The 51,195-nt window shown below is 43.9% G+C and carries 47 protein-coding genes, 2 tRNA genes and 1 pseudogene; 28 read left to right on the forward strand and 22 right to left on the reverse strand.

Going from position 1 to position 51,195, the window contains the following annotated elements; translation table 11 throughout:
- Positions 1-189: 189 nt before the first annotated feature.
- From H6G48_RS14955 to H6G48_RS15005, 11 genes are all read right to left on the reverse strand, one after another.
- Positions 190-639 carry a hypothetical protein gene (locus H6G48_RS14955; RefSeq protein ID WP_190722348.1) on the reverse strand — a complete coding sequence of 150 codons (450 nt, stop codon included), beginning with the start codon at positions 637-639 and terminating at the stop codon, positions 190-192.
- Positions 639-1,643, reverse strand: coding sequence for an AAA family ATPase (locus H6G48_RS14960; RefSeq protein WP_110578958.1), 1,005 nt, complete (start codon positions 1,641-1,643; stop codon positions 639-641). The genes H6G48_RS14955 and H6G48_RS14960 overlap by 1 nt, the downstream gene beginning before the upstream one ends.
- A gap of 701 nt (positions 1,644-2,344) precedes the next feature.
- Positions 2,345-2,680, reverse strand: a complete 336-nt coding sequence (locus tag H6G48_RS14965) for a ribulose bisphosphate carboxylase small subunit (RefSeq protein ID WP_002741682.1) — start codon at positions 2,678-2,680, stop codon at positions 2,345-2,347.
- Between the two features lie 15 nt (positions 2,681-2,695).
- The gene (gene rcbX / locus H6G48_RS14970) at positions 2,696-3,094 is read right to left on the reverse strand and encodes a RuBisCO chaperone RbcX (protein ID WP_002732424.1); all 399 of its coding nucleotides are present in this window, start codon (positions 3,092-3,094) and stop codon (positions 2,696-2,698) included.
- A gap of 131 nt (positions 3,095-3,225) precedes the next feature.
- The gene (locus H6G48_RS14975; protein WP_002753365.1) at positions 3,226-4,641 is read right to left on the reverse strand and encodes a form I ribulose bisphosphate carboxylase large subunit; all 1,416 of its coding nucleotides are present in this window, start codon (positions 4,639-4,641) and stop codon (positions 3,226-3,228) included.
- Between the two features lie 550 nt (positions 4,642-5,191).
- Positions 5,192-5,854, reverse strand: coding sequence for a beta-carboxysome scaffolding protein CcmN (gene ccmN / locus H6G48_RS14980; protein WP_190722349.1), 663 nt, complete (start codon positions 5,852-5,854; stop codon positions 5,192-5,194).
- A gap of 131 nt (positions 5,855-5,985) precedes the next feature.
- Complete coding sequence (locus H6G48_RS14985; RefSeq protein WP_190722350.1) at positions 5,986-7,944, reverse strand: RuBisCO small subunit-like domain-containing protein; 1,959 nt, start codon at positions 7,942-7,944, stop codon at positions 5,986-5,988.
- 70 nt (positions 7,945-8,014) lie between these two features.
- The gene (ccmL, locus tag H6G48_RS14990) at positions 8,015-8,326 is read right to left on the reverse strand and encodes a beta-carboxysome shell vertex protein CcmL (protein WP_002759323.1); all 312 of its coding nucleotides are present in this window, start codon (positions 8,324-8,326) and stop codon (positions 8,015-8,017) included.
- Between the two features lie 32 nt (positions 8,327-8,358).
- Positions 8,359-8,700 (reverse strand): carbon dioxide-concentrating mechanism protein CcmK, encoded by a 342-nt coding sequence (locus tag H6G48_RS14995; protein ID WP_002733426.1) that lies wholly within the window; start codon positions 8,698-8,700, stop codon positions 8,359-8,361.
- A gap of 66 nt (positions 8,701-8,766) precedes the next feature.
- A complete protein-coding gene (locus tag H6G48_RS15000; RefSeq protein ID WP_002734613.1) occupies positions 8,767-9,078 on the reverse strand; it encodes a carbon dioxide-concentrating mechanism protein CcmK in 312 nt (103 codons plus the stop codon).
- A gap of 619 nt (positions 9,079-9,697) precedes the next feature.
- A complete protein-coding gene (locus tag H6G48_RS15005) occupies positions 9,698-9,982 on the reverse strand; it encodes a Nif11-like leader peptide family natural product precursor (protein ID WP_002759324.1) in 285 nt (94 codons plus the stop codon).
- 326 nt (positions 9,983-10,308) lie between these two features.
- Between H6G48_RS15005 and miaB the strand changes: the two genes are divergently transcribed.
- Both miaB and H6G48_RS15015 read left to right on the forward strand, forming a co-directional pair.
- Positions 10,309-11,649: a tRNA (N6-isopentenyl adenosine(37)-C2)-methylthiotransferase MiaB gene (gene miaB, locus H6G48_RS15010; RefSeq protein ID WP_190722351.1), complete on the forward strand. Its 1,341-nt coding sequence runs from the start codon at positions 10,309-10,311 to the stop codon at positions 11,647-11,649.
- A 64-nt stretch (positions 11,650-11,713) separates the two neighbouring features.
- A complete protein-coding gene (locus H6G48_RS15015; protein WP_002753359.1) occupies positions 11,714-12,100 on the forward strand; it encodes a C6orf136 family protein in 387 nt (128 codons plus the stop codon).
- Between the two features lie 9 nt (positions 12,101-12,109).
- Here the strand turns inward: H6G48_RS15015 and H6G48_RS15020 are convergent, their stop codons facing one another.
- Positions 12,110-13,522 carry a slr1306 family protein gene (locus H6G48_RS15020; RefSeq protein ID WP_190722352.1) on the reverse strand — a complete coding sequence of 471 codons (1,413 nt, stop codon included), beginning with the start codon at positions 13,520-13,522 and terminating at the stop codon, positions 12,110-12,112.
- Between the two features lie 176 nt (positions 13,523-13,698).
- On the opposite strand from H6G48_RS15020, the gene rpmG reads away from it, so the two are divergent.
- From rpmG to H6G48_RS15065, 9 genes are all read left to right on the forward strand, one after another.
- Entirely contained in the window at positions 13,699-13,893 is a 195-nt protein-coding gene (rpmG, locus tag H6G48_RS15025; protein WP_002734724.1) for a 50S ribosomal protein L33, read from the forward strand.
- A gap of 40 nt (positions 13,894-13,933) precedes the next feature.
- A complete protein-coding gene (rpsR, locus tag H6G48_RS15030; RefSeq protein WP_002732313.1) occupies positions 13,934-14,149 on the forward strand; it encodes a 30S ribosomal protein S18 in 216 nt (71 codons plus the stop codon).
- A gap of 389 nt (positions 14,150-14,538) precedes the next feature.
- Positions 14,539-16,767 (forward strand): sensor histidine kinase, encoded by a 2,229-nt coding sequence (locus tag H6G48_RS15035; protein WP_190722353.1) that lies wholly within the window; start codon positions 14,539-14,541, stop codon positions 16,765-16,767.
- Between the two features lie 77 nt (positions 16,768-16,844).
- A tRNA-Phe gene (locus tag H6G48_RS15040) sits at positions 16,845-16,917 on the forward strand.
- 221 nt (positions 16,918-17,138) lie between these two features.
- Positions 17,139-17,882, forward strand: coding sequence for a HEAT repeat domain-containing protein (locus H6G48_RS15045; protein ID WP_190722354.1), 744 nt, complete (start codon positions 17,139-17,141; stop codon positions 17,880-17,882).
- Positions 17,866-18,483, forward strand: a complete 618-nt coding sequence (locus H6G48_RS15050) for a flavin prenyltransferase UbiX (RefSeq protein ID WP_190722355.1) — start codon at positions 17,866-17,868, stop codon at positions 18,481-18,483. Before H6G48_RS15045 ends, H6G48_RS15050 begins: the two co-directional genes overlap by 17 nt.
- 176 nt (positions 18,484-18,659) lie before the next feature.
- Positions 18,660-19,274: a LapA family protein gene (locus H6G48_RS15055; protein ID WP_190722356.1), complete on the forward strand. Its 615-nt coding sequence runs from the start codon at positions 18,660-18,662 to the stop codon at positions 19,272-19,274.
- Between the two features lie 109 nt (positions 19,275-19,383).
- The gene (ilvN, locus tag H6G48_RS15060; RefSeq protein ID WP_002732118.1) at positions 19,384-19,908 is read left to right on the forward strand and encodes an acetolactate synthase small subunit; all 525 of its coding nucleotides are present in this window, start codon (positions 19,384-19,386) and stop codon (positions 19,906-19,908) included.
- A gap of 128 nt (positions 19,909-20,036) precedes the next feature.
- On the forward strand, positions 20,037-22,289 hold the full coding sequence (locus H6G48_RS15065; protein ID WP_190722357.1) for a PBP1A family penicillin-binding protein: 2,253 nt from the start codon (positions 20,037-20,039) through the stop codon (positions 22,287-22,289).
- Positions 22,290-22,575: 286 nt separating this feature from the next.
- Here the strand turns inward: H6G48_RS15065 and H6G48_RS26910 are convergent, their stop codons facing one another.
- From H6G48_RS26910 to H6G48_RS15080, 3 genes are all read right to left on the reverse strand, one after another.
- Positions 22,576-23,250, reverse strand: coding sequence for a calcium-binding protein (locus tag H6G48_RS26910; protein WP_277925618.1), 675 nt, complete (start codon positions 23,248-23,250; stop codon positions 22,576-22,578).
- A gap of 531 nt (positions 23,251-23,781) precedes the next feature.
- A complete protein-coding gene (gene pgsA, locus H6G48_RS15075) occupies positions 23,782-24,315 on the reverse strand; it encodes a CDP-diacylglycerol--glycerol-3-phosphate 3-phosphatidyltransferase (protein WP_190722359.1) in 534 nt (177 codons plus the stop codon).
- 144 nt (positions 24,316-24,459) lie between these two features.
- Complete coding sequence (locus H6G48_RS15080) at positions 24,460-25,554, reverse strand: fatty acid desaturase family protein (protein WP_190722360.1); 1,095 nt, start codon at positions 25,552-25,554, stop codon at positions 24,460-24,462.
- A 245-nt stretch (positions 25,555-25,799) separates the two neighbouring features.
- Between H6G48_RS15080 and H6G48_RS15085 the strand changes: the two genes are divergently transcribed.
- The 7 genes from H6G48_RS15085 to gyrB all read left to right on the forward strand — a co-directional run bounded on the left by H6G48_RS15085 (position 25,800) and on the right by gyrB (position 36,509).
- On the forward strand, positions 25,800-26,948 hold the full coding sequence (locus tag H6G48_RS15085) for a helix-turn-helix domain-containing protein (protein WP_190722361.1): 1,149 nt from the start codon (positions 25,800-25,802) through the stop codon (positions 26,946-26,948).
- Positions 26,949-26,964: 16 nt separating this feature from the next.
- Positions 26,965-28,329, forward strand: coding sequence for a DUF1822 family protein (locus H6G48_RS15090; RefSeq protein ID WP_190722362.1), 1,365 nt, complete (start codon positions 26,965-26,967; stop codon positions 28,327-28,329).
- Between the two features lie 32 nt (positions 28,330-28,361).
- Entirely contained in the window at positions 28,362-30,971 is a 2,610-nt protein-coding gene (locus tag H6G48_RS15095) for an ABC transporter substrate-binding protein (protein WP_190722363.1), read from the forward strand.
- Between the two features lie 107 nt (positions 30,972-31,078).
- Positions 31,079-31,798, forward strand: coding sequence for a PspA/IM30 family protein (locus H6G48_RS15100; protein ID WP_190722364.1), 720 nt, complete (start codon positions 31,079-31,081; stop codon positions 31,796-31,798).
- Between the two features lie 11 nt (positions 31,799-31,809).
- Positions 31,810-33,159: an ABC transporter substrate-binding protein gene (locus tag H6G48_RS15105; protein ID WP_190722365.1), complete on the forward strand. Its 1,350-nt coding sequence runs from the start codon at positions 31,810-31,812 to the stop codon at positions 33,157-33,159.
- A gap of 253 nt (positions 33,160-33,412) precedes the next feature.
- Positions 33,413-34,123 carry a response regulator transcription factor gene (locus tag H6G48_RS15110; RefSeq protein WP_190722366.1) on the forward strand — a complete coding sequence of 237 codons (711 nt, stop codon included), beginning with the start codon at positions 33,413-33,415 and terminating at the stop codon, positions 34,121-34,123.
- A 463-nt stretch (positions 34,124-34,586) separates the two neighbouring features.
- Complete coding sequence (gene gyrB, locus H6G48_RS15115) at positions 34,587-36,509, forward strand: DNA topoisomerase (ATP-hydrolyzing) subunit B (protein WP_002781027.1); 1,923 nt, start codon at positions 34,587-34,589, stop codon at positions 36,507-36,509.
- A 78-nt stretch (positions 36,510-36,587) separates the two neighbouring features.
- On the opposite strand, the gene H6G48_RS15120 is transcribed toward gyrB, so the two are convergent.
- Both H6G48_RS15120 and H6G48_RS15125 read right to left on the reverse strand, forming a co-directional pair.
- The gene (locus H6G48_RS15120) at positions 36,588-36,785 is read right to left on the reverse strand and encodes a hypothetical protein (RefSeq protein ID WP_041804248.1); all 198 of its coding nucleotides are present in this window, start codon (positions 36,783-36,785) and stop codon (positions 36,588-36,590) included.
- A 63-nt stretch (positions 36,786-36,848) separates the two neighbouring features.
- Positions 36,849-38,063, reverse strand: a complete 1,215-nt coding sequence (locus tag H6G48_RS15125; RefSeq protein ID WP_190722367.1) for an aminotransferase class V-fold PLP-dependent enzyme — start codon at positions 38,061-38,063, stop codon at positions 36,849-36,851.
- A gap of 279 nt (positions 38,064-38,342) precedes the next feature.
- On the opposite strand from H6G48_RS15125, the gene H6G48_RS15130 reads away from it, so the two are divergent.
- Positions 38,343-39,779: a TM0106 family RecB-like putative nuclease gene (locus H6G48_RS15130; RefSeq protein WP_190722368.1), complete on the forward strand. Its 1,437-nt coding sequence runs from the start codon at positions 38,343-38,345 to the stop codon at positions 39,777-39,779.
- Positions 39,780-40,274: 495 nt separating this feature from the next.
- Positions 40,275-40,517: a hypothetical protein gene (locus H6G48_RS27225; RefSeq protein ID WP_045357690.1), complete on the forward strand. Its 243-nt coding sequence runs from the start codon at positions 40,275-40,277 to the stop codon at positions 40,515-40,517.
- Positions 40,518-40,527: 10 nt separating this feature from the next.
- Here H6G48_RS27225 and H6G48_RS15135 read toward each other — a convergent pair whose 3' ends face one another.
- Positions 40,528-40,908 (reverse strand): hypothetical protein, encoded by a 381-nt coding sequence (locus tag H6G48_RS15135; RefSeq protein WP_147073966.1) that lies wholly within the window; start codon positions 40,906-40,908, stop codon positions 40,528-40,530.
- Positions 40,909-41,146: 238 nt separating this feature from the next.
- Here H6G48_RS15135 and mtnB point away from each other — a divergent pair, with 238 nt between their 5' ends.
- Positions 41,147-41,764 carry a methylthioribulose 1-phosphate dehydratase gene (gene mtnB / locus H6G48_RS15140; RefSeq protein ID WP_061431084.1) on the forward strand — a complete coding sequence of 206 codons (618 nt, stop codon included), beginning with the start codon at positions 41,147-41,149 and terminating at the stop codon, positions 41,762-41,764.
- Between the two features lie 48 nt (positions 41,765-41,812).
- On the opposite strand, the gene H6G48_RS15145 is transcribed toward mtnB, so the two are convergent.
- A tRNA-Cys gene (locus H6G48_RS15145) sits at positions 41,813-41,883 on the reverse strand.
- A gap of 134 nt (positions 41,884-42,017) precedes the next feature.
- On the opposite strand from H6G48_RS15145, the gene H6G48_RS15150 reads away from it, so the two are divergent.
- From H6G48_RS15150 to H6G48_RS15170, 5 genes and pseudogenes are all read left to right on the forward strand, one after another.
- On the forward strand, positions 42,018-42,353 hold the full coding sequence (locus H6G48_RS15150) for a hypothetical protein (protein WP_043999175.1): 336 nt from the start codon (positions 42,018-42,020) through the stop codon (positions 42,351-42,353).
- Positions 42,354-42,621: 268 nt separating this feature from the next.
- Positions 42,622-43,545: pseudogene (locus tag H6G48_RS15155) on the forward strand (restriction endonuclease).
- Positions 43,546-43,620: 75 nt separating this feature from the next.
- A complete protein-coding gene (locus H6G48_RS15160) occupies positions 43,621-44,202 on the forward strand; it encodes a phycobiliprotein lyase (protein WP_190722369.1) in 582 nt (193 codons plus the stop codon).
- Positions 44,192-44,452 carry a hypothetical protein gene (locus H6G48_RS15165; protein WP_190722374.1) on the forward strand — a complete coding sequence of 87 codons (261 nt, stop codon included), beginning with the start codon at positions 44,192-44,194 and terminating at the stop codon, positions 44,450-44,452. Before H6G48_RS15160 ends, H6G48_RS15165 begins: the two co-directional genes overlap by 11 nt.
- A gap of 116 nt (positions 44,453-44,568) precedes the next feature.
- On the forward strand, positions 44,569-45,321 hold the full coding sequence (locus H6G48_RS15170) for a phycobilisome rod-core linker polypeptide (RefSeq protein ID WP_002744197.1): 753 nt from the start codon (positions 44,569-44,571) through the stop codon (positions 45,319-45,321).
- A gap of 89 nt (positions 45,322-45,410) precedes the next feature.
- On the opposite strand, the gene mnmA is transcribed toward H6G48_RS15170, so the two are convergent.
- Positions 45,411-46,469: a tRNA 2-thiouridine(34) synthase MnmA gene (gene mnmA / locus H6G48_RS15175; protein ID WP_190722370.1), complete on the reverse strand. Its 1,059-nt coding sequence runs from the start codon at positions 46,467-46,469 to the stop codon at positions 45,411-45,413.
- 102 nt (positions 46,470-46,571) lie between these two features.
- Here mnmA and H6G48_RS15180 point away from each other — a divergent pair, with 102 nt between their 5' ends.
- The gene (locus H6G48_RS15180; RefSeq protein WP_190722371.1) at positions 46,572-47,216 is read left to right on the forward strand and encodes a hypothetical protein; all 645 of its coding nucleotides are present in this window, start codon (positions 46,572-46,574) and stop codon (positions 47,214-47,216) included.
- A 1,281-nt stretch (positions 47,217-48,497) separates the two neighbouring features.
- Here H6G48_RS15180 and H6G48_RS26395 read toward each other — a convergent pair.
- On the reverse strand, positions 48,498-48,722 hold the full coding sequence (locus H6G48_RS26395) for a hypothetical protein (protein WP_242034658.1): 225 nt from the start codon (positions 48,720-48,722) through the stop codon (positions 48,498-48,500).
- Between H6G48_RS26395 and H6G48_RS15185 the strand changes: the two genes are divergently transcribed.
- Complete coding sequence (locus H6G48_RS15185) at positions 48,684-49,496, forward strand: alpha/beta hydrolase (protein ID WP_242034657.1); 813 nt, start codon at positions 48,684-48,686, stop codon at positions 49,494-49,496. The genes H6G48_RS26395 and H6G48_RS15185 overlap by 39 nt on opposite strands.
- 393 nt (positions 49,497-49,889) lie before the next feature.
- Here the strand turns inward: H6G48_RS15185 and H6G48_RS15190 are convergent, their stop codons facing one another.
- Entirely contained in the window at positions 49,890-50,867 is a 978-nt protein-coding gene (locus H6G48_RS15190) for an alpha/beta fold hydrolase (RefSeq protein WP_190722373.1), read from the reverse strand.
- Positions 50,868-51,195: the final 328 nt, after the last annotated feature.

Below are 51,195 nucleotides of genomic sequence, written 5' to 3' on the forward strand. Positions count from 1 at the left end.
CATTTTCAGGCGTGCGCTTAAGTCTCTCATGCTGACGATACTTTTATCCAGTGCAAAACCTATCCAACAGGACACAAAAGTAAATGTACTTAATGCGGGATAGTCATTTTTGGGGAGTGGCTTGAGAAGCTCTTTCATTAGTTTTGGGAAAATTGTTAGCATGGCTTATTCACATTTATTGGTGTATATTTACTTTGTTTTCTTATCTATAATATCAAATTTTGTACGACTTTTTTCCCCGTTCAACACTTCTGAGGCAAAATCTTTATTAGGGGGTTGCCCTCTTTTTAAGTCTCCTTCCCCAAATTCCTCAATTTTTTCTTCAAGTTTATCTAATTTTTCAGTTCGAGGAACAGCAAGAGTAAAATGTTGCGTAGATTCAGCAATTGGTTTTAAACCTGTACCACTTAAATTAATTTTTTGTTCATGTTCCAGTTTAATTAATACGGACTTTCTTTCCTCTTCAGACATTTCTTGTAGTTGACGAGAGATCCTTCTAACTTGCTGTCTTAAATTATCAGCTTTCTCTTTTCGCTGTTGGATTTTCTCTGGTGAAAGTGGCAGCAAACGAGGTCGTTCCTTACCACGTTTAGCCGTTTGAGGTTGAGTGAGAGATAAGAGGGGAAAATCTGGGTTCATTACACAATTATCCTAGTTTTTGTTCTTGCTTCAGATGAGGCTTTTTTAAAAGCTTTAAGTTGCTCGGAAATATCTTGACTTTGAAGTTGTTCTCGACCTTCAAGAATCATCGTTTTAATAGCTTCTATCGTGATACGTTGAATATCTGCATACGATAGTGAACTCATATTCTTAGCGATATATTCCAGTGAGCCATCAAAATAAACTCCATTTAAAAGACGTTGAAGATAAAACTCTCGTTCGGTTTTAGTGGGTAAGGAAAATTCAATCAAATCATCAAATCGTCTCCACAAAGCAGGATCTAGTAAATATTGATGATTACTCGCTGCAATGACAATACTTTTGGATGAATCAAAAGAATCCATAGCTTGCAGTAAACTATTAACAACTCGTTTGAGTTCCCCTACATCATTAGGATCATCTCGATTCTTGCCCACTGCGTCAACTTCATCTAAAAGCAGTACCATTGGAGTTGTGTTAGCTAAATTAAAAACACGCTGGAGATGAGAAGCAGTATCTCCTAAAAAACTAGAAATAACAGCACTTAATCTTAATAAACCTACTGGAAGCCCAAGTTCATACGCCAAATATTTTGCGGTAAACGTTTTACCACACCCAGGAGGCCCCCAGAAAAGAAGTTTAGTCTTTGGTAAGTATCCATACTTAGCTAATTTTTGTCGTTGACGATGCTCATCTAAGACTCTCTCTATTTTAGCTTTAGTTTCTTGATTAAAAACAATTTGAGTTGAATCTATAGAGCTTTCTTCAAGTATAACTAAATCCTCGCCACTGCGACGATCTTTAGGGAGTAATCTTAATCCATTCTGTGGAATCTGTTTCAACGGTTGCTTTCCTAAAACTTGCTGTAGCTCTTGAGCAAGAGCATGATGATTAGCGGCTAATTCATCGGCAATAAGAGACTCCGCCGCTCTGTAAAAAGCAACATCGTCACGCTCTTTGAAGGCTTGAAATAGCCTTTTAAGTTGTTTTTCAGCTATCATCATCTCATGTCATGGCTCAAGTTTACACTCAGAGACTCGCCCAACAAGCCAAATGTGTCTCCGATTATCTAAAGGTTCTCTCCACAAGTTATATTAAAGTCGCCTGTTTAAAATTTATTCAATCTTAATAATATTATTGTACTAACTCTAGACCTTCTAAAGCAGCTGAGGTAAATTGTAAATTAATATTATGCCGTGAGACTGTGATACACCTCAAACTTAAACAAGTCTCATTTTTTTTTATTTGTTAATCTTTTCTTTTGCCTAGACAGGTTTAACTATATCTTTTTGTCGAAAATGCCACTAATTACTTTTTGGGATAAATTTACCCTTTACATAGTAACTTTTATATTCTGACTTTTTCAGCCAACAATATGTAACCCAATTAATTGAAGACGGGTTGACTGACCGAGAAAATGACAGTGAACCGCATCCCTAAGCATCGACGCTGGGTTTCTAGCTCCTCCGCTTATCTAAAAAACGATTTCTCTCATAAGTAGTCGTGCAAAATTAATTTCCTAGTGAAGATAGGCAAGAGGCAAGAGACAAGAGGCAAGAGGTGGTTAGATATGTGTAATTAATTTTGCTTAGGTACTTAGTATTTTTAGCTCGGATTCACTCTTGTTAAAAATTGTACCAGACAAATAAAAAAAAGGGAGGTCTAAGAACCCCCCTCAATAGTTAATAATTAGATGACAGCCAAATTAGTAGCGGCCAGCATTGGGTTTATGAACAATAAAGCTCATGGTTTGACATTGTTTGATGTTGTCAAAAGCGATAACGCGGATGTAGCAATCAGAATATTCAGTGCGGCACTCGCGAACTTCATTAAGAACTTCTTGGGGGCCAGAAACAGAGAATAAAGGCAGTTTCCACATCGTCCAATGATAATCTGCGGGTTTGGGGTCTTTTTCAAATTCCACAGCAGGAATATAACCCTGATCGATCATGTATTGAATTTGTTTAGCAATTTGTTGATCGGTGAGGGGGGGCAAGTAGGAAAGAGTTTCGTAACGCTTCTCTTTAGGTAAAGTTTTCATGGGTTTCTTGATTCCTTATGGGTTGGGTAGATCATCAACATCGAGATTTAATTCCGATGTCTCTGGTTGACTTATAGCAGTACGGGTGAGACGTTCCAAAAGTTGCCGACGATGTTCGGTATTGTCATTAATAATTCCCGTTTTTACCATCTCTGGCAAGAACTCTAAAACCTGTTCGGCTAAATGTTCTCTTACCGTCATGATCCGCAAAACTAACTCTTTATTCTCAGTCATTAACCCCGCAATATAGGCCTCGCCATCCTGAATGGAATGGCTAGAAGTATAGTGACTCAGCCAAATAGCTAAAGTGGGATTAGTTTCTGACAATTGATCGATAATCGTGCGAACCGCTTGGTAAGTTAGGTAACTTTGTAAGACTTTCGCGGTATCTTGAACAACTTTTTTCGGATACATTTTATACAGTTTTCAGTTATTGGCTAGACAGTTATCAGTGTTGAAATTCTAGCGACTGCTTGCCGATTTTGGGCAAGTCCTCCAGCATTATTTTCCACCAATAACTGCTAACAACTTTCTGAAGGGCTGTATTAGAGGGTATCCATAGCCTCGAACTCGAATTTGATTTCTTTCCAGAGTTCGCAAGCGGCAGCCAGTTCAGGACTCCAACGGCAAGCTTCCCGGATAACGTCGTTACCTTCGCGGGCCAAGGAGCGACCTTCGTTACGAGCTTGGATACAAGCTTCCAGAGCCACACGGTTAGCGGTGGCACCCGGTGCGTTACCCCAGGGGTGGCCGAGGGTTCCACCACCGAACTGTAAGCAGGAATCGTCACCGAAGATTTCCACCAACGCGGGCATATGCCAAACGTGGATACCACCAGAAGCAACGGGCATTACCCCGGGTAAGGAGGCGTAGTCTTGGGTGAAGAAAATACCACGAGCGCGATCTTCTTCCACATAGTCTTCACGCATCAGGTCAACAAAACCCATCGTGATTCCGCGTTCACCTTCAAGTTTACCGACAACGGTTCCCGAGTGCAGGTGATCACCACCGGACAGACGTAAGCACTTAGCTAAAACGCGGAAGTGGATACCATGATTTTTCTGACGGTCGATAACCGCGTGCATTGCCCGGTGAATGTGGAGCAGTAACCCTTTGTCGCGGCAGAATTTCGCCAGGGTGGTGTTAGCGGTGAAACCACCGGTGAGGTAGTCGTGCATGATGATGGGGGTTTTGATTTCGGCAGCGAATTCAGCCCGTTGCATCATCTGCTCGCAGGTAGGAGCGGTTACGTTTAAGTAATGTCCTTTAACTTCGTTGGTTTCTGCTTGGGATTTAACGATCGCCTCTTGGACAAAGAGGAAACGATCGCGCCAACGCATGAAGGGTTGAGAGTTAATATTTTCGTCGTCTTTGGTGAAGTCTAAACCACCGCGGAGACATTCGTAAACGGCACGACCGTAGTTTTTAGCGGAAAGGCCGAGTTTGGGTTTGATGGTGCAACCGAGTAAGGGGCGACCGTATTTGTTTAATTTGTCCCGTTCAACGGTGATACCGTGGGGAGGACCTTGGAAGGTTTTGATTAAAGCGACGGGGAAACGGATATCTTCTAAACGGAGACCGCGTAGAGCTTTGAAACCGAAAACGTTACCAACGATCGAGGTGAGGATGTTGGTGACGGAACCTTCTTCAAATAGATCTAAAGGATAGGCAACGAAACAGAAGAACTGGTTATCTTCGTTGGGTACGGGTTCGATATCATAACAACGACCTTTATAGCGATCGAGGTCGGTTAAGTTATCGGTCCAAACGGTGGTCCAGGTACCTGTGGAAGATTCCGCCGCTACTGCCGCACCTGCTTCTTCCGGAGGAACTCCGGGTTGGGGTGTCACCCGGAAGCAAGCTAGTAGATCGGTATCTTTGGGGGTGTAGTCGGGGGTGTAGTAGGTCAGTCGGTAGTCTTTTACGCCGGCCTGGAAACCTTTGGATTTGGCTTGCACCATTGGGATTATTCCTCCATAAACTGCATGATTAGTCGCACCTGTAAAATCTCGCCGTCAACCGACATAGATTTTTCTTAAGCTCCTTTCCCCTGCTGCCAGGAGCGAAGTTAGGGAGCAATTTTCACTAATGTTTTTTTCAACTGATCATCTTAACACGAACTTTATCCTATTCTGATCATTTTTTTTCTCTATCCCTAAAATTTTGATTGTTTTTTTTTCTCGGGGGGATTAGTTTCTTTAATCTGTCGTCATCTAACTTTGACAATCTCTACAAAAACACAAAAAAATCAACAAAAATTTACCTGATTGACACACAGAAACTTCTGCTCATCAGGCTTTGAGCGATTAAAACTACTCCTTAATTGAGGAAGATTATCAATAATTACAACCTCAAAAAATGTCGGCAATCGCTAAATATTAACTGGATTTCTAAGCAATTATACCCAGTACCTAGAGCACAGTTAGACAGCAGTGAACTCTAGATAAATTAGGTCTAATTACTCAGTAATTATTGTTGAGATTTTTGGCTTGTGAACGATTATTTTCCCCTTCAAGAATTATGGTTATTGTTGCCATTAAAACGATGACGTTCTGGAAATAGCGTGACCAATAACTGATTGATATAGACCTTTCCGACCACCGATGCTTGATTCGGTCGGTTAGTAGTAGATGCTTGTTCTCTGGTTTCCGCGGGACTGGCCTCGGCCACCGTTTCCTCGCCATCCCAAGGACTGGCCACGGTTTCGGAGACCACTTCCTCCACGGACGGCACTGGGGACACTTGACTGACTACGGGTTGCGGTTCCGGTAAAGGGGGTCTTTCCGGTTCCGATGGGGTCGCTGACACCTCGATGGTAATTTGACGGGAAGTATCTCCGATCAGGGAACCAGACGGCACGATCGACATCGCTGCCACAGAAGCATTAAAAATCGTTGTGGTTGACCCAATACAGGCATTTTCACCGATTTCACCCCGACCGACGACGAGAACACCTGTACCTAAAATTGCTCCCGCACCGATAGCAATAACACCCTGATAGGCGGTTAAAATTGTTCCCATACCCAGGCAAGCACCCGCACCGATAATTATTTGGCTATTGGGGGCTGCTCGGAGAATCACCCCCGGAGCCACGATCGCACTCTCATCAATGGTTACATCACCATTGACATAGAATTCCGAGCGGCTAATAGGTTGAACGGGGGGTAAGGACATAATTGACAGTTATTCAGTGATCAGTGATCAGTGACCAGGGGTTAGGGGGTAGGGGTTAGAGTTTCAGGGATTTTTCCCGATCCACCAACACCTAACACCTATCTCCCTTCACCGATCGCCGAGTCCTGAAATTAAGGGCGTTGAATAATCGATTCGAGAACACGGCGTTTCGCTTGGGAGTCAATCCCGATCAGACGAACGTATTCTCCTTGATGGTCGCGCAGACAGGTTTCTAAAGCGGCCACCACATCGGATTCGCGACTGCTCTCGATCGGGGTGCAGCTTTGCCAAGAACTGGTTTTAAAACGACGTTTATCCGCGTGTTCACTGCCAATTTTGTGACCTTGGTTCAATAAAGAACGAATCTGAGCGATCGTTTCCGCCGTTAAGGTACTGGTTAAAGTGGCAGTACCGCCGCCGGAGGAACCGGAAGCAGAGCTTTTGAAACTCGGTTCGGCAACGGTGGCGGTTTTACTGCTGCCATTACTACTCACCGAACCATCGGGACGCTGGATCACCGTTTCTAAAACCCGTTTTTTGGCTTTAGCATCGATACCGAGTAAGCGGACGTATTCGCCGCTATGTTCCCGTAAACAATCTTCCAAAGCAGTAATTACCTCGGATTCGCGATTGCTTTCGATCGGGGCGCAACTCTGCCAAGAACTGGTTTTAAACCGGCGTTTATCCGCGTGTTCGGTGCCGATTTTGTAGCCTTGGGCGAGCAGGGAACGAATTTGAGCGATCGTTTCCCCACTTAAGCTACCACTGCTGCTATAACTGGCTCCGTTACTAGCGGGGGCGCTGTAGCTGCTGGCTTTGCCGCTGCCGTTACTAGCGGGGGCGCTGCCGGGGCGGTGAATAATCATTTCGACGACCCGTTTTTTCGCTTGCGGGTCGATCCCGATCAGGCGGACGTACTCATCGCTATTTTCAGTCACGATCGCTTCGATATCGCGAATGATGCCCGCTTCGCTCTTGGTTTCGATCGCAGGTCCGGTTAACCAAGAACTGGTTTTAAAACGGCGTTTATCCGCGTGTTCGGTGGCGATTTTCAGTCCTTGGGCCAGCAGGGAACGCACTTGTACGGACAGGTCGGAATGGCCGTTACCGTTGCCATGACCGCCGTGGACGGCGGTGGTGGTGCGGGCCGGTTCTCCCGGGGTGTCTTCGGGGCGTTGGATAATCATTTCCAGTATGCGCCGTTTAGCGGCGGGATCTACTCCGATCAGGCGGACGTATTCGCCTTGCAGGTCTCTCAGGGAGGCTTCTAGGGATTGGGATACCTGTTCTTCGCGGCCGCCGTCGATAAAGCCGGCACTTAACCAAGAACTGGTTTTAAAGCGGCGTTTGTCAGCGTATTCGATGCCGATCTTGTAGCCTTGGGAGAGGAGGGAGCGAACCTGCGCTCGAATGTTTGTATTTAAACTCATAGGTGTCACCGAATTTCTATATAGCGTCTCATTAGCGATGTTTATAGCGGCTGCCGGTGGAGGAGTCGCTGGGCTGTGGGCTTTGACCGGGACGCTGGGGGCGAGGTCGATATCGACAATGTGACGGGTGAAGGCTCGATCGATTTCTGTGACATCGGGTAAGCGGTCGGCCTGTTGTTGGCTGGTGATCACGGAACCGGATGGCACGAATTTCCCGGCGGGGATTTCCACGTCTTGAACGAGGGCGTGCATCATGACGATGCAATCGGCACCAATGCGGGCATTAAAGACGGTGGAGCGAAAACCGATAAAACAGCGATCGCCCACATAGGCAGGCCCGTGAATGAGTGCCATGTGGGTGATACAGCTGCCCCGGCCGATCCACACCGAATATTCTCGGCCGTCATCTCCCACCACACGGCTTTTTTCTAAACCGTGGATGATTGCTCCGTCCTGAATTTTGCTGTCGTCGCCAATGTAAAAGGGGGTTCCTTCATCGGCGCGGATGGAAGTCCCCGGAGCAATCACCACTCGCGCCCCGATCTCGATAGCGCCACTGAGGTTAGAGAAGGTGTGGACTTTGGCACTCTCGTCTATGTGCGTTTCCTCTGGGGATTTGGTCCGCTTTTTCGGACTAGCCGCCGTTGTGCGGACGACCATAGTTAGTCTTCCTCCATACTGAATTTGGCTGGCTGGTTGTTACTTAACTGTGTTTGGGTTCTATCGATGTTTAACCGGATTGACGAAATTCGTCCCTCTTGCTGTAGAGGGTGCGATTTTCTACGGTTATAGTGTCAATAATCCCCACCACCATCGCGTCAAGGGGGCGATTGTTCTGTCCGTCTTCGATACGGGCGGCTCCTCCCCGGGACACTAGCACCCATTCATTAATCCCCGCTCCGACAATATCACCCGCTACTTCGTATTTAGGCAAAAGTTGCCCCTGTGCGTCGATGAATTGCAAAAGCAGAAGTTTCACTCCCGTCATACTGCGCGGTTTCAGGGAGCTAACGACGGTGCCGCAAACTTTGGCAATTTGCATGGAATTTGTTTACACTAAAAGTTAGTTGCGCTCTAGATTCGTCTTAAAGGTTGCGGGTTAACACTTTCACGAAACTGTTCCACGGCTTCTGTATAACGGATGGGAAGAACGTATTCGAGGTTTTCGTGGGGACGGGCGATGATGTGGGTCGAGAGGACTTGACCACCCTTAACACGATTAGATGCCGCTTCTGTCCCCGCCGATACGGAGGCCTGTACTTCCGAAACGTCTCCCCGGACGATGACGGTGACGCGACCACTACCAATTTTTTCGTAACCTACTAGGGTTACGCGGGCGGCTTTCACCATGGCATCAGCCGCCTCGACGACGGCCGGGAAACCCAAGGTTTCCACCATGCCCACTGCAATTGACATAATATTTTTGTCTCCTAATGGTTGGCTTTCTTCGACTCTATAGATGCTGACCCCGATCAACGGTGTTTAATAGCTGCGGAATTGCTCTACTTCTTCGGTGTAGCGAATGGGCAGCACGTATTCGAGGTTTTCGTGGGGACGAGCGATGATATGGGTAGATAGCACTTGTCCTCCGTTAACCCGGTTGGCGTTTTCCACTCCGGCAGCTACAGAAGCTTGCACTTCTGAAACGTCTCCCCGGACGATGACAGTGACGCGACCACTACCGATCTTTTCGTAACCCACTAGAGTCACCCTGGCGGCTTTGACCATGGCATCGGCCGCTTCCACAACGGCGGGAAATCCTAGGGTTTCAATCATTCCTACTGCAATTGGCATTTTTTTGTTCCTCGCTTGTCAAGCCAAACTAAACTATTAATTTTGTTAGCGTTATCAATTTTGTTTCAGTCAAATTCTTTCCTTGTTACTTTTCCTGCTCTAGCTCTGGTGGCAGTCGGGATCGTGGCAAGGTGGGTAAGACCATCCTGAATTTTATCTCGATCGTGACCGTTTTCATCCACTAATTTTATTTTCTAGGGCCGGTTGGTAAAAATTTGACGAGTCAGGCAAAATTATCAACCTAAAAAAAGCATAGGAAACTATGACACCTTTGACAATATAAAACATTATGATTATTTCTCATCTTCAGGTTAACGAAAGTTAATCATTCCTTGACTTCGCCCATCAGCCTCAGCAATTCTCAGGAGATTTACCGCTAAAACCTTTGCTATGAGCCGATTTCCGCTTTAGCTTCCCCCTTGGCGGCTTGCTTGTCTCTGCTGGATTTATTGGCAGATAAAAGCCTATTTTCCCTGATTTAGGCTTTTTTATAATTTTTTTATACTATATACGGCTGGGGTGGGGGAGTGGGGAGAAGGGGAGCCTTTTTCAGTGATCAGTAAACAGTGAACAGTAATCAGTGAACTGAAAACTCACATCTGATCACTGATCACTGATTCTAGCGATCGATCTCACCTTCGTAGGGTTGGACACCGATCGAGGGATAATTATCGTGGTTAGGACTGAAAACTTCTAACACTGCATGAGCTAACTTTTGGAAAAAGTCGGGACTCTCGTGCAAGGATTTGAGTGCCGCTTCTAATTCAGGAAGGGAGAAATCGAAGCCTTGCGAGCGAGCTATCTCTAGTAATTGCTGAGGATCTTGGGTTGAGCGCATTTTTTGACCCAATTCTTCGTTTTTAGCGGCTAAGGCGAAAAAGTCGAACACTTGATTTTTAGACATATAAATACTTTTCCTTTGATGATTAAAGGTGTGGCCTCGGCGGCGTGGAGGTTAAACTGCCTAGTATGGTTCATTTTTATCCTACCAGTCAGGAGATATCCTCAAAGCAAAAGTTTCGTTTTTATTTGCTTGTATAGCTGAGTATGCTTTAAGGCTAATTCTGGGGTGTGGGGTGTGGGGAAGTGGGGAAGTGGGGAAGTGGGGAGTTTTTTCAGTAATCAGTAATCAGTGAAAGGATGGCGGTTTTTGGCCATCGGGGCAGGCCATAGTCAGAGGATAAATAGCCTAAAATAGAAACCTGCACTATTGTTTCTGTAGCCAGCATCATGAATAAGTCCCCACGTCGTTACCATATCACCACCTTTGGTTGTCAGATGAATAAAGCTGACTCCGAACGCATGGCGGGTATTTTAGAAGATTTGGGGTTTCAATGGTCTGAGGATGCCAACGAAGCCGATTTAATCCTCTACAATACCTGTACAATTCGCGATAATGCCGAACAGAAGGTGTATTCCTATCTCGGTAGACAGGCTAAACGCAAACAAACTCAACCCGATCTTACTTTAATTGTCGCTGGCTGCGTGGCCCAACAGGAAGGGGAACAATTATTAAGACGGGTTCCCGAAGTGGATTTAATTATCGGTCCCCAACACGCAAACCGCTTGGGAGAGTTATTACAACAAGTTTTTGACGGTTCCCAGGTGGTGGCCACCGAACCCATCCACATCATGGAAGATATCACCAAACCGCGCCGGGATAGTAATATTACCGCTTGGGTGAACGTCATCTATGGTTGCAATGAACGCTGTACCTATTGTGTGGTTCCGGGGGTGCGCGGGGTGGAACAATCTCGCACTCCTGCGGCAATTCGAGCAGAAATGGCACAATTAGGACAACAGGGTTATCAAGAAATCACCCTTTTAGGTCAAAATATCGATGCCTACGGACGGGATTTACCCGGAGTGACGGCAAGCGGCCGACATCTGCACAATTTCACCGATTTACTCTACTACGTTCACGATGTGGCCGGCATTGAACGTCTCCGTTTTGCCACCAGTCACCCCCGCTATTTTACCGAACGTTTGATTAAAGCTTGTCAGGAATTACCTAAAGTTTGTGAACATTTTCATATCCCTTTTCAATCGGGGGATAATGATATCCTCAAGGCCATGAAACGGGGCTATACTCAGGAAAAATACCGACAAATTATTGCTAATATTCGCGATTTAATGCCGGATGCTGCCATTAGTGCCGATGCGATTGTCGGATTCCCCGGAGAAACAGAGGCACAGTTCGAGAATACTTTAAAATTAGTCGATGAGATTGGTTTTGATCAATTAAATACGGCGGCCTATTCTCCCCGTCCCGGGACTCCTGCCGCTATTTGGGATGATCAATTAAGTGAGCAGGTAAAAAGCGATCGCTTACAAAGATTAAATCATTTAGTGGCCACAAAAGCCGCTGAACGTTCCCAAAGATATTTAGGCAGAATTGAGGAAATTTTAGTGGAAGACGTTAACCCTAAAGATGCTAGTCAAGTTATGGGAAGAACTAGAGGCAATCGCTTAACTTTCTTTACGGGAGATATTGAGGAATTGCGAGGCAAATTTGTTAAGGTTAAAATTACCGAAGTCCGTCCCTTTAGTTTGACGGGAGTGATCTTTTAATAGTTAACAGTTACCCCTCAGCAGCGAAAAAAGGCAATAGCTATCGGGAATAATTTGGTACTTTATGGATATTATCGCTATTTTGCAGCAAGATTATCAAAGATTTCCCCTCGATCAAACCTATGATATTTATGCTGATAACGTTTATTTTCAAGATCCTCTCAATCAATTTCGGGGGATTAAACGCTATCGGGAAATGATTGGTTTTATGAGTCAATGGTTCCAAGCTATCAAGATGGATGTCCACGCAATTGAACAGCAGGGAAATATTATTAATACCCGTTGGACATTGCACTGGACAACTCCTTTACCTTGGCGGCCACGCATCGCTATTTCTGGACGCAGTGAATTAACTCTCGATGACAATAATCTGATTATTTCTCATATCGATTATTGGGATTGTTCGCGCTGGGATGTGCTACGTCAGCATTTACCTTTTCCCGGTTCTTAACTAGATTTTTTAACCGGAAAATGCCGACCAACGAGCGCTCGTTTGCTTGACAAAATCCTGTAAAAATGCTAGGCGCTGATTTTGTTCCCAGACCTGTTTAACTTTATTCTGCAAACTCGTCCAATTCCAATCATTATTCAGCGGCTCGTTAATTTCCTGTTCTTGGAAATATTCAATTAAACTTAAACCAGCTAAACGAGTTAGATAGGCTGCCCCAATTCCCTGCACTGTACCACCAGCGATATAAGTAATCGCATTTCCCTTGAGAATCGTTCCTAATGCCTGGGTTGTCACTTCTACCATGCCTAATTGTACCATCATCTTCCCTAGGGTAGTCATGGCTGTTTTTGCTTGTTCAAGGGACATTTTTTGTTGATAAATGGCCCCTAAATCCACTAACATTTGAGCGTTAGTAGCTGCCGCTAAAACTAAATCTAGGGCCGCAAGAGGATTAGCAAAAGTGGCAGTAGCGGCTATCCATTGGTATTGTTCGATAACAGGTAAAGCCTTTTTGCGTCGGGATTGATTAAGTAATTGTTTGGTTTCCTTTGCTAATTCGAGCGCTTGTCTCCAGATAGTTCCCAGAACTAATTCGGACTTTTCTTGTCTGATAATTTGTTGGAGATGATTATCTAAAGGATCGATAACTACCGTTTGGGGTTCCGTCCATTCCTTGATTTCCCCATTGCTTTGATGTTGACGAACTTTTAGGGGTTCAGGGGCAGCGGCTATGGCTAAAATATGATGAGCAGGAATAGTTTCTTTCAGTCTTTGTTTTAGGGAAAGGAGAATTTCTTCTCTGGTTTCGGCGGGTAAACGATCCTGTTTATTGAGTAACAGGATAACACGCTGGTGCATTTGATCGAATTGCTGGAGGATTTGCCATTCGGAATCGGTTAAATCCCCATTGATAAGATACAAAACTAAGTCGGCTGCCAGGGACTTTTTCTGGTTAGCGGTGGAGTTGAGAGTCAGAAGGGGTTCCGTTTCCAGAAAAGCGATAGATTCTGCAAAGTTGCCGCTTTCTAGTAGTTTTTTTAAGGCAGTTTTACCGGTTTTTCTAGCGCCGGTAATGGCAATTTTCAGGTCTTGGCGACTAAATTCTTGGTTTAATTGGGTTAAAGTGGTTTTCAGTGGGGTTAAGTCTTGATTGGGGTCTTCTTTGGCCAGATAATTAATTATCTTCTCGGCCTTGCTAATCGCTTGTTTAACCTTTTCTAGACTCAGGGGAGTGGGGGGGGAAAAATCGATTTTCGAGTTGGGTTTTTGCCAAAACCAGATACCGGCACCAAGGACAAACGCACCTAAAATACCCCAGGAACCGATTTCGCTCAGTTTACTATTGAGAGTTTCCCCCAGGGTTAAAGCGATGGTAATGCCTATCCCCGTCACTAAAATCGGTTTACCCAATCTTACCGCCATTTTCCTCATCCTCGCCAACTGCTGTGATTATTCTAGCTTTTTTGTGCTGGATTTCATCCCAAACTGAACTTTTTAGCCGACAATTCCCTGGGTTCGCCCCGGCCGCTCTTGCCTAAAAAGCCCCAGATATGTCATAATGATCGATTGCGTGTAAATTTACCCGATCCCCTGTTGTTATGGCTAGTAAAAAAGGCGTTCGCCTGATCATCACTGTAGAATGCACGGAATGCCGCAGTAATCCCGATAAGCGTACCCCCGGCGTTTCTCGCTACACCACCAGCAAAAACCGGCGCAATACCACCGGCAGACTGGAAATCAAGAAATACTGTCCCCACTGCAATAAGCACACCGTCCACAAGGAAATTAAGTAAACACACTTTAGTTAAAAAGTCAAGCAATCTTTACAAATCTATGAGCTACTATCGTAAACGTCTCTCTCCCATCTCCCCCAGTCAACCGATTGACTACAAAGACACCGAACTCCTCCGCAAATTCATCACCGAACGCGGCAAACTTCTACCTAGACGCATCACCGGTTTAACTTCTAAACAACAGCGAGATTTAACTGAAGCGGTGAAACGGGCCCGTTTAATGGCTTTATTGCCTTTTGTCAACCAAGAAGCCTAAATTCAGTGATCAGTAATCAGTAATCAGTGAGCAGTGATCACTGAAAATAACACATATAAGTAATAGGACAAAATTAACTTCTTGGTGAGGATAGGCACTCATGCACTCATGGAAGAAGTAGTTAGATATACTTAATTAATTGTGTCTAGCTACTTAACTTAAAACTTAAACCTGATCACTGATAACTGGTCACTGATAACTGATAACTGATAAGCGATCTCAGTATATTGGGGTTGCTTTCTCGTTTTTGCAAAGAAATATATCGAAATCGGCAGCGGATAGGAAAATTCGTGCGAGAATCTTAAGAAATTGTTAAATCGCTCTAGGAGTAGCCAACGATTTTGTGATTATCGATCCAAATCCACCAATTAGCACAATAGGAGGCTCTTATGGAAAAGCAGCCATCAGCAATCGATACCGAGTTAGATGGAGAGCTACAAGAGGAGGATTCCGAGCAGTTTCTGCGTAGTATATTTAATTCCGTGCAAGCGTCGATTTTTGTAGTGGACGTGCTGGAAAATAGAGATTTTCGCTATGTGGGGGCCAACCCCGTTCATGAACGCTGGACAGGACTGCGCTCATCAGATATTAAAGGCAAAACTCCCGAACAAATCCTTCCCCCCGATGATGCGCGTAGTGTGCGGCAACACTATAGTGATTGTGTACGTTACGGAACGACTATTTCCTACGAACAGTATTTACCTTTTCAAAATATACCCTACTGGTGGCTAACAACTTTAACACCCCTACGGGATAACAATGCGCGTATCTATCGTTTAGTGGGAACCAGTACCAATATCACCGAACGCAAACAGGCCGAAGAAGCTTTAAGATTACAAGCAGAACGAGAACAACTACTGGGGGTAATGCAGGAAAGAATCCGGCAATCGTTGGATCTTGATCGCATTTTGCAAAGAACCGTTAAAGAAGTGCGACAATTTCTCAACTGCGATCGAGTGTTAATTTATCGTTTATTCCCCGATCATAGTGGCATGATTGTGGTGGAATCCCATACTGCGAGGATTAATTCGGTCTTAGGAAACAGGATACAGGATCCCTGTTTTAATTTATCCCCAGAACGTCTGGAAAATTATCGTCGCGGGAGAATTCAAGTTATTGAAAATGTCCATAATTCGGGACTTGATCCCTGTTATCGCAGCCTACTAACCTCTTTGCAAGTACAAGCTAACTTGGTGGTGCCGATTATCTGTGATAACCAACTCTGGGGGTTACTAATTGCCCAAAATTGCCAAAAAACTCGTTCTTGGCAATCCCAAGAAATCGATCTGCTCAAACAATTAGCCATTCAAGTGGGAATTGCCATTCAACAAGCAGAACTGCACCAACGGGTAAAATGCTTGAATACTGCCCTAGAATCGGAGGTTCAGCAAAGAACCGCCGAATTGCAGATGAGTTTGAAGTATGAAGCATTAATCGGACGGATTACCGAAAAAATTCGCGATAGTCTCGATGAAAATCATATTCTGCAAACCACCACTAGGGAATTAGTCCAGGTTTTACCCGTAGAACGCGCCCAAATTGAGCTTTACGATCCCAGTCGCAGTCAAGCCACTATTGTCCACGAATATACCACTCAAAAGCTTATCTGTCAGGGAATTACCCGTCAAATTAGCGATTTTCCCGAAATCTATCAACCGCTGCTGCACAAACAAATTTTACAGTTTGTTGATCGTCTTCCTCTTGGTAATCCGCAAATTGGTCGTGTTAACCGTTGTGCTTGTCCTATCTTTGACGATCAGGGTTTTTTGGGCAATCTTTGGCTAATTCGACCAGCTAATCATATTTTTAACTCTTTAGAAACTAATTTGATTCAACATATTGCCACCGAATGTGCGATCGCTATTCGACAGGCGCGACTTTACGAATCTTCCCAAGCACAAGTGAGGGAATTAGAAAAACTGGAAAGATTAAAAAGCGAATTCTTGAAAACCCTTTCCCATGAACTGCGAACCCCGATTACCAGCATTCGTCTAGCGGTGGAAACCCTGGAAAGTCTCCTAGAAGATCAAGGGATCGAGATCGATCCACAGGATTCGATCGGTCAACTGTTGCAAATTCTTAACATTGAATCTCAGCGTCAGAGTAAGTTAGTTAATGATCTGTTGACTTTAACCTATCTGGATGCGGAAACCGAACCCCTGGCGATCGAAGCAATCGACTTACTTTCGTGGCTACCCTTATTAGTGGAACCTTTTCGTCATCTCACCCGTGAGCGACAACAGCAGTTAATTTTAGATATAGATGGGGATATACCGGAGATTAACACCAGTCTGTGTCATATCGAGCGCATCATAGCCGAATTACTTACCAATGCTTCTAAATATACCCCAGAACGAGGGATAATTAGGGTAAATGTGAAGCGTGCGGGGAAGCAAATATTAATTATTGTGAGCAATTCAGGTGTAGAAATCGCCCCAGAGGAATTATCAAGAATATTCGCCCCTTTTTATCGCATTCCTCACCAAGATCCCTGGCGCTACAGTGGCACCGGTTTAGGTTTAGCTTTAGTCCGCAAACTGATTAAACCCCTGAATGGGACCATCAATGTCACCAGTGCCAATGCTGTCACCACTTTTACCCTCACCTTGCCAATCTAGTCGAGCGGAAAACTTTTTAGAAAAAAACCTTGCAATTATTTCGAGGGCGTGCTATGTTGAGAAAGGACAAAAAAAACGCCGAGATAGCTCAGTTGGTAGAGCAGAGGACTGAAAATCCTCGTGTCCGCGGTTCAAATCCGCGTCTTGGCATCGCAAAAACACGAAAATTTGCCCTGTATTTACTTTCTAGTCTGCTGGGTTTTGTAAGTGCAAGGATGGGCGGTTAGAATGCGTCTTATACCACAGAAAACGGGTTTCTCGGAGAAACCCGTTTTCTACTCATGCAAAACTGAAAAGTCCCCCCAACCAGCAACTACTTTTTGATTTTGGGCTTGACGTAAGCGGTCACGGATTAAGATAATCTAACAAGTATGTACGACAATGAAATCCTAGACCCTAGCAACTCCTTAAATAATCCTCTCGATGGGAGCGATCCAGATCAAGCAGCGGAAATCCCTCCCGATCCGGAGGAAATGCTCTCATTGCTTACTTCTGCTCATGTCAGCGAGAGGATGATCGCGGCCCGCGCCTTTTGTGAATTGCGGGACGAAAGAGCGATCGCTCCTTTACTGGAGATGTTAAGCGATGTCTGTCCCCTAGTGCGTGTCAGTGTCGCCTACGCTTTGGGCAGAAATCCCAGTCTTAGCGCCGTGGAGCCTTTAATCGAGCTACTGGCCAGAGATTGGAATGGTTACGTCAGAAAAGGGGTAGTTTGGGCCCTAGGTAACTGTGGTGATCGCAGAGCGATCGAGCCTTTGGTTCATGCTCTCAAAACCGATATTTCGGCGGTGCGATTATGGGCCGCCAGTAGTTTGGCCCAGATTGCCAAGGTCAATTATGAAGATATCATCACCGTCTTGCCGCCTTTAATTGAAGGATTGCGCCGAGATTTAATCGCGGCGGTGCGGAGTAATTGCGCTTGGTCGATCGGTCAATTATGCCGAGAATTGCCCTTAAATGTGATTTATGCCACGGCGATCGATGCTTTGATCGAGGCCTTGGTGGAAGATGAGGATTTAGGTGTCAAGGAAGATGCCAGGGGTGCTTTATTAAAAGTGGGCGACCCGAGAGGATTACAATTGATCGAGGAATTAGAGCTTGAAGGAATTATCTAAACCGCTAATTTTGGGCGTTACGGGGGCATCAGGGCTGATTTATGCCGTCCGTACTCTCAAATATCTACTTTTAGCCGACTACACGATCGATCTAGTGGCCTCCAAATCAGCTTACACTGTCTGGCAAGCAGAAGATAATGTGCGGATGCCTCCAGAACCAGAGCTGCAAGAACAATTTTGGCGCGGCCAATGCGGGGTGATGGAAGGGGGAAAATTACGCTGTCATCGTTGGGGCGATGTGGGGGCAACGATCGCCAGTGGTTCCTATCGCACCCTTGGTATGGTAATTATTCCCTGTAGCATGAGTACAGTGGCCAAATTAGCGGGGGGATTAAGTTCCGATTTGCTAGAAAGGGCGGCCGATGTGCAGATGAAGGAGGGCAGAAAATTGGTTTTAGTACCGCGAGAAACCCCCTTTAGTTTAATTCATCTGCGTAATTTAACCACTTTAGCCGAGGCGGGCGTTAGAATCGTGCCAGCAATACCGGCATGGTATCACCATCCCCAATCGATCGAGGATTTGGTAGATTTTGTCATCGCTCGTACTCTCGATCAGTTAGATATCGATTGTGTGGCCATTAATCGCTGGCAAGGACATTGACAGTTATCAGTGATCAGTGATCAGTGATCAGTGATCACTGATCAGTTATCAGTTATCAGTTATCAGTTATCAGTTATCAGATGTAAGTTTTAAGTTAATTAGTTAGTTAGTTATCTTTATCTTTATACCTGTTTACTGTTTACTGATCACTGATCACTGAATCAAGGGAGGTAAAAATGGGCTGGATTATGGTCTTATTTGCGATCGCTGTAGGCGGATTACTGATCTGGCAGAATCTGGGGGTGATCACTTTGGTCTTTTTTGGCGGTATTATGACGGTAAAACTGCCCCTAGCGGTCTGGGTGTTACTTTTCACCCTAGCGGGAATTATCAGTGGTTTAACCCTGCAATTTCTCCATAGTTTTGGTCGTCCTTTGGCCGCCCCAAAAGCCTCCCCTCGTATAGCGAATAATCCTCAAGTCCCACCCCCATCTCCCCGACCTACCTATATTCAAGATCGCGCCGCTTCTCCACCGGGTAACGATTGGGAAAGAGATAGCGGTGATGATTGGAATTTTGATGCACCCCCCGAAAAACCGACTACCATTCAGGATCGGGAAGAATTCCCGCCTAGGGTTGCTTATGGGGAAAAAGCGAATTTTGTCAAGCCTCCAGAGGACAGTTCTCAAACTGGCTCGGTTTATTCCTATAGTTACCGCACGGCCAAACAGACTCGCGGGGAAAAAGCCGAGCAAGTTTACGATGTCAATTATCGGATTATTACGCCCCCCGCCCAGGATGAAAACCAAGAGCGGGAGGTAAACAAAGGGGATGAGGAAGATTGGATATAAACTTTGACAGAGTAGAGGTTTCTACCTGAATCCCTCAGAGAAGACAAACTGTTCCGGCCTTGCCTCCTGTCTTACAATGGGGAAATCTAGGTTGTGTAGATAGAGCGCCATGAAACACACATTATCCGTATTAGTTGAAGATGAAGCGGGAGTCTTAACCCGTATTGCTGGATTATTCGCCCGTCGCGGCTTTAATATTGAAAGCCTGGCCGTGGGTCCTGCCGAACAGATGGGAGTTTCTCGGATTACGATGGTAGTACCAGGAGATGAGGACAGCATCGAACAGTTAACCAAACAACTTTACAAATTAATTAACGTCCTCAAGGTGCAGGATATCACCCAAACCCCCTGTGTGGAAAGGGAATTAATGCTGATTAAAGTTAATGCTACCGCCGAGCGCCGGGCCGAAGTGATCGAATTAGCGCAGGTATTCCGGGCGCGGATTGTGGATATTTCCGAGGAAACCCTGACCATCGAAGTGGTGGGGGATCCGGGTAAAATGGTGGCGATTATGCAGATGCTGAATAAATTTGGCGTTCGCGAGGTGGCCCGTACCGGTAAAATTGCTCTGATTCGCGAGTCGGGAGTCAATACGGAATACCTCAAAGCTTTAGAGGCTAAAATGTCAATTTAGGGATATTGGGTATGAATTGGGAATTGGGGAGATGGGGTGTTGGGGTTTTAGTTGAAATTCCCCACTTCTCAACTTCCCCACTTCCCCTATTGCCTATTGCCTTCAGAAGCTGATAACTGATAAAAACTATGTCTAAGCAGTCGCCGAAAACCCAAATTAGTCAACTTGTCACCGTTGCCGTGCAGAAATTGCAAGGAAAGGTGAATTTTCAGGCGGTAAATCTCAAAAAAGGGGCGAGAGTTCCTGAATTACGCCTTAAAAACGAGAATGGCAGCGGGGAAAGCAAATATCCCCTTATCGGCGATCGCTATTTGTTGGGTCGTAGTTCCAGTTCCTGTGATATTACTATCCGTAATACCGTGGTGAGTCAGATTCATTGTTCCCTCCAGCGTGACCCGAAAAATCCCCATCATTTCCTGCTCACAGATGAAAACTCCACCAACGGGGTTTATATGGGTAAACGTCGTCTCAAAAGCGTTTCCCTGCGTCATGGTGATACTTTTACCCTGGCCCCCCCAGACTTAGCCAATTGTGTCACCATCTCCTATTACTGTCCCCCTCCCCTGTGGGCGCGACTTTTGCGCTATGGTTTCTATGGTGCGGGTGGTATTTTCGGTTTATTAGTTTTAGCGGTTATCTGGGAAAGTCGCAAAGTTAATGTTTATCCACTCCCTTCCGGGGTGAGCGGTCCGGTGGTGGTTTACCCTAGGGATGGTCAAACTCCCCTCAATCCCATTCGACAGGAAACTCACCGAGAATTAGATAATCTGGGCGATTTTTCTCCCTATCTGCCCCAGGCGGTTGTCGCTTCCGAAGATAGTCGTTTTTACTGGCATTTTGGCGTTGATCCTTTGGGGATTGTCCGGGCTGTTATGATTAATTGGCAAGGTCAAGGCATTCGTCAAGGGGCCAGCACCCTGACTCAACAGTTAGCGCGTAGTTTATTCCCCGAAGTCGGTCGCCAAAATACTGCCGATCGCAAACTCCGGGAGGCTGTGGTCGCTTTACAATTAGAAGCGGTCTATAGTAAGGATACAATTCTCAAAACCTATCTCAATCGAGTTTATCTCGGTCTGGCCGGTTACGGTTTTGAAGATGCGGCCCGCTTTTATTTCGATAAATCCGCTAGAGATTTAGATATCTCCGAGGCTGCTACTCTTGTGGCTATGTTACCCGCCCCGAATCGATTTAATCCCATTCAAGACTACGACACTTCCGTACAATTACGCAATCGTGTCATCGATCGCATGGCCGAATTAGGCATGATTTCCCCGGAAGCGGCGGCCAGCGCCCGCAGATCTCGCATTGAAATCAGTCCCCAAGCCAAAAAATCCCTATCTAGTACGATTGCACCATATTTTTATAGTTACGTTTTCGAGGAATTACAGAACCTTTTAGGGGAAGAAGTGGCTAAAGAGGGCAATTTTATCGTTGAAACCAGTTTAGACCGCCGGCTGCAAGCGATCGCAGAAAAAAGCTTAAAAAATAATGTCTTAAACCAAGGACCCCGCTATCGATACTCCCAAGGGGCTTTAGTTACCCTAAACAGTCAAACCGGGGAAATTCTCGCTTTAGTCGGGGGAGTTGATTATCAAAAAAGCCAATTTAACCGCGCTGTCCAAGCTAAACGTCAACCCGGTTCCACTTTTAAGGTATTTGCTTATGCTGCCGCCCTAGAAAAGGGAATATCGCCCTATAAAACCTATACCTGCGCTGGACTCTCTTGGCAAGGACAGGCCTATTCTCCCTGTGAACGCAGTAGCGGGGGGGTCAATATGTTTCAAGGTTTAGCGCGATCGGAAAATAGTGTTGCCCTTCGCATTGCTCGCGAGGCAGGATTAAGTAATGTGGTCAATGTGGCGGAACGTTTGGGGGTGAAATCACCTTTAAATCCCGTACCGGGGCTAATTTTAGGGCAAAGCGAGGTAAATGTCTTAGAAATGACTGGCGCTTATGGGGTTTTTGACCATGGCGGGCGCTGGAATCGTCCCCACGCCATTAAACGCATTCTCGACGCTTCCGACTGTAAAAATGTGGAGGATTTGAGTACTTGTCGGGTTATTTATGACTATGGCGAAGATAGCGATAGAAATCAGCAGGTAATCTCCCCTAAAACCGCCGAAACGATGAATAGTTTATTGCGGGGGGTGATAACTAATGGTACAGGAGGCGCTGCTAGTATTGGCATGGGAGAAGCGGGTAAAACGGGAACTACGGATAATTATGTGGATCTCTGGTTTATCGGCTATCTTCCCCGGCGCGACTGGGTGACAGGCATTTGGTTAGGGAATGATAATAATTCTCCCACTGCGGGCAGTAGTCAACAGGCAGCCAAGTTATGGGGCGATTATCACCGTCAGTTAATAACTACACAAAACTAATCCCAATGACTCTCAAGCTCAGACCCATTTTAACCGTCTATCCTTAAGATTGGTGGAAGGAACCACAGAGACACAAAGGACACGAAGATCGATCGCTTCTATAGTAAGTTAAACTGATCACACAAAGAGTGAGAGAGCCGCTGAATCTCCCCCACTTCCCACTGCCCACATAATAAGGGTGTCTTAGCCCTAGCTAACACACCCTTACCGATCATTTCTAGTGGCTTAATTTTCCCCAAAAAATCCACAATTGCCCGACCCACCGCAGTGGATGGACAGGGATAGATTAGATAACAACAATATTAGTATTGGTGATAGCTGCAAAGTTACTGAGGGTTGCGATTTGAACCGCAGCAGTGACACCAGTACCATCTACGTCAAACCGTAAAGCACCATCAGTGGTGTTATAGATAAATCTTTGCGCTGTAGTAGTGGCGCTGGTAGCTCCCGCACCAGACAGGAATTGTGCAGTAGTCAAAGCACCGAGACTCGGTAAAGCAGTAGAACCGCCGAAACCAGTTCTAGTAACTTGGATAAGATCCTCACCAACAGCGGGGTTAAAATCGGTGATGGTGTCAATGCCTTGGGTAGAACTACTGAAAACAAAACGGTCAGCACCAGCGCCGCCGGTTAGGGTATCAGTTCCCGGACCACCGTTTAGGGTATCGTTTCCATCGCCACCATTGAGGCTATCGTTTCCATCGCCACCCAATAGGGTGTCGTTTCCATTGCCACCGATTAGGGTATCGTCTCCCGAAACACCAGTTAGGTTATCGTTTCCATCGCCACCATTGAGGCTATCGTTACCAGGGTTACCATTTAGGCTATCGTTTCCATCGCCACCGATGAGGGTATCGTTCTTAGAGCCACCCCCTAAGAAATCGTTGAACGAACTACCTATCATGAAATAGGGATTCATGTTGGGGATTTGGTCGATGGTAGTTGCACCCTCGATGGCCATAAGGTCCAAATTTATTGGTTTCGGACCTGCTGCTTTCGTGTACACACGACCGTTGGTGTTGATTTTTAGTTGATGAGTGCCTGGAACATCAGATCTAACAAAGGTATTGGTACCTGCTGGCAGGGAAAAGTCCTTAGAAGAGGGTGTCTTGTACACGGAAAGGGTTGAGCTAACATCAACAGTCGTTCCGTTGAATAATCTCCAAGCCGTACTGCTGTCATCCTCGAAAACGCCAATGGAAGTGAGATTATGTGTACCAGTGGCTGTTGTCGGCAGAGAAATAGAGGCATAAGGATTGAAGTACAAGAACTGGGCAACTGTTGCAAATGAAGAAAAATTGAAACTAGCGCCCATGGTGGCTTTTTCAAAAGATACGGTAATAGTGTCAGTGGCCATAGTTTTTTCTTTGAATGATATGTTTGAATTTGAAGAGTTTGACAATACTCTACTCGATTATTACACACCCAGAAAAAAATCCAACCTTTTTCTCTTGGTTTGTTTCCTGAATTGTTGCTAATGGTTAAATTTTTATCAATTTTGGGTTAATTTGGGGCTGGGTGTGACATAAATCACCCCAGAAATTAAAGTTAATGTCACCGATAGCCAAAAGGCAATCTGAGAAATTAAGTTATATTCAGAAGGCAAGGGAGCAATTAAGAGAGCGATAGCGATAATTTGGCTGACTGTTTTGCTTTTTCCCCACCAATTAGCCCCTTTTATGTCGCTATTTCCCGTTAAATTTGGATTAATGCGCCAACCAGCGATCGCTAATTCCCGAGCAAGAATCAAAAATACTCCCCAAGCAGCAATTAAATCCATTTCAATCAGAGCTAAGAGGGGAGCGAGAACCAGCAATTTATCGACCAAAGGATCGAGAAATTTCCCTAATTCGGTGATTTGATTGAATTTTCGCGCTAGATAACCATCGAGCCAATCGGTGCTGGCAGCAATCAGAAAGATAATTAAACTTAACCAGCGATCGATTTCTGTGCCTTGGTGCAACCAGTATAAAATTAATGGCAGTCCCAAGAGTCGCGATAGGGTAATCGAGTTGGGTAGGTTCATTTTTCAGTGATCAGTAAACAGTAAACAGTAATCAGTAATCAGTCAACATTAATCAGTAAAAAGGCAGCTGCGAGCTTGTCGCTTAATACTATTCACTGAAAACTCACACCTGATCACTGATAACTGATAACTGATAACTGATATTTAGCTGGCTAATTTGAGATCGAAATTACTTTGTTTATTGCCTAATTGTCTGAGCCAACGATAATTATAAGTTAAAGCACCTCGCAGGGTGGGATAAACGGCATAATTAACGCCAAATTCTTGGCAAACTTCCGCTAAGATTGGGGCGATTTTAGGGTAGTGAATATGGCAAATTTGCGGAAAAAGATGGTGAACGACTTGATAATTTAATCCTCCTAAATACCAATTTAAAAATATATTTTTAGGGGCAAAATCTACAGTAGTTCGCACTTGAAAGATTGCCCATTCGTCTTCGATTTGGTTAGCTGCCGAGGGTTGAATAAATTCGGCGGGTTCCAAAACGTGAGCTAACATAAATACATGACAGGCAAGCACTCCATAGGTCATAAAAGCAATGAGAAAACCGATCGCTATTTCTAGGGGACTATAACCAACTAAGAGAGGAATGCCAATAAACCAAAAGAGATAAACAAGTTTTCCGCTCAATAAAACGAATAGATCGATCGGTTTAGGATTGGGAATTTTAATCTCGCCAAAACGATGACCAAAGAGGATAGAGCGCACATCGGAGAATGACCAATAGATAGGAATTATAGCGTAGAGAATCGGGATAAATAAATGTTGATAACGATGATACCATTTATGCTCGGCATGGGGAGTCATTCGCACGATACCATCGCCGTGAATTTCCACATCGTACCCTAAAACATTGGTGTAGGTATGATGGAGATAATTATGACGAAAACGCCAGAGATAACTGGAAGTACCGATGATATAATCGTAGCTCATGCCCATGAGAGAATTAACCCATTTTTTACTAGAATAGCCGCCATGGTTAGCATCATGACCAATGCTAAAACCGATTCCTGCTAATCCTCCTCCTAAAACCATGCAACCAATAATTTTTAGCCACCAGATATCCGGACCAAAAAGCACAAATAGCCAAGCGGCAATTACCCAAGTTAAAATCGTGATCGTCTTCAGGTACATGGCAAAATTATCTCTGGTGGGGATGCCGTTTTCGGTAAAATAAGCATCAACCCGTTTATTCAATTCCTTTCTAAAACCCTGATTTTCGGTAAAAGTTACTCGCATTCCTAATTTTTGTCCTAGAAGTTGATATGACGGCTATTTGTGGCAGCTCAGAGTGAATTTATGGGTCTTGTACTGGTTTGCTAAGGCTGTCTCAGCATAACTGATAATTTCTCATCAGTCCCTCATCTATTGTCAGAGAAAGAGGTGCGCTTGGCAAGGCAATCGCTCAATTTGTTTGCTCCTCTTGCAGAAAATCCTCGGTTTTTACCTAATCAGATATCAGATACCTGTAGCCGGTGATAGAAATGAGCGTTAGGTACTTTTATACTACTATTAAAGCGATTGAAGGCGATCGAGTTTTCTGGTGCGAAGTGCCACAATTAAGAAAATCGATCGATGCGATCGCTGGAAGCGTGGCCGATGATGAAGCGGTGTATTTTTATCTGTGGCAATGGTTACAGAATGATCCTAATAACCAATTAGTCAAGTCCCATTGGATGGTTTTCTTACAATATCGCTCCTGTATGGTAACTCAAAGGGTTTATCAAAATGTCGGTCATCGGATCGATGCTGATTATGAAACCCTCTTCTACTATTTGCTGAATTTGCTTTCTACGGCAATCACCAACAATCCTCGCAATTTTTACGGTAATTTTCAGGATAACAAGACCAAACCGGGATTTTTTCGCTTAATCTTAGAAAAATGGACAGATAAAAAATTGAGAAATACTCTCTATAATTTTCTGCGAGGAGAGTATAAAACTATTGGCAGGACTAATCTCGGTATAGTCAGTCTTTTTAGTGCGAATAAAATTCAAAAAGTTTTACGAGCATCGGGTATCTTTAACGAGAATCATCTGCTAATATTTAACTGTTTTCGAGAGGTTAAAAAAGCTTCTCTTAGATCATTGGATGAGTGGCAAGAGGAAGATTGGCAACAGGTAATCGATCGCTTACAGCAGTTACAACCGCAAGTTATTCTCACTGTTGAGGAAGTGCAAGCAAAACTCAATCAAATAGGGGAGATAATGCGTAATCATATCGATCCTCCTTACTCTAGATTTGAGCCTACTAATTATGACGATAATAGCAATTACTTTTGGGAAAATCTCTCCAGCAAGAAGCCAAGTAACGATTTACTACAACAGCAAGAAATCCAGGAAGATATTAATAAGTTATTAATCACTCTTGAGGATGAAGTTAAACAGATTGCATATTGTTACTATCATCAAAAGATGACGCAAGCACAGATCGCTAATCGATTGGGAGTTCACTCATCTACTATTAGTCGAGAAATAACCCAATTATGTAAAAAAATTTATCAGCTACTCTGTGCAAGGGAAGGCAAAGATTGTCCTATTTTGTTAAATGAGATTAAATTACAATCTCGGCAAAAACAAGAGATCGATGCTTATCTGGAATATTTTTGTCAGTCCTACTTAACTCAAATCTAATCTGTTAGGAGATACCATGAAAGTCAACCTCGATATTTTGCAACAAATTAACCCGAAATCCCTTTGGCTAACTTTTTCGGAAACAGAGATTAAACAAGCTCGATCGATTCTCGGTCAATACTCTAATCAAACCGCCAAAAATCAGGCTTTGATTAATTACTTAGTCCAAATATGCTTAAGCAATTGGCTGAAAGATAATCTTGATTTTTCCCTTCAAATAACACCTAAAAACCATCAGTATCTTTGGGAGTTTATTAACGGGTTTACTTGGCAAATTCAAGATAAAAAAGTTACTACTATTCCCAGTCAAGCTATTGACATTGAGGGATTGACAATAGAGCAAGAATGGGTTGATATTCCCGATTTAGCGGCAGATTTTTATCTAGGGGTGCAGGTAGATTTAGCAAAAAAATTCCTCAATATCTGGGGTTTTATATCCAGAAAAGATGTTAAAAATCTCGCAGAATACGATCCAATTTACCATCAATATTATTTGGACAGTGAGCAAATTATTGATGATTTAGATATTCTTTGGCAGAGTTGTTTAGAGGGAGAGAGTGAACAAGGAAAACTGGAATCTTTAGCAAATTTATCGCCAGCAACAGCAGAAAAATTAATTAAAAAGTTAGGTCAAGTTTCACCCTATTCTCCGAGATTAGATATTAGTTGTCAGCAGTGGTTAGCTTTGTTGAATAATCAGCAATGGCGAGAAAAACTTTATCAGCAGCGTCTAGAAATAATCCCCACTAAACTTAGTCAATGGTTGCAGGGAATTATTACAGAGAAATGGCAGGAAATCCTCATCACTATCGACAATTATCGTCCAATTAATCCAGGTTTTTTGTTGGCTGCTGAAAAAATCAGCGGCCGAGAATCTCCGACAGATATTCAGCGAGAAATTAGACAACTGTATGCTAGTCAAAAAGAGGTGGAATTTTCGGAACATTTAACCCCACAGGAAGCTTTAGCAAAACTGCAACATCAAACCCAAGATGAAACTATTCGCTGGCAAGCGGCCGAATATCTCTGGAATATCGATCCTCATTATCCTAATGCTGCTATCCGCAAAATGCTCGATGTGGGTAGTCAATTAATGGGTTATAAAATCGCTTTAATGGTGGGAGTTTTATCGACCAGTCACCAGAGAGTTGCTGTCTTAATTCGTGCCTATGCCATGGACAATTTTGCCAAGCTACCCCCCGGTTTATCTTTGCAAATTAGCGATGAAATAGGCCAATTAATCCCCGGTTTAGAAGCAATAGCAAGGGAGAAACCCTTAGATAGCTATCTACAGCTTTATTTTCTAGCTGATGCCGACGATCGCTTTAATGTTAACCTAAGCTTAGGGGACAGTAGCATTACCGAGCAGTTTAGTATTTAATAGAGATAGCAGAAAATGTCAAGGGTAAAGACATGAGCAGAGTTGTGATTCTGAAAATTGGTGATGGCAGTTTTGAAACGGGATTTTCCGTCACTCTAGAAATTCGTGACAATCATCTCTTGATAGCACCTTTTGCCGAGGGTAGATTAGTCCCTAACCTTGACATTGCTGACGCTTTGCAAAATTATCGTCGAGCTTATTATCATTGGGTAAAAAGTCAACCCAGTTTAGGAATTACCGTTCCTCATAGTATGATCACCCATGCAGCGGTAGGTGATCCTAGAGACAACCTCAGAAAAGCCACTCAAACTTTAAAAGATAGCTTAAATGAATGGCTAAATTCCAGTTCTCTGAGTTCGATACAAAATCGTATCTTGTTCCATATAGGTACTGAGTCAGAAGTAAGATTTTTTATCCAAACTACCCACTTTGATTTACAACAAATTCCCTGGGAGTGTTGGAATTTTTTACGGGATTGGTGGAATGATGTGGAAATTGCTCTTACTATCCAGAGAAATCCTCCGATAATTAACCTTACTCCTCCGATTCATGTTTTAGTAATTTTGGGTAATATTGACATCGAAAACGAGCGTAATTCCCTGTGTTTATCCAGTTTGCAAACGGCACTAGGAAACCCAGATAAGGTTTATATACAAATATTAAGTCCCAGTTCAGAAGTTCCTCTTTCAACGATAAATATTCACAATGAGTTGATCAAAAATCCATGGGATATTGTAGTTTATTTAGGTCATAGTCAAACCAGTAGCGACGGACATGATGGAGTTTTTATCATTGATAATGATACGGCTTTATCTCCTGAACATAATTTAAGAAATTCCCTAGAAATAGCTGTTAAAAAAGGCTTAAAACTTGTTATCTGTAACTCCTGCGATGGGTTAGGTATTGGTCGTCAGTTGGCTAATATCGGAGTAGCGCATATTATTGTTATGAAAGAACCCATCGCTGTGCGGGTTGCTTTGAGATTTCTAGAAGTTTTTCTTCCCAATTTTCTTGAACATAAATCCCTACAAGAATCCTTAACAATCGCTCGACAAGAATTAAGATTACATGAATTTGAGAAGGATGCTGCTAGTTCTTCTTTACTGCCTCGTTTGATAGAAAATCCTGAAGAACCACCGTTAATTTTACCTTTACCCCCTGAAAATACGGAGGAAAATCACCAAAATAGTTATGAGCAAAGTTGGCCTTTACGTCTATCTAGTCGCTGGAAACAAGCTCTGTTATTTATTTTAAGTATTCTGGTAACTTTATCAGTTTTATATTGGGGAGGAGTATTTTCCGATGATGCTAGTAAATACCCAGAAATTAGCTTAGGTGAAGAAATATTATTAAAGACAAACCGACAAGATAACAGTATTGAACGGGGAAGACAAGCTTTTAAAAACCAAGAATATAAACAAGCAATTCAGCTTTTTAAAAAATCCCTCGATCGCTTGCCCAATAATCCAGAAATTCGCATCTATTATAATAACGCTCGTGCGGCCTATCAAGACAAAAATCCCTTAAAAATTGCCACCAGTGTTCCTCTTGGTAATAATCCAGAAATTGCTGAGGAAATTTTACGAGGTATTGCTTTATTGCAACAGGAGTTAAACGATGAACAGGCCAAAAACCCCGATTTTCACTCTCTACAGGTAGTGGTAGCTAATGATAATAATAGTGGCGTAGATGCCAAAGATCGAGCCGAAAAATTTGTTAAAGATCCGTCAATCATAGCAGTGGTTGGTCATAATGCTTCTGCTGCTAGTGAAGCGGCCAAAGATATCTATGTACAAGGAAAAATTGTTGCCCTATCTCCCACCAGCTTTTCCCCGAAAATCTCCGGCAATGGCTATATATATAAAATGGTTCCTGAGATGGAAACTTTTGCCACAACCTTAAGTGAATATATCCGCGAACAAACTGAGAAGCTAATTATCCAAAACCCCACTAATTTAATTTGTTATGATAATCGCTCTGGGGATAATACTAACTTCGCTCAAAAATATAGAAATATTCTTCTCGGTCAGCAGTTTCAAAAATTCGTTAAAGATGAAGATTTTGACTGCAATATCGAACCAAAAATTAATTTAGATGAACAGGAAATTTATCAAAAAATTGCTCAATATCAAGTAAATATCCTGATGATTGCTCCCTATATTAACGATCTGAAAAGAGCCGCTAATATCTTTAAGCAACGTCCCGCAGAACAGTTAAACTTAGTAACTTTAGGTTCCCCCACTTTTCAAAGTTATCTCACCCTTGCAGAAGGTAAACAGGGGGTAGAAAATTTAGTTATCACCGTGCCTTGGTATGATCTCAAACAAGATAATTATATCCACAGTTTTTGGCAAAATAAGATCAATGTTTGGCGCACTCCCATGGCCTACGATGCGACTAAAGTTATCCTCACCGCTTTGCGACAGTTATACCAACAAGGACAAAAATTCGATCGAGAATCATTAAATCAAGTTTTAAGAAACGATTTTTCTATCGAAGGAATGACTGGCACTGTTAGATTCGATGAAAATGGTGTCCGCAACATGAATAATAATCCTGATGATCGCCGCAACTTGATTCTACAGGTCAAAAATGGTCAATTTGTCCCCCTCGCTCCCATTAAATCTGCCGGTTCAGTCTAAACCTTCCTATCCTTGTCAAGACTTTTTACAAAAATTAACCTTACCCACTGCATCAAAGTTAGCCATCACTCCTAATTAACAGGTAACACCTCTAGGAGACAAACGGCATGAAATTGTTCAAAAAATTAACCCCAAAGGCCTTGATTTTTTGGCTGATCGGTGATAAGGCAGGAAATTCTCTCGTTGCGATCTGGAATTGGTTGTGGGGTATTCCTATCGAATCCGGCGGAAAAATTGCCGTAGAATCGGCCAAAGAATCCCTAGAATTGATGCAAAAATCCCTAGCGGAATTGACAGAATCGGTGGCGAAAGTAGTAGCGGCCCAGCAATCGGCTCAAGCACAATACGAGGCAAAAAAACAGGAACACACAAACTACTTGCAACAGGCTGTCACCGCTCAAAAAAAAGGTCTTCAAGAAGCGGCAAGACTGGCTATGGTTAAGGTTATCTCCCTAGAAAAAATTCTACCCGCTATGAAAGATCGGGTCGATAATGCCGAAAAAGTGGTCATTGCTGCTAAGGAAAAACTTCGCAAAGAGCAGGAAAAAATCGAGCATTATAAGTTAGAAATGAGCAACTTAAAAGCGATTAGTTCCATGAATGAGGCTTTAGGCAAAATAAACGAATTTGATAGTAGTCTCAACCTCAATACCTCCCGCGATCGCTTTGAGGATGCCAATGAAGCGATTAACGACCGTTATCGAAAAGAAAACGTCTATAGTGAATTAAGCGAGAACTATAGCGAGAAATTAGCTCAAGAAATCGATTTCTTAAGCCTTGATGACGAAATTAACCGCCGTTTAGCCGAATTCAATCAGCAAAGTTAAGGAGTAAAGCGATGACAAAGACTGGCAAAAAAGCGAGCTTACCGCCAATTTCCTATGTGTTACTGGGGTTGATCGGTTGGTTTCTTTTTCCCCAAATATTGGCAATATTTGCCCCAAAAGCCGATAATAATCCCCGCATCAGTTACGGCAATCATCTCCTGATCAAAACTAATTCTAACACCGCCAAAGAATCAGCGATCGCTGCCATTGCTCAAGGTGATCACCAAGAAGCAGAGCAACTCCTGCAAAAATCCCTCACTCAACGTCCCAACGATCCCGAAAGCGTAATTTATCTTAGCAACCTGCAAACTGGCTCAAATCCCTTCAAAATCGCCGTTGTTGTGCCAGCAACAACTAATCCCAACGTCGCTCAGGAAATATTGCGAGGAGTCGCCAGCGCACAAACCCAGATCAATCAACAGGGAGGGATCAACGGCAGAAAACTGATGGTTATCGTGGTTAATGACGATAATCAGCCGCAGATATCGAAAGAGGTAGCCAGGGAATTAGTCAAAAATCCCGATATTATCGCTGTTATCGGTCATAATGCCTCCGATGCCAGTTTAGCCGCCGCTCCCATCTACGAAAAAGGCGGTTTGGTGATGATTTCTCCCACCTCCCTGGCTAATAATCTCTCCGGTGCGGGAAATTATATCTTTCGTCTGGTGGCTTCTAACGGCAAAATTACGGAAACCTTAGCAAATTACATAGTAAATACAGCTAAAGTCCGAAAAATTGCTTTTTGCTACGATTCTCAAGCTCCTGATAATATTTCCTTTAAAGATGAGTTGATGGCTAATGTGGCGAAAAAAGGCGGTCAAATTGTGCCGATTGTCTGCGATCTGAGTGTACCCAATTTTAAGGCCGATCAAGCCCTTAATCAGGCGATTTCTGGGGGTGCTAACGGCCTATTTGTCGTCGCTCATGTTGATCGTCTCGATCCCGTTTTTGAGGTTATTCGCTCCAATCGTCAGCGTTTGCCTCTGTTTAGTAGTCCCACCCTCTACAATATTCGCACCCTCGAAGATGGCGGCAAAAACGCCCAAGGTTTAACCCTTGCCGCACCCTGGCACCCCTCGGTTAACCAGACTTTTGCCAATCTTATGCAGGAACAGTGGCGCGGTCCGGTTAGTTGGCGCACAGCCACCAGTTTTGACGCTACACGGGTGATTATTGCCGGTTTAAGGGAAAATACTCAACGTCAGGGCCTACAGTCCAGGCTGCGCTCCGGGAATTTTCATCAAACAGGGGCCACCGGAAAAATTAGCTTTGATCCTAATACTGGCGATCGCATCGGTCAACCGGTCTTAATTCAAGTGCAATCAACTCCCTCCGGTGAGCAGTTTGTCCCTTTACCTTGAAAAGTCCCCAGTCCACCAAAGTCGGGAGAGTTGCCAACTCTCCCCCCAGAAAATCTCAAAAATTACAATTATTTCAATGTTCAACCCCGAGCAAGAAATGAATGACTAATATGTTAAAATATGCCTAAGTAGGTAGGTTTTAAAAATTGTCAGATGCCCCCTTAATAAGGGGTCATCTGCACCCCCCTTATTCAGGGGGGCAGGGGGGATCAAAGGCAAAATCTATCTTCAATTAAATCATAACTACTTACTTATGGATATCGTTATTATCGAAGATGAAATTGAAATCGCCCATTTGATTCAGCAAACTTTAGAGCGGGAATCATTTAATTGTCATCTGGCTTATAATGGTAGGGTAGGACTAGAACTATTTTATCAAAAGCAACCAGACTTAGTTATTTTAGATTTAATGTTACCCGAATTAGACGGACTGGAATTGTGTGCTAGAATTCGCCAAAAACCCGGGACAAAAGACCCCTATATCTTAATGTTAACCGCTAGGGGAGAAGAGATTGATCGCATTATCGGCCTATCTACGGGAGCCGATGATTATATGGTCAAACCCTTTAGTCCCCGGGAATTAACCGCTCGCGTAAGAGCCTTATTAAGACGTAGTTTAAGACACGATAGTCAACCCCAACAACTCCATCGCAGCCGTCATTTTCTGATCGACTTAGATCAACATTCTGCTCTTCGTAAATTGGAAGGAATGCCGGAGGAAACCCTCGATTTAACCACCTTAGAATTTAATTTATTAGCTACCTTTGTCAGTTATCCCAATCGCGTCTGGAGTCGCACCCAATTAATCGATAATCTCTGGGGGAATGATTTTTTTGGCGATGAAAGGGTAGTAGATACCCATATCCGACGCTTACGCAAAAAAGTAGAACCCGATCCTGCTAATCCGATCTTTATCAAAACTGTAGTCGGTGTCGGTTATAAATTTGAGGATGACATTATTTAGGGTCTGCTGAAAAAGTTTGTTGGTGGGGTTAGTAGTCAGGAGTCGGGAGTCAGTATTCAGGAGGCAGTATTCAGGAGATCAGTAGCTGGTTATAATTAAATTAAAAATAGATTTTAGGTTCGATCCCCCCTTAGTCCTAGGGTGAATTCATAGTAGGGTTGATTCATGAATCAACCCTACCCTTAGTCCTCCCTTGATAAGGGTGGTGTCTGATAATTTTTAACGCCTACCTACTTAGGAGATGGCTTTTATTTATTCTCCCCCCACACCCCAACCCCACACCCCACACCCCACTTCCCCACTTCCCCACTTCCCCACTTCCCCACACCCCACACCTAACCCCAATAAAAAATTCTCCCTAAAGGCATTTAAGCAGTCTTTAACCCTTATGTGCTAAAATTTTTGAAGATTTTGCCATTCATTTAGGTTCAATCAGGGATCACAGCCTTTTCAGGGAAATTTTATGACAAGTAACTACGGCGCGGAACAGATACAAGTTCTCGAAGGGTTAGAACCAGTCAGGAAGCGGCCGGGGATGTATATCGGTACGACCGGGCCGCGGGGACTACATCATTTAGTCTATGAAGTGGTGGACAACTCGATCGATGAGGCCCTAGCGGGTTACTGTACTCATATCGAAGTGGATATCAAGGCCGATGGTTCCGTCAGCGTCACCGACGATGGCCGGGGTATTCCCACCGATGTCCACCCCACCACGGGTAAATCTGCCCTCGAAACCGTTCTCACTATACTTCATGCTGGCGGTAAATTTGGCAGTGGTGGCTATAAAGTGTCGGGAGGGTTACACGGAGTCGGGATTTCCGTCGTTAATGCTCTTTCCGCATGGGTCGATGTGACAGTCTGGCGCGATCATAAAGTACATACCCAACGCTACGAAAGAGGTATCCCCGTCACAGAATTGGTCAGCAGTCCCAGTCAAGAGGAAAAAACGGGAACTAGGGTTAATTTCCTGCCAGACACCGAAATTTTTAGCCAAGGCATCGAATTTGATTACAGTACCCTCTCCGGACGTTTACGGGAACTAGCCTACTTAAATGCCGGTGTTAAAATCACCTTTAGCGATTACCGTCCCGAAGAACCCCACATCGAAACCTATTGTTATGAGGGGGGTATTAAAGAATACGTCGCCTATATGTGTCGGGAAAAAGAAACCCTGCACAAAGATATTATCTATGTATCGGGGGAAAAGAACGGAATTAATATCGAAGTGGCGTTTCAGTGGTGTATAGATGCCTATAGCGACAATATTCTCGGTTTTGCTAATAATATCCGCACCATTGACGGGGGAACTCACCTAGAGGGATTAAAGGCAGTTCTGACTCGTACTTTAAATAATGTTGCTCGTAAACGCAATAAAATTAAAGAAAACGAGCCTAATCTAGCGGGGGAAAACGTCCGCGAGGGGTTAACCGCCGTTATTTCCGTAAAAGTCCCCGAACCGGAATTCGAGGGACAAACCAAGACCAAATTGGGTAACACCGAAGTCCGGGGTATTGTTGATTCGCTGGTGGGGGAAACTCTCAACGAATACCTAGAACAAAATCCCCAAGTGGCCGACACGATTATCGAAAAAGCAGTACAAGCGTACAAGGCGGCGGAAGCGGCCCGACGGGCCCGGGACTTAGTACGACGGAAATCGGTTCTGGAATCCTCACCTTTACCGGGTAAATTGGCTGATTGTAGCGAAAGAGACCCAGAAAGGTCAGAAATTTACATCGTCGAAGGTGACAGCGCCGGCGGAAGTGCCAAACAGGGGCGCGATCGTCGTTTTCAAGCGATTCTACCTCTGCGGGGAAAAATCCTCAATATCGAAAAAACCGATGATGCCAAAATCTACAAAAATACGGAAATTCAATCCTTAATTACGGCCCTCGGTTTAGGGATTAAAGGAGAAGATTTCGACCCCTCACAATTGCGCTATCATCGCATTGTTTTAATGACTGATGCTGATGTGGATGGCGCACACATCCGAACTTTGTTGTTAACTTTCTTCTATCGTTATCAGAAGAATTTAATTGACCAAGGTTATGTATATATCGCCTGTCCTCCTCTCTATAAATTGGAACGCGGTAAAAATCATTCCTACTGCTATAGCGATCGAGAATTACAGCAAAAGATAGCGGAATTTCCCTCCAATGCTAACTACACCATCCAACGTTTTAAAGGGTTAGGAGAAATGATGCCCCAACAACTTTGGGATACTACCATGAATCCCGAAACTCGCACTTTAAAACGGGTGGAAATCGAAGACGCGGCCAAAGCTGAGGAATTATTTACCATTCTTATGGGCGATCGAGTTGCCCCCCGGCGAGAATTTATCGAAACCCACGGATCACGTTTAAATCTTACGGATTTGGACATTTAAACAGTAACTTGAGGCTGTGTTAGTCTAAGCTAATACAGCCCCCGATAAAATCCCCAAATCCAGTTACTAATCGGAGGGTTAGGGATTCAAGGAAACTGGGGTGCATTCCACGACTTCATCGAAAAAATCAGCCGGCAGCGGTGGATTATCGGGGTCTTCTAGGGCGTTTTTGGCAATTTCCGCCTCGCTCATCCCTTTAACTTTCTTCCAGTCTGTTTTGCCTTTCAACTTCGCCCACTGTTCGCGGGTGACTCTGGTAATATGTTCTTCGTTCACGGTTATTAGCCCTCCTAGCACTAATTATTCGACGAACCGAGCCACGCCAGGTATAGTGTGATTTTAAACTAACTTTTGGATAGCTGCTACTAACTGCTCGATTTCTGAGGGCAAAGTGAAATAGTGGACACAGGCACGCACACAGAGGGGGTCGAGGAGAGTTCGCAGTAAAAACCCTTGTTTTTCTAGCTGTTGCACTAACTTTTGTGGGGTGATGGCCGAGTCAATTTGAAAGGAAACTAAACCAGATTCCGGTGGAGAATTTTTTAAACATTTCACCCCCTTAATCGTCTTTAATTCTTCCCAGAGATAAGCCGCTAATTGACAGATTTTTTCGTATCTTTGTCCCCCATCACCCCAGGCGTTATGTACCGCAATAGTTGCCCTTAAACCCTCAAATTGGGGATAGGCAGAAGTGGCCACTTCAAAGCGTCTGGCATCCGGTTTCCAACCGATAGGCTGTCCTCGGTTATCTGTTTCAATGCCGCGCCAACCGATAAAAGTGGGCCGTAAACTAGGGAAAATTTCGGGACGAATATACAATCCTCCCACACCGGCCGGTCCACACCACCATTTATGACCCGTAAAAGCATAACAATCGGCGGCAGTAGCGCTTAAATCTAAGGGCAAACAACCCACGGATTGGGCAGCATCCACCACCACTAAAACGGGTTTTTCGGTGACAGAATTATCATGACAAAGTTGCGAGATTTCCTTGAGGGGTAAAACCTGTCCGGTATTCCAGAGAACGTGACTAACCACCAAAACCCTAGTTTTTGGACGTAGATGAGCGGAAATGACTTCTATCGGGTTGCCACCGTTTAAAGTTTCCCGAATAGGACAAGTGGAGATTTCCAGATGATAACGACGGGCAATTTCTTGAACCGTGGCGATAATTCCGGGGTGTTCACAATCGGTTAGTAAAATATGTTCCCCCGCTTGCCAATCAACTCCCCAGAGGGCGATATTACAGCCTACAGTGACATCCTCGGTGATAGAGAGGGTGCTGGGGCTGATTCCCAACTCCTGAGCCATTTCTTGCCTGAGAAGTTCCGTTTTTCCGGTAATCCAATCGTTTACCCCTCCTGAAAAAGGCCCCTTTTCTTGGAGAAAATTATGGGCATCGATAATCGCCTCTAATCCCGCCTTGGGCAAGGTTCCCTGACCACCGAAATTAAAATAAACTTTATTGCTAAGTCCCCGAAATTCCTGTCTTTGTTCGGCTAAATCCGCTTTACTAACGGCGTAATCGAGGCTATTTTCGTCTAAATTCTGCATAAGCGAGGAGATGGGGGGTCAGTTATCAGTTATCAGTTATCAGTTATCAGTTATCAGTTAGAAGGTGTTGGGTTTTGGGGTTTTAGGGTTTTAGTTGAATTCCCCATTTCCCGACTTCCTGACGACCGACGGCTGAATTCTAGCGACGGATTAAGTCACAATTGTCACAATAGTATTAGAGTAGAGGAAACATACTTGGGAATGTTTTCTTTTTTTAAGTTTATTATTTTTTACTTTACCTCACTGGTCCAGGAAAGCTTAACTTTTCTCCTTGATAGAATGCTACTGACCGATGATCTACTTCTAGACTACCAACGTTGTCAACGCCGTGCATTTTTAAATCTCTACGGCAATAGCCAAGAAAAAGACCCTGAGCGAGATTTTTTGCTTAAATTGCGCCAAGAGAGTCAAAGTCACGTTAAAAAAGTCCTGCAAGACTCCTATCCCGATTATTGTTCCCTGACTACCCCCAGCACTGATATTTTGGCTGCCGCTAGGGAAACGGAAGCTTTGATGGGTCGGGGGGTATCCTGCATTTATCACGGAGTCCTTTTACAATCTGGCTATCCCGTCTCTTTAACCGGTTCCCCGCATTTATTAATTAAACAGGCAGGAGAGTCGAAATTTGGCGATTGGGTTTATTATCCCCTCAATATTCAACTCGGTCGCCGTCCTAAGCCTGAATATAAGATGCTGGCTACTTTTTACGCCTATTTATTGACCAGTATGCAGGGAGTTTTTCCCAATTACGCAGAAATTGTCCTACGTCGTCATAATCGCTATCGAGTGGAATTGAATCTCTGGTTAACTAAACTAGAGGAAATAATCAAAAAGTTCGGCGAAATGGTGATTAATCGCCAAGAACCAGAAGTTTTTATCTCGCGTCAGCGTTGCAGTTTATGCCATTGGTATAGTCACTGTTATGGTATTGCTCAAGCGAGTCAACATCTTTCTTTAGTCCCGGGGGTGACTCCTAGTCGTTACCAATTTTTACAGTCTTTGGGGGTTTCCACCATGGAATCCCTGGCGCTTACCTCTCCTACCCGTATGGGGGAGGGGATGGGGGTAGAGGTGGCTAATCAGTTACAATTACAGGCCCAAGCAATTATTGAAAATCGGGCCTTTCGCAAAAGCAACGGCAAAACTGCTTATTTGTCCCCCCTACCGAGGGCCGAGATTGAATTTTATTTTGACATCGAAGCAGAACCAGAACAAAATTTAGATTATCTTTTGGGGATTTTACGGGTTGATTATCGAGTTAATACCCAGCAATTTTATCCCTTTTTGGCAGAAAAGCCGGAAGATGAAGGCAGGATTTGGCAGGAATTTTTAACCTTAGTCATGCAGGATTATCAAGCCCCAATTTTTCACTTTTCTGAGTACGAAGTGGAAACAATTAAGCGATTGGGTTATCTTTATAAAACTCCTTCTTCTTTGATTAATCAGTTAGTTTCTCGCTGTTTTGATCTGCACTATCATGTAGTTAATTCGGTAACTTTTCCCGTGGAAAGTTATTCTTTAAAATCCCTCGCTAACTGGATTGGCTTTCAATGGCGCGATCGAGGAGTAAGCGGGGATCAATGCGTTTGGTGGTATGACCAGTGGTTAAAAACAGGAGATCGGACTTTATTGGCGGCTATTTTGCGTTACAATGAGGATGATTGTCGCGCCACCTTTATACTAAAAGATTGGCTTTTGACATACCCCACGCCGTAAACGGACGTGGATTCTTCTAGCATCACTGCTGTGAATTTATGGCTCAACGAGTCCACTTGAATTAGATTCCTGGCGAAATCCCACCCAGAGGTGGTTCTCTCCTCAGACTTTCGCTCCCTTACAGAAGCCTGTTTTCGTATGCCCTACGATACAGTTCAAAACCTCTAAAATAATTGGTTTCTCTGGTACTTGACGCTTAGAGCTTTTACCTATAGGAGCATTCCCCTATAGAACCCCATAACTCTAGTTTTCAAGGTGCGTTCATCCTGCGATGACTGGGTTTTTTAAGCGGTTGCTTACCCTGCCCGCTATTCTTAATATCATACATCAGATAAAGTCGCCCTAAAAGGGCGAGGCTTTAAACCCAATTTTTCGGTCAACTTTTTAATTTGATTCTAAAGATTTATGACAAATAGGGGGGTATGTAACATCTGCTACCCGTAGCCGTAAAGGGCAAATGATAGGCTATGGATGTGAAGACAGTCCCCTCACCCAATGGTGATCCCCATGTTCTCCCCACTTTTTCCGCTTCTACTCCTACTGCTTTCCTTCCTTAGTCTTCTCTGGTATCAAAAAACCGATAATGATATTTTTAAAGCCCTTGCCGTTAGTAGTTTAATTTTTGCAATTATTTGGGGCTTAATTCTCGTTCATTGGTCAATTCACCTGTTGGGACTGCTGTTATTGTTAAAATTCAGATCCCCCGCTTTCAGTTTGGTGCGCGTGCCTAGATGGTAATGGTTTGACCCTAATCTTCCAACTGTCCGGTAGGTACTTCGATCGCTTGTACATCGATCGTACCGGGAGGGGTGAGAATAATAAACTTACCCCCTGCCACTTTTAACGGTTCACCACAGTTAGGACATTGGCATTCTGTGCGATTAAAACCCGTAAATTCGTAGCTACAGACGGGACAGCTATCTTCAACTAAATTGCGTCGCAACCACCAGCGAAAAATCCCCCAAGCAATGACAGGGGAAAATATCAGGAATGCCACGAGAATTAAAAAACTATTGACTAACCAACCCAGTCCGATCGAGCCTAACAACAATCCGACTAAAATCAAAGATAATAAACAACCCAAACCAGAATCATTGACAGAATAGCTGCGGAAAAAGTTGTTATTCACGGCTCAACCCTCGATTCATCAAAGCTGCAATTATCTTTAACCTAACACATCCCTAACACATTTCCACGGTTAAATCTTCTTTTTTGCTCACCGGGTCCTCGCTCTCTTCTGCTTTGGGTTTAGTTTTGATCGAGATTATCCAGATTGACATCCTCATCAAATCTGCTGGCGAGTAGGTCGTCTGCTCGCTTCAACTTGTTATAATAGTCAGTCCCTATCCACCATATCTCTAAAAACCATGAGCGATCCTCGTCTATCTCTAGTTGCCGCTGCCGGAAGATTTTATCAACTGGGTTGGATGCTTGGCACGGCGGGTAATTTATCCGCTAAAGTTGATGATCATAGTTTTTGGATTACTGCCAGTGGCAAAAGTAAAGGTAAACTCACAGAACAGGATTTTGTGCGCGTGGATCTGACGGGAAAAGTCAGAGAATTAGCTCATCGAGATAATCGTCCTTCGGCCGAAACTAGCATTCATCAGGTGATTTATTGTCTCTTTCCCCAAGCGCAAGCTTGTTATCATGTCCACTCAGTGGAAGCGAATTTAGTTTCCCGTTTTGCTCGCGAGGACAAGTTATCGTTACCTCCCTTAGAAATGTTGAAAGGTTTAGGTATTTGGGTAGAAAATCCTCAAGTATTTATGCCGGTTTTTGCTAACTATCTCGATGTGCCGAAAATTGCCGCAGAAATAGAAAGTAGATTCTCAACTTTCCCCCCGGAAATTCCCGCTTTACTGATTTCTTACCATGGTGTGACGGTGTGGGGTGAGTCTCTAGAAACTACCGAGAATTATTTAGAGATAGTTGAGTATATTTTTCGTTATCTAGTGGCAGCCTATCAGGTAAAACCTTGGTAAACCTTAATTTAGACAAGGTAATAAAAGAAAGACTGCCGACATTTACCAAGGCGCCACCCAGATTCGAACTGGGGGTAAAGGTTTTGCAGACCTCTGCCTTACCACTTGGCGATGGCGCCGATCAAGCACTACTTATCCTAGCATAACAGTTGGCAGTTTGCCAAGACTGGAACCTAAGAGTTGAGCGATCGATCTATAATTTATGCAGCAGTTCTCTAATCTAGTGGGGGATTTCAGGCTTAAAAAAGCGATTATGATGATAAATAAAAGATATTTACTAACTTTTATCGGTTTATTGGCTTTATCCTTGCCAGTACAGGCTAATAATGCCGTTTACCTTAGCCAAAGTTCTAATCCTGCCACGACTTTCGACAGTTATCGTCAAGAATGTTTACAAAGAGCGCGCGCGGAGGGATTAGCTGCTGATGTGGCCAAAGACCTATGCGACTGCACGATTAAAAAATTCCAAGCTCGTTACAATCTACAGCAATTCCGCACCCTCGTGCAGAAGTCGAAAACCGATAAAGCTGCCGCTAGGACTTTAGCGAGTGTGGGAGAAGCTTGTTTTGATGAGATTTTGTATGAATAGCAGGGATAGGGGGTTTTTTAGCTATCACAAAAAAAGCTCTCCCTGCTCCGCAGCTCTGGCGCTCATAGACAGTCTTAACAAGTAATTTAGATAGTCAACAGCTTATTTTGGAGTATCAAGACGATTATCAATGGCGATAATTTCTCTCTCAAATTCTTTAGGAATGCCTCTCAATTATTCATAATTTTATGTGTATTATTATCTATCTAAATTCTTGGAGCTTGTTGCTGTATAATCGTAATGACTGACCCCGCTTTTCATCTGAACTATGCCTATTCCAGATTTTCAATCGATTATGTTGCCGCTATTAAAAATACTTGCAGATGGCAAAGTTTATAAATATCGAGAAATTTTTGAAGCCTTGGTCAGAGAGTTTCAAGTCACGGAAGCGGAAAGAAAAGAAATGCTTCCCAGTGGACAACAAGAAATTTTTGCTAATCGAGTCGGTTGAGCAAAAACCTATTTAAAGAAAGCGGGATTAATTGAGTCACCCCAAAGGGCAACTTTTGTAATTTCTGAGAAAGGAAAAGAAATCTTATCTCAAAATCTAGACCATATCGATACAAAATTTCTCAGGCAATTTCCTGAGTTTCAAGAATTTACTAGAGTCAATAAGCAAAATGAAACTATTACTCTTGAAAGCAATTTATCAACTTCTGATCAAGAACAAAACCCAGAGGAATTACTAGAAAACTCCTATCAAGAAATTCGTCAAGCATTAGCGACAGACTTACTTTCTATTCTGCGAAAATTATCCCCAGATGCTTTTGAAAAATTAGTAGTAGAATTACTGGTAAAAATGGGTTATGGTGGCTCGATTAGAGATGCAGGTAAAGCAGTGGGTAAGAGCGGTGATCAAGGGATTGATGGAATAATAAAAGAAGATAGACTCGGTTTAGATATAATCTATATTCAAGCCAAAAGATGGGCTGATAATAATGCCGTTGGTCGTCCAGAAATCCAGAAATTTGTCGGGGCATTAGCGGGACAAGGAGCCAAAAAAGGCATTTTTATCACTACTTCCTATTTTACCCAAGAAGCTTTAGAATATGCCCCCAGAAATGAGATAAAAATAGTGCTGATTGATGGGGAAGAATTAGGTCAATTGATGATCGATTATAACTTAGGTGTATCGACCAAAGAAATCTATGAAATCAAGAGAATCGATCATGATTATTTTGGGGATGAATGAGAGAGAGAGGGGGACAAGGGTTACAGAAAACCGCCATGGCGTTAAAATAGATGGAAAAAATAGAGGATAAAAACTATGGACGGGATGACCTTTTTTCAGAAAAGTGCGGGACAGTGGAAATCTCAGCGCACCACCCATCATTTACCCTTTCGACGCGCAGAAACCGGCGATTCCGAGATTTATGTGGAAGCTTTAAGCGCCGATAACCCGAAAATTATCGCTATCTGTGAAATGCACGAAGTGGATCCCGCCAAGGCGGTGGGGGGTGCCTTTGTCAGTTGGGATGGTTCGATGCAGTGGGACAAAGAAAACGAAAATCATCAAGGAACCACCGTTTTTGCGCTAATTCCCGACGAAGATAATCCCCAAGCTGGTGTTCTCCTGCGGGAGCGAGGTTATGCGGAAATCATTCCCGTGGCGGGCCGTTATCACATTGATGAACAGGAAGGTTTAGTCTTAATTACAGAATACGAAACTATGACCTCGATCGAGCGTTTTTGGTTTGCCGATACCGATTTACGTCTCCGCACTAGCACAGTTCAACGTTTTGGCGGTTTTAATACGGCCACTTTTTGTGCTGAATCCCGCAATCAGTCATCGGAGTCAGTCTCTGGTGATTCCCCCGAACCTTCATCCTATTCGATTAGTGGCTGGTAAATCTAGGAGACAGGAGACAGGAGACAGGAGACAGGAGACAGGAGACAGGAGACAGGAGACAGGAGACAGGAGACAGGAGACAGGAGACAGGAGACAGGAGACAGGAGACAGGAGACAGGAGACAGGAGATGGGGAAATGGGGAAATGGGGAAATGGGGAAACTCAACTAATACCCCAACACCCCCCGCAACGCGCACGCAGTGACCACCCCAACACCCAAAATCCCAACCCGCAACACCCCGGATGGTAAGCAAGTTTTCTTAACAATTGTAAGAATTTTTAATATTTCTTTTCTAGTTGGCACCTACTCCCTTATCATTAGGAGGAAAGTTTTTTAAGCATTTCTAAGGATACGGAGGTTTACCCTTGGCCATTCCTCTTTTAAATTACGCCCCCAAGTCCCAAAACGTGCGGGTAGCTGGTTATGATGTCGGTGGAGACGAAAAACCGAAAGTTTACACGACGGAAAATGTCCTCTCCCCTACCGACCTGGACGATTTAATCGAAGCCGCTTACCGTCAGATTTTCTTCCATGCCTTCAAATGGGATCGGGAACCCTTCCTCGAATCCCAATTACGCAATGGACAATTATCGGTGCGGGATTTCATTCGTGGTTTACTGTTATCGAAAACCTTCTATAACAGCTTCTACGAGAAAAACAGCAACTATCGCTTTGTCGAACAGGTAGTACAAAGAGTTCTCGGTCGCGATGTCTATAGCGAAAGAGAAAAAATTGCTTGGTCGATTGTCGTTGCCACCAAAGGTATTCAAGGTTTTGTCGATCAACTTCTCAACAGTGACGAGTATCTGCAAAGCTTTGGTTATGATACTGTTCCCTACCAACGTCGTCGCACCCTAGCCAGCCGCGAAATCGGTGAACGTCCATTCAACATCACCTCGCCTCGCTACGATGGCTACTATCGTGGTATTTTGGGCTTCCCCCAAATCGTTTGGCAGAATGCTGTCCGTCGCTATGTTCCCCAAGAGCAAAAACCCAAAGCCGGCGATCCTTCCAGCTTCTTGGCTATGGCCCGGGGTCTCGGTAGCGCCAAAGGCAATCCTGTACCAAGAGTCTCCGCTATGAATATTAACATCGAGGCTTCTGTACCCCGTCGTTAATTTTTAGCTCAACCTGCTGGGGAGAGTCCCTAATTGGCAGAATGACCCCCGAACCATAATCAGGTTATTTTGTGAATTGGTGGCTCTCCCTATGGGGTGGCTCCTGAAATAATCCCCCCACCGAGAACGATTTCCCCTTCATAAATCACGGCTGCCTGGCCCGGGGTGATGCTAAATTGTGGTTCATCGAAAACCAGCTTCACTTGCTCATTTTCTAGGGGAATAACATTGACGGGAACGGCCGGAGAACGATAACGGACCTGTACTTGCGCGCGGATAGGGGTGGTAGGTTCAGCAATAGAAACCCAGTTCATCCGTCCGACAAGACAATCGGCACTAACGGCACTTTCGCGATTACCGACGATAACCCGATTCATGACGGGATCGAGTTTTACCACATAGAGAGGTTCGGCGGCGGCGATGCCGATGCCTTTGCGTTGTCCGATCGTATAATGATGGATACCGCTATGTTTACCCAAAACTTTGCCATCGAGATCGACGATATCGCCCTCACTAACGGCGATATACTTATCCAAGAACGAGCGCATAGTTCCATGAGCTTCAATCAAGCATAAATCCTGACTATCGGGTTTATCTGCTGTTTTTAAGCCGAATTCCTGGGCAATCCTGCGGGTTTCTGCCTTGGTTTGTTCGCCCAAGGGAAATAAAGTCCCACGCAGTACATCTTGAGTTAGATCATAGAGAAAATAGGATTGATCTTTATTTTTATCGACGGCGCGCAGCAGTTGATAACGGTTATTTTCGGGAGAAAAACGAATTCTAGCGTAGTGACCAGTGGCAATAGTATCCGCTTCTAAGGTTTCCCTAGCATAATGCAGCATCGGGCTAAATTTTACCGCTTTATTGCACTGAGAACAGGGCAGCGGTGTGATTCCCGCTTCGTAACCGGAAACCAGATAATCAATAATTTCTTTTTGGAAAAGCTCGCGACTATCGACGATATGATGGGGAACCCCCAACTGCTCACAAATAAAGGCCGCATCTACCATACCCTCGGAGCAGCATTGACCTTTACCCTTCATTAACCACAGGGTCAAGCCAATAACATCATAACCTTGAGCGTGTAAGGCGGCAGCGGCAACAGAGCTATCTACTCCCCCCGATAGACCGACAACAACTTTTCCCATAAATCTTGTAATGATTTTTAACCAATATACTTTCTAGACTAGCATCTCCTACTTTAAAATTTGGACATGGTGTACCCAAATTTCGTGTGAGGACAAACCAGCATGATGAGAACAAACCTACTGTTTTTCTCGGGCCTATTTTGGTTAAAAGTCGGGATAATCGCTCAAGGAACGCTACTGCTAAAAGCAAACTTATCTTTTGCCCAGAATCTTTATCCCGGTCGTCGTTTGCCCCCACCGCCGGCGGTGAGACAACCAACTAAACGTTCAGACAGTCCCAGTGCTGTTAATTGTTCCCAATGTTCACCCTTAAATTTACCCCCGGTTAATTCTCCTTCAGTTCGTCCTCTGGTGGCGGACCCAGTTTCCGGTAATCAACCCCTGAGAGAATACGTTTTTCAAGCTCCCGCTACCGTGCGTCCCGCCGATGCTACGGTGATTAATAATCATCCTCGTCCAACTGTCAATCCACCGGCACCCAGACCTGAAAATCGCGCCAATAAACCCCCTTCTCCCCCACCACAGCAGCGGGTTATTGCGACTAATCAACTCTTTCGGGTTGAAGTTCAGAGTAATAGTGCAGCAGCGTTGGCAAAAATTAAAGAAATTGAACCCCTCGCATTTATCCGCGCGGGAGAAAATGTTATTCAAGCGGGGTTATTTCAGCAACAATACCAAGCTAAACAACGGTTACAAGAGTTAACTAAACAGGGTTTTAGCGCCCAGATTATTACCCTCAATAATTAGGGTTTGCGGCAAAAAGTCTGTTGGTGGGGTTAGGAGTCAGGAGTCAGTAGCCGGTAGCCGGTCGTCAGTAGTCAGGAGAATTAAGAATGAACGATAGCTTCATGCCTATTTTTCCTATTTTTGAACTCTCAAAAGTTAATTAGGCAATAAGTCTCTAGGATTTCAGCTAATCTCGATCGAATCTCTTGCCTCTCGTCCATCCTAACCAAGAAGTTAATTTTATCCTATTAACTCACCGTTCGCTCATTTCTCGGCTCTTCTAGGTTCTGTGTGATAAGTTTTACTTACATAGGATCGATCAATCTTTGTGTCCTTTGTGTCTTTGTGGTTCGTTCCACCCCCTCGCTAGGATGAAGGTATCTTAGAATACATTTTACCCACCAAACCCAAGAGAGCTATTTCTCGAACCGAAAATTTGGTAAATTGTCTCAAATGCAGTCTAGCAAGCGCATTGATTGTTCTACTCGGATATTTTTTAGTACAAAAAGACCATTTTGAGGTTAACGAATTGATTAGGGTTTGAGCGAACCCATTGGCGATCGCACTTTCGTCACTGTTCTACTTACCTTATTTGCTAAAAAGCATACAGTATAAAGGTAAAAGCAATTTTAAAACCCTTGCCTTAAAAAATTAAGCGAACAATGAGTCAGTAGTTCAACAAGCTCACTAACATGAACGCTCGGTCGAACGCTGATCTCACGGCCAAAGCCTGCTCGTGGTGTAAAATATTTGTAGGAACTAGACAAAGGAGTATTTGAAGCTAACACTTCAATTCAAGCAAATTTTGTAGAAATACAACTATCGTAGGGCATACGAAAAGTAACGCTTAGGGAGAGAACCACATCTGGATTGGATAACGCAAGGCATCTAATTTAAGTGGACTCGTTGAACTAAGAATCCCTCGCTTTTAGTGACGGGAGTGCCAAATGACCATACAAATGGTCGCTGACCCTGACGCACGATGGAGACATAAACCCTAACACCAAAGTTGGCAAAACTACCCGCGCAAAGGGGAAGTAAAATTGTTAGACAACCCGATGTGTAACTAAAAACTACAGAATCAAGGTTCCCGAGGATGCTTTATCTGTGCTGATTTCTGAGAGCCTTGTAAATCAAGACTAAAAATATAGTTGAACAGGGGATTAGACAGGGAAAAGAGGAGGGGCAATGGGCTAAAGTGGTTTAGCCTATCCTGTTCCCAAAAAACCGAAGAAAATATGGAGATTTTGGATGACGACGATTTACTTTGCTACAAACCGCAACCTGGTTACCTCAAATGATTTAGAGGCGGGTTTTGACTTCGGGAGTACCTTTAGTCAGGATGGACTGGCTAACTTGCGTTTTGGAAAAGCCGAGGTAACGGGTGAGAACTTTTCTCAGTATCAAATCCAAGTTGCCCCAGAAAATCTGCTGGGTGATCCGCCCGTTTTGGGCAGTCAGGCGATTGCCCTGCAAGTCCGCAAACAGATGAGCGAGAATGCGGAAGATACATTGATCTTCATTCACGGCTTCAACGTTTCATTTCGGAGCGCTCTAACGGCTGCGGCTCAACTGCACCAAGTGTTGACTGCCAGAGACCCTGGCGATACCGAGCCTCCCCTCAAATTGAATATATGTTTGTTTTCCTGGCCTTCAGACGGTGCGCTTCTGTTTTCCGATCCGAGAGCCGCCAATGCGATCGCTTACAAGAATGATCGCCTGGATGCTGCCGCTTCTGGGGCGGCATTTGCCCGCGGCTTCCTCAAAGTTGCCGATTTCATTAATCAGACTGAGGCGCGGTGCCAACAGAGACTTCATCTCACTGCCCACAGCATGGGCAATTATGTCTTGCGCCATGCTCTACAGGAATTGAAAAGGCAAGTCGGCAACCAACTGCCCAGACTGTTCGATCAGGTTCTGATGATGGCAGCCGATGAGGATGATGATGCTTTCGATCTCGACTACAAATTGTTGTCTCTGTCCCGGATCACCCGCCGGACAAGTGTCTATTTCAACCGCAACGACCTCGCTCTTTGGGCCAGTGATAAGCTTAAGGGTAATACCGCCCGTCTGGGGACAGATGGTCCAATCCAGCCGCGACAACTTCCTCGCAATGTCTATCCGATCGATTGTACCCGCGTGGTATCTAGTTTTACAGATCCTTCAGAGCATGGCTATTATCTGAATGTCCCCCGCGTTGTCAGGGATATGCGTCTAGTGCTACGCAATCAAATTCCCCCCGATGAAATTCCAGGTCGGAAATACGTCGCTGAAACTAATCGCTATCGACTCCTAGAATGAGTCAGGTTTAATTTACTGCTCTAAAATGCAAACGCCTATCACAAAGGTTTTAAAGTGATTGGGAGATTTGACTTTATCTTAGCGTCAGCAGAAGTCCCATACTCCGCAGTCTAAGTGTCACAACTCATTGTTCGCTTAATTTTTTAAGGGAAGGGTTTTAAAATTGCTGTTACCTTTATACTGTATGCTTTTTAGCGAATAAGGTAGGTAGAACAGTGTCGGGAGTGCGATCTCCAATTGGCTCGCTCAAACCCCAATCAATTCGTTAACCTCAAAATGGTCTTTTTGTACTAACAAATATCCGAGTAGAACACTCAATGCGTTTGCTAGACTGCATTTAAGACAATTTACCAAATTTTCGGTTCGAGAAATTAGCGAACGGTGAGTAATTACTTAGCACACAGAGTTAATTTTGTCAAGCAAAATTCTCACCGCATCGATGATCACATCCGGTTGATCCATCCAGACAAAATGACTACTTTTATCCGCTTGTATTTGCAGAAAATCTCCGGATAACTTGCCTAATTCCAGGTGCATCTCCTCCCGGAGTCGGTTGGCACTTTTTAGGGGAATAAAGCGAGTCCAAAGGGAGGGTTTAAAAAAAGAATTAGCTTTAATACTAACTATCGGTAAATTACCGAAATTGTTAGCCTCACTCACCTGACGAGCGCTTTGGTCGAGATTAAACATTTCTCTACTCATCGTCATCCAGTGTTTAGCGCGACAGAAAGAACGCTTAACTCGATGACAAGAATCTGGGGAAAAGCGACGTAATTCTGGTTTTAATAATTCAAAAACTCCTAGAACTCTCAAAACTCGGATAATGCCTAAAATTGAGCCGATAATCGACATCCAAAATCCGGAGATGAAAAATAATTTTAATGCCTTTAATGCTGGCGACATTTTCAGCATTCCTTTCTCGTGTAAACCATCAGTGAGTACCAAACCTACTACTTTTTCTGGGAAGAGATGAGCATACAGTCGAGCATTATAACTGCCAAAAGAATCACCAATTAAAATATAAGGTGGTTCTATTTTTGCCTGGGTTAGTAATTGATCTAATTCCTGAACAATTTGGTAGCTAGTTCGCGGATATGGACTAGAATCGCTCCAACCATAACCCGCTCGATCATAAATACAAACCCTAGCTAATTGTGACAATTCTTCTATCAAAAAATATCCCTCAATTCCTCCTAAACTATGGTCAATAATAATAGTGGGACTAGCCGTTCCCGCTAGACAAAAATGTAGGCGATATTTACCCAGATTAATCAAATGACCCGGCGGTGCTTTTTGTTCTTCTAACCAAACAGATAACGTCTGATAAACTGTCGTCGCTACTAGGATAATTACTCGAATTGATAAAGACATAACTACACCTCTTGTAACAATCAAAAATCTTCCTTTAGGTGAGGATTCAGGAGCCGGTCGTCAGGAGAATTAAGAATGAGCATTAATCAATTAAATGCTCTATTTAGGAATTTTATGCAATTTTATGTCTATTTTTCTCATTTTTGCACTCTCAAAAATTAATTATGCCTGAACTTCCCCCGTATAAACATACTAGCTATGGCTAAAAGTCTTAAAGAGCCTGAGTTAAAGCAATATAATACTAATGGACTACTGGACACAAAATCCTGAATTCCTTACGCAGATAGGGTTTGAGGCAAAATTTTTTAAATTTGACCTTTCGACCATT

It is taken from the genome of Microcystis flos-aquae FACHB-1344 (genome assembly GCF_014698375.1).
GTDB classification, from domain to species: domain Bacteria; phylum Cyanobacteriota; class Cyanobacteriia; order Cyanobacteriales; family Microcystaceae; genus Microcystis; species Microcystis aeruginosa.

Coding starts and splice junctions, on each gene's coding strand:
- pgsA (WP_190722359.1), bottom strand. CDS start 24,315: ATGAACCTACCCAACTCGATTACCCTATCGCGACTCTTGGGACTGCCA.
- rpsR (WP_002732313.1), top strand. CDS start 13,934: ATGAGCTACTATCGTAAACGTCTCTCTCCCATCTCCCCCAGTCAACCG.
- H6G48_RS15000 (WP_002734613.1), bottom strand. CDS start 9,078: ATGCCAATTGCAGTAGGAATGATTGAAACCCTAGGATTTCCCGCCGTT.
- H6G48_RS26910 (WP_277925618.1), bottom strand. CDS start 23,250: ATGGCCATCGAGGGTGCAACTACCATCGACCAAATCCCCAACATGAAT.
- H6G48_RS15020 (WP_190722352.1), bottom strand. CDS start 13,522: ATGGCGGTAAGATTGGGTAAACCGATTTTAGTGACGGGGATAGGCATT.
- H6G48_RS27225 (WP_045357690.1), top strand. CDS start 40,275: ATGGTGATCCCCATGTTCTCCCCACTTTTTCCGCTTCTACTCCTACTG.
- H6G48_RS15105 (WP_190722365.1), top strand. CDS start 31,810: ATGACAAAGACTGGCAAAAAAGCGAGCTTACCGCCAATTTCCTATGTG.
- miaB (WP_190722351.1), top strand. CDS start 10,309: ATGAATAAGTCCCCACGTCGTTACCATATCACCACCTTTGGTTGTCAG.
- H6G48_RS15065 (WP_190722357.1), top strand. CDS start 20,037: ATGTCTAAGCAGTCGCCGAAAACCCAAATTAGTCAACTTGTCACCGTT.
- H6G48_RS14975 (WP_002753365.1), bottom strand. CDS start 4,641: ATGGTGCAAGCCAAATCCAAAGGTTTCCAGGCCGGCGTAAAAGACTAC.
- rcbX (WP_002732424.1), bottom strand. CDS start 3,094: ATGTATCCGAAAAAAGTTGTTCAAGATACCGCGAAAGTCTTACAAAGT.
- H6G48_RS14965 (WP_002741682.1), bottom strand. CDS start 2,680: ATGAAAACTTTACCTAAAGAGAAGCGTTACGAAACTCTTTCCTACTTG.
- H6G48_RS14995 (WP_002733426.1), bottom strand. CDS start 8,700: ATGTCAATTGCAGTGGGCATGGTGGAAACCTTGGGTTTCCCGGCCGTC.
- H6G48_RS15190 (WP_190722373.1), bottom strand. CDS start 50,867: ATGTCTTTATCAATTCGAGTAATTATCCTAGTAGCGACGACAGTTTAT.
- ccmN (WP_190722349.1), bottom strand. CDS start 5,854: ATGTCCTTACCCCCCGTTCAACCTATTAGCCGCTCGGAATTCTATGTC.
- mnmA (WP_190722370.1), bottom strand. CDS start 46,469: ATGGGAAAAGTTGTTGTCGGTCTATCGGGGGGAGTAGATAGCTCTGTT.
- H6G48_RS15110 (WP_190722366.1), top strand. CDS start 33,413: ATGGATATCGTTATTATCGAAGATGAAATTGAAATCGCCCATTTGATT.
- H6G48_RS15055 (WP_190722356.1), top strand. CDS start 18,660: ATGGGCTGGATTATGGTCTTATTTGCGATCGCTGTAGGCGGATTACTG.
- H6G48_RS15180 (WP_190722371.1), top strand. CDS start 46,572: ATGATGAGAACAAACCTACTGTTTTTCTCGGGCCTATTTTGGTTAAAA.
- H6G48_RS15100 (WP_190722364.1), top strand. CDS start 31,079: ATGAAATTGTTCAAAAAATTAACCCCAAAGGCCTTGATTTTTTGGCTG.
- H6G48_RS15005 (WP_002759324.1), bottom strand. CDS start 9,982: ATGTCTAAAAATCAAGTGTTCGACTTTTTCGCCTTAGCCGCTAAAAAC.
- rpmG (WP_002734724.1), top strand. CDS start 13,699: ATGGCTAGTAAAAAAGGCGTTCGCCTGATCATCACTGTAGAATGCACG.
- H6G48_RS15080 (WP_190722360.1), bottom strand. CDS start 25,554: ATGCGAGTAACTTTTACCGAAAATCAGGGTTTTAGAAAGGAATTGAAT.
- H6G48_RS15160 (WP_190722369.1), top strand. CDS start 43,621: ATGGACGGGATGACCTTTTTTCAGAAAAGTGCGGGACAGTGGAAATCT.
- H6G48_RS15090 (WP_190722362.1), top strand. CDS start 26,965: ATGAAAGTCAACCTCGATATTTTGCAACAAATTAACCCGAAATCCCTT.
- mtnB (WP_061431084.1), top strand. CDS start 41,147: ATGAGCGATCCTCGTCTATCTCTAGTTGCCGCTGCCGGAAGATTTTAT.
- H6G48_RS15085 (WP_190722361.1), top strand. CDS start 25,800: ATGAGCGTTAGGTACTTTTATACTACTATTAAAGCGATTGAAGGCGAT.
- H6G48_RS15185 (WP_242034657.1), top strand. CDS start 48,684: ATGAGCGAGAATGCGGAAGATACATTGATCTTCATTCACGGCTTCAAC.
- H6G48_RS14985 (WP_190722350.1), bottom strand. CDS start 7,944: ATGGTCGTCCGCACAACGGCGGCTAGTCCGAAAAAGCGGACCAAATCC.
- H6G48_RS15150 (WP_043999175.1), top strand. CDS start 42,018: ATGATGATAAATAAAAGATATTTACTAACTTTTATCGGTTTATTGGCT.
- H6G48_RS15015 (WP_002753359.1), top strand. CDS start 11,714: ATGGATATTATCGCTATTTTGCAGCAAGATTATCAAAGATTTCCCCTC.
- H6G48_RS15125 (WP_190722367.1), bottom strand. CDS start 38,063: ATGCAGAATTTAGACGAAAATAGCCTCGATTACGCCGTTAGTAAAGCG.
- H6G48_RS15130 (WP_190722368.1), top strand. CDS start 38,343: ATGCTACTGACCGATGATCTACTTCTAGACTACCAACGTTGTCAACGC.
- ilvN (WP_002732118.1), top strand. CDS start 19,384: ATGAAACACACATTATCCGTATTAGTTGAAGATGAAGCGGGAGTCTTA.
- H6G48_RS15095 (WP_190722363.1), top strand. CDS start 28,362: ATGAGCAGAGTTGTGATTCTGAAAATTGGTGATGGCAGTTTTGAAACG.
- ccmL (WP_002759323.1), bottom strand. CDS start 8,326: ATGCAAATTGCCAAAGTTTGCGGCACCGTCGTTAGCTCCCTGAAACCG.
- gyrB (WP_002781027.1), top strand. CDS start 34,587: ATGACAAGTAACTACGGCGCGGAACAGATACAAGTTCTCGAAGGGTTA.
- H6G48_RS14955 (WP_190722348.1), bottom strand. CDS start 639: ATGAACCCAGATTTTCCCCTCTTATCTCTCACTCAACCTCAAACGGCT.
- H6G48_RS15035 (WP_190722353.1), top strand. CDS start 14,539: ATGGAAAAGCAGCCATCAGCAATCGATACCGAGTTAGATGGAGAGCTA.
- H6G48_RS15045 (WP_190722354.1), top strand. CDS start 17,139: ATGTACGACAATGAAATCCTAGACCCTAGCAACTCCTTAAATAATCCT.
- H6G48_RS14960 (WP_110578958.1), bottom strand. CDS start 1,643: ATGATGATAGCTGAAAAACAACTTAAAAGGCTATTTCAAGCCTTCAAA.